Genomic DNA, 56,406 nt, shown 5'->3' on the forward strand with positions numbered 1-56,406 from the left:
CCGGGCCAGTCGGAAGACCGTGCACACGCCGGTCGGGCCGATCGAGATCGACTGCGACGTGCTGAGCGTCCCTGGCGGTGACCTCAGGATCGTCGTCTACACCGTGGTGCCGGGCACGGAGGACGCGGCGAAGCTCGACCTCCTGCGGGTGACCGGGCTGCAGCAGTTCACCTCGGCTCCGTCCTGATCTCCCGCGTCGCGTCTGCTCGGATCGCGGCGGCCCCGGTCAGCGACGGTTCAGACCGCGGTGAACACCAGCGACGCGTTCTGCCCGCCGAACCCGAACGAGTTGTTGAGCGCCGACCGCAGTCGAGCGGTGCGCGGGGCACCCGTGACGACGTCGAGGTCGATCGCCGGGTCCTGGTGCTGCAGGTTCAGGGTCGGCGGGACGACACCGGTCTCGATCGCCCGAAGCGACAGGATCGACTCGACCGCACCCGCGGCGCCGAACATGTGCCCGATCGCGCTCTTCGGTGCCGTGACGATCGCACTGCTGCCGACGGCCCGGTTGATGGCCGCGGCCTCGCCGACGTCCCCGACCGGCGTGCTGGTGGCGTGGGCGTTGACGTGGTCGATGTCCGCGCCGGTGAGCCCGGCCATCCGGATCGCCGCGGTCATCGCCCGTTCCTGCTCGCTGCCGTCGGCGAGCGGCGCCGTGATGTGGTGCGCGTCCGAGGTGATCCCCCACCCGGCGAGCGTGCCGTGGGACCGCTGGGTCCGGGCGACGGCGTGGGACGCCCGCTCGAGGACGACGAACCCGGCGCCCTCGCCGAGCACGAACCCGCGCCGCGAGACGTCGAACGGGCGCGAGAGCGTCGCGGGGTCGTCGCCCTCGGGCTTGGCGAGTGCCTGGGACTGGGCGAACGAGGCCATCGTGACCGGGGTGACCGCGGCCTCGGTGCCACCGGCGATGACCACGTCGGCCTCGCCGGTCACGATCAACCGGGCTGCGACGGCGATCGCCTCGGCACCGGACGCGCACGCCGACACCGTCGTGTAGGCACCCGCTCGGGCGCCGAACGCGATGCTGATCTGGGCGGCGGCTCCGTTGGCCATGAGCATCGGCACAGTACGGGGCGACACGCGCCGGGCCCCCGAGGTGCCGAGGACGTCGTGGGCGTCGAGGAGGGTCTCCACTCCCCCGATGCCCGTCCCGACCACGACGGCGAGCCGGTCGCCCTCGACGCTCGGTGCACCGGCGTCGGCCCAGGCCTCTTCGGCGGCGACGAGGGCGAGCTGCTGGCTGCGGTCGAGGCGGTTCGCCCGCACCCGGCCGAGCGCGCCGTCGGCGTCGAGTGCGGCATCGGCCCCGACGCGGATCGGGACCTGGTCCCAGTGGGTGCCGGAGCGGTCGAGGACGTGCACGCCGGAACGCCCTGCGACCAGGGCGTCCCAGAGGACGTCGACGCCGTGGCCGAACGGGGAGACCGCGCCGTAGCCGGTGATGGAGATGTCCACTCAAGACTCCTTCTTGTACGTTGAACAAGTTGAGTTGTACCACGTACAATTCCGACATGGCAACCACGACCGAGGGACCGGGCACCGCCCGCGGCGCAGCGACCCGCGCGAAGATCCTCGCCGCCACGGCCGGCTTGCTCAGCGGTGCAGCCGCGCACGACGGCAGCGAGTCGCACCGCACCGTGACGGTCAGCGAGATCGCGCGCGCGGCCGGGGTCTACCCGAACCAGATCACCCACCACTTCGGCTCGAAGGACCGCCTGGTCCTCGACGCCGCGTTCGCGCTGTTCCTCCGTGACACCACGCGGCTGCAGGCGTCCGGGCGCCGTGCACGGTCGGCGGAGGCGTTCCGCCAGGTCCTCGCGCGGACCGCTCTGGCGATGCCGTCGACCCTGCTCGTCGTGCGCGCGCTCGGGGCGGCCGGCGACGACGCAGCGCAGCGCGAGCGCGTGAGGCTCCTGCTGGCGGTGCTGTTCCGGCAGTCGGAGCGCTACCTCGAGCGGGTCGTCACGGAGCGCGGCTGGTCGAGCCCGAGCGGCGTCGGCCGCGACGCCCGGACGTTCTGGAGCGCCGTCTTCGGCGCGACGCTCCTCGCGGACGCCGGTGTCACCGGCGGTCCGTCCGACCTCGACCTGGCCGGCACCGTCTCCATCACCTGACCCGGCGACGGAACCAGGGGGCTACTCGCCGAAGCCCGACCGCACGAGCGCCACGAGCGCGTCGACCGCGTCCTGCGCGTCCGGTCCCGATCCCTCGATCGTGACGGTCGCACCCTTCGGCAGCGCCAGCGCCATGATCGCGAGCAGGCTCTTCGCGTCCACGCCGTTCACGTGCACGGATGCCTCGTACTTCGCCGCGGTCTTCACGAACTCCGCCGCGGGACGGGCGTGCAGGCCGGTCTCGTTGACGAGTTCGACGCTCTCGGACGCGGCCACGTCGTCGACGGGGCCGGTCCCGGCACCCGGCACCGCGCCTCCAGGCTGGTCGTCGGACGCACTGGAGGCACGGGGTGCGTCCGCCTCGGACGCTGCGGCAGACGCGGCAGCGGCCAGGACCGCGTCGACGTCGCCGCCGGTCTGGGCGGCGACCGCTGCGGCGACGGTCCCCTCGACGAGCGGGGCCCGGGACACGTGCACCCGAGCGCGGGCGTCGTCGTCGAGGAAGTCGAGGGCGGTGTCCGTCGTCAGGTAGGCGGAACCGAGGTCGCACAGGACGACCACCGCGTCCGCACCGGCGAGCTCCTCGATGCCGGCGGTGATCGCCTCGAACGAGGTGCCGATGCCCCCGTCGTCCGTCCCGCCGGCGGCGACGAGCGGCACGTCGGCGGCCATCTGACGGGCCAGCTCGACGGTGCCGCTCGCGATCGCCGCGCTGTGCGAGACGACGAGGATGCCGACGGTCACGCGGCGTCCCCGGCGGCGTCGACCGCGGCGCGGAGGACGTAGACCGACGACTGCGCGCCGGGGTCACGGTGCCCGATCGCGCGCTCCCCGAGGTAGCTCGCACGGCCCTTGTGGGCGACGAGCGGATCGGTCGACTCGGCACCGGTCACCGCGGCGTCGGCGGCAGCCGCGAGCACCTGCTCGGGGCTGTCACCGTCGGCTGCGGCGGCTGCAGCGGCGTCGACGGCGGGCGACCAGGCGTCCACCATCGTCTTGTCGCCGACGGCGGCCTTGCCGCGGGAGACGACGCCGTCGCAGGCGGCCGTGAGCACGGCGACCAGCGTGTCGGCATCGAGCTCGGTCGCGTCACCCGCCGCCTGCGCAGCCTTGAGGTACGCGGTGCCGTAGAGCGGGCCGGCCGCTCCGCCCACGGTCGAGATGAGCTTCGTCGCGACGACCTTGAGCACGGCCCCGGGGGTGTCGAACGAACCGGCCTCGACGGCCTCGAGCACGGCGCGGAAGCCGCGGTCGAGGTTCTCACCGTGGTCCCCGTCGCCGATCTCACGGTCGAGCGTGACCAGCTCGGCCCGGTGCTCGTCGATCGTCGCGGCAGTGCGTCGGACCCATTCGATGGCCCATGCGGTGTCGAGCGCCAATTCGTGTTCCTTCCTGGATGGTGGGCGGTGGTTCAGCGTCCCCAGCGCAGTGCCGGGGTCTCCACCGGTGCGTCCCAGAGGGCGGTGAGTTCGTCGTCGAGCACCGTCACGGTGAGCGAGAACCCCTGCATCTCGAGGGATGTCACGTAGTCGCCGACCAGGCTACGCGTGACCTCGTACCCGCGGTCGGCGAGCACCTCGGCGGCGCGTCGGTACACGATGTAGAGCTCGGACAGCGGGGACCCGCCCATGCCGTTCACGAGGAGCAGCAGCCTCGAGCCGGCCGGTGCGTCGAGGTCGGTGAGGATCGGTTCGAGCACGCGGTCCACGAGCTGGTCGGCGGGCGCCATCGGGATGCGCTCACGGCCGGGTTCGCCGTGGATGCCGATGCCGAGCTCGACCTCGTCGTCGGCGAGCGTGAAAGAGGGTTCACCGGCGTGCGGCACCGTGCCCGAGCTGAGCGCGAGGCCCATCGAGCGTGTGACGTCGTTGACGTGCCGTGCGACGGCGGCGACGGCGTCGAGGTCGTCACCGCGTTCCGCTGCGGCGCCGGCGCACTTCTCGACCACGACGGTGCCCGCGACCCCGCGGCGACCGGCCGTGTAGAGCGAGTCCTGCACGGCGACGTCGTCGTCGACCACGATCGACTCGACCCGGATGTCGTCCATCCCGGCGAGCTCGGCGGCGGTCTCGAAGTTGAGGACGTCGCCGGTGTAGTTCTTCACGATGTGGAGGACGCCCGCTCCCCCGTCGACGGCCTTCGTCGCGGCGACGATCGGGTCGGGCGTGGGGCTGGTGAACACCGGTCCGGGGACGGCGGCGTCGAGCATGCCGTACCCGACGAACCCGGCGTGCAGTGGCTCGTGGCCGCTGCCGCCACCGCTGACGATCCCGACCTTGCCGGACACCGGAGCGTCGGCGCGGTGGATGTGGATCGGGTCCTCGACCAGGACGACGTGCCCGGCGTGCGCACGGGCGAACCCGCGGACGGTCTCGTCGACCACGGCCTGCGGATCGTTGATGAGTTTCTTCATGCTGACCTCCACGGGTGAGGGGGTCGCGAGGGCAGCACACCGCCGTCGTCGACCGGAGTTGCCTCAATCTACATCCCGAGCCCGCGCAGTCGTTCGTGGGTTGTGCACGTTCGTGCAGCGCGGTTCCGCCGCGCAGGGGCCCTGGATGGGTCGGACGCACAGCCGTCCTGCACGTTCGTGCACTTTCCCGCAGTTCGCTCACGATCGCATCGCCCCGCGTCGATCCCCGTCAGTATGCTCGGCCTCAATCACTCAACGGGGAGTGCCGGCGCTGTACCACCGGACCCCCACCCTCACGCACTGGAGGTCACCGATGGACGGCATCGGCGTCAATTTCCTGTCTGAGCTCGTCGGTACGGCGATGCTCATCATCCTCGGTGGCGGCGTCGTCGCCTCCGTCTCGCTCACGAAGTCGAAGGGCTTCGGCGCGGGCTTCCTCATGGTCACGATCGGCTGGGGCTTCGCGGTCTTCGCCGGTGTCACCGTGTCGTACAAGTCCGGCGGCCAGCTCAACCCGGCGGTGAGCCTCGCGCAGGCCATCCTCGGCAACATCACGGTCGGCGAGATGTTCCTCTACTGGCTCGCCCAGTTGATCGGCGCGATCATCGGTGCCGTCATCGTCTGGCTCGCCTACAAGCAGCACTTCGACGAGGAGCCCGACCCCGCCGCGAAGCTCGGCGTCTTCTCCACCGGCCCGGCCATCCGCTCCTACGCCTGGAACGTCGTCACCGAGATCATCGGCACCTTCGTCCTCGTCTTCGTGGTCATCGCCTTCACCAACGGCAAGACCCCGTCCGAGCTCGGCGCCATCCCGGTCGCCTTCCTCGTCATCGCGATCGGTGTCAGCCTCGGTGGCCCGACCGGGTACGCGATCAACCCGGCACGTGACCTCGGTCCGCGCATCGCGCACGCCTTCCTCCCGATCAAGGGCAAGGGCTCGAGCGACTGGGCCTACGCCTGGGTGCCCGTGGTCGGCCCCCTCGTCGGCGGTGCCCTCGCAGCCGGCCTCTCGTACGCCCTGCTCCCCCTCGCCTAGACCCCGCGTCGGGACCCACGACTCCACCACCCCCACTGAACGAACCCGTAAGGAGCACCAATGGCCGACTACATCGTCGCCATCGACCAGGGAACGACCAGCACGCGAGCGATCGTCTTCGACCACTCCGGCTCGATCATCTCCGTCGGACAGAAGGAACACGAGCAGATCTTCCCGCGTGCCGGGTGGGTCGAGCACGACCCCGCCGAGATCTGGGACAACACCCGCGAGGTCATCGGCCAGGCCCTGTCCCGCGCCGACATCACCCGCCACGACGTCGCGGCGGTCGGCATCACGAACCAGCGCGAGACCGCGGTGGTCTGGGACAAGACCACCGGCAAGGCCGTCTACAACGCGATCGTCTGGCAGGACACCCGCACGCAGTCGATCGTCGACAAGCTCGCCGACGGTGACACCGACCGCTACAAGGCGATCGTCGGTCTGCCGCTCGCCACGTACTTCGCCGGCACGAAGATCATGTGGATCCTCGAGAACGTCGAGGGTGCTCGTGAGAAGGCCGAGGCGGGCGACCTGCTCTTCGGTACGACCGACACCTGGGTCCTCTGGAACCTGACGGGTGGTGTGGACGGCGGTGTCCACAAGACCGACGTCACGAACGCGTCCCGCACGCTGTTCATGGACCTCGAGACCCTGCAGTGGCGCGACGACATCCTGGCGGACTTCGGCGTGCCGAAGTCGATGCTCCCGGAGATCGTCAGCTCCTCGGAGGTCTACGGCCACGTCGAGTCGTCCAACCTGCTCCGCGAGGTCCCGATCGCGGGCATCCTCGGTGACCAGCAGGCGGCGACCTTCGGCCAGGCGGCGTTCGACCAGGGCGAGTCGAAGAACACCTACGGCACCGGCAACTTCCTCATCTTCAACACGGGCACGGAGATCGTCCGCTCGGAGAACGGGCTGCTCACCACCGTCGGCTACAAGCTCGGCGACCAGGAGACGCACTACGCCCTCGAGGGGTCCATCGCCGTCACGGGGTCGCTCATCCAGTGGCTCCGCGACAACCTCGGTCTCATCGGCAGTGCCCCGGAGGTCGAGGCCCTCGCCAAGACCGTCGAGGACAACGGCGGCGTGTACTTCGTGCCGGCGTTCTCGGGTCTCTTCGCGCCGTACTGGCGTCCGGATGCCCGCGGCGCGATCGTCGGCCTCACCCGATACGTCAACAAGGGTCACATCGCCCGTGCCGCCCTCGAGGCGACGGCGCTGCAGACCCGCGAGGTCCTCGACGCCGTCAACGCGGACTCCGGCGTGGACCTGACGGAGCTCAAGGTCGACGGTGGCATGACCGCCAACAACGAGCTCATGCAGTTCCAGGCGGACATCCTCAACGTCCCGGTGGTGCGTCCGGTGGTCGCCGAGACGACGGCGCTCGGCGCCGCCTACGCGGCCGGCCTCGCGGTCGGCTTCTGGGCGAACCTCGACGAGCTCCGTGCCAACTGGCAGGAGGACCAGCGCTGGGAGCCCAAGCTCGACGACGCCGAGCGCGACCGCCAGATCCGCCTCTGGAAGAAGGCCGTCACGAAGACCTTCGACTGGGTCGACGAGGACGTCCAGTAGTCACGTCCGTGACGCACTGAGGTCAGCAACGCACTGGAGGCCCGGTGCCGGTCCCACGGACCGGCACCGGGCCTCCAGGCCGTTGCGTGCAGGGCACGTGGCTAGGCGTTGACCCACTCGTCCAGTTTGCGCGCTGCTGCGCCGGAGTCGATCGCGTCGGCGGCAACGAGCAACTGCTCGCGGAACCGCTGCAGGATCGGCCGGTCCACCTGGGCCGGGTCCTGCGCGAGCCGGAAGGCGACCATGCCGGCCGCGGCGTTGAGCAGGACGATGTCGCGGACCGGACCGGACTCCCCCGCGAGGACCCGGTGCACGACACCGGCGTTGTGCACCGGGTCACCGCCCTGCAGGTCCACGAGGCGGGCGCGGGCGATCCCGAGGTCCCGCGGGTCGAGGTCGTGCTCGGTGACGCGGCCGCCGCTGACCTCCCAGATGTGACTGTGCCCGGTGGTGGTGAGTTCGTCGAGTCCGTCGTCACCGCGGAACACGAGCGCCGTGGCCCCGCGCGTCTGGAACACGCCCGTGATGATCGGCACGAGCTCGAGCTGGGCGACGCCCACCGCGTTCGCCTCGCACCGTGCGGGGTTGACCAGCGGGCCGAGGAAGTTGAACACCGTCGGCACACCGATCTCGCGCCGGACCGCGGCCGCATGGGCGAATCCGGGGTGGAACGAGCTCGCGAACGCGAAGGTCATCCCGACACGCCGGAAGGTGTCAGCGACACGCGCGGCGTCCATCGTGAGGTCGAGGCCGAGCGCTTCGAGCACGTCGCTGGAGCCCGACTTCGACGAGCTCGCCTTGTTGCCGTGCTTCACGACGGGCACCCCGGTCGCGGCGATGACGATGGCCGCCATCGTCGAGATGTTGACGGTGCCGACCACGTCGCCGCCGGTGCCCACGATGTCGAGGGCCATCGGGTCGACGTCCAGCGGCACGGCGGCGTCGAGGATCGCGTCACGGAAACCGACGACCTCGTTGACCGTCTCGCCCTTCGCGCGGAGGGCCACCACGAAGGCCGCGATCTGCGCCGGCGTCGCCTGGCCCTGCACGATCTCCTGCATGGCCCATGTGGACTGGCTGATGGTCAGGTCCTTGCGAGCCATGAGCGAACTGATCACGGACGGCCAGGTGAGGAGGTCGAACATGCACCTGATCGTAGTGAATTCGAGAGACCCGCCAGTCTCCTGCGAAAACACTGTCTGGGGTTTCGGCCATAATGGAGGACGTGACTAGCACCCCTCTCTCCAGATCCGCCAGCGGTCCGGTCCTCAACAGGCCGAACGCCGTTGCCGTGGGGACGATCGTGTGGCTGGGCAGCGAGGTCATGTTCTTCGCCGGCCTGTTCGCGATCTACTTCACGTTGCGCAGCACCTCGCCCGAACTGTGGGCGACCGAGACGTCGAAGCTCGAGGTGCCCTTCGCCTCGGTCAACACGATCATCCTGGTGCTGTCCAGCTTCGCCTGCCAGTTCGCGGTCTTCGCCGCCGAGCGCTTCCAGGTGCACCGCACCAGCTGGAACCCCAAGGACTGGGGCATGACGGAGTGGTTCTTCGTCACGTACTGCATGGGCGCGATCTTCGTCTGCGGGCAGATCTTCGAGTACGCGAACCTCTGGCACGAGGGCGTCACGCTCTCGTCCAGCGCCTACGGTTCGGCCTTCTACATGACCACCGGCTTCCACGGCCTCCACGTCACGGGTGGCCTCATCGCCTTCCTGCTGACGCTCGGCCGCGGGTTCGCCGCCAAGAACTTCGGTCACAAGGAAGCGACCACCGCGATCGTCGTGTCGTACTACTGGCACTTCGTCGACGTCGTCTGGATCGGCCTCTTCGCCGTCATCTACCTTCTCAAGTAGGAACTGGATAGCCCCCTCCGCATGTTCAACAGAAGCAAGTCCAAGAAGGGCCGCCGTTCACCGATGGCGACCGTGTCGCTCATCGTCGTCGGTCTCATGACCACCGGCGGTGCGTACGCGCTGTTCAGCTCCTCGGCCAACGCCGACGACAGCACGAGCACCGTGGCGGCCTCCAGCCAGTCGAAGGTCAACGAGGGCCAGAAGCTCTTCGCCTCGAACTGCGCCACCTGCCACGGCCTCTCGGCCCAGGGCACCAGCGAGGGTCCGTCCCTCATCGGTGTCGGTGCCGCGTCCGTCGACTTCCAGGTCGGCACCGGTCGCATGCCGATGGCCGCACAGGGCCCCCAGGCAGAAGAGAAGCCCGCGCAGTTCACGGACGAGCAGGTGGACGCCCTCGCCGAGTACGTCGCATCGCTCGGCCCAGGACCGTCGGTCCCCTCCTCGAGCCTGACCGACGGCAAGGACGGCGACGCGGCCGAGGGTGCGGAGCTCTTCCGCATCAACTGCGCCATGTGCCACAACGTGGCCGGCGCCGGTGGCGCGCTGACCGAGGGCAAGTACGCCCCGAACCTGCAGTCGGTGTCCGGCAAGCACATCTACGAGGCCATGGTCACGGGCCCGCAGAACATGCCGGTCTTCAACGACCTGAACCTCACGCCCCAGCAGAAGGCCGACATCATCACGTACCTCAAGTACGTGCAGGACAACAAGTCGCCCGGCGGCTTCGCCCTCGGCTCCCTCGGCCCGGTGGCAGAGGGTCTGTTCATCTGGATCTTCGGACTCGGCGCGGTCGTTGCGATGACCGTCTGGCTGACCGCGAAGTCCAACTGATCGTCCGTGTCGAACGACACTGAAGGGAACACCATGGCAGAGCACGACGACGAGGCACTGAACTCGTCCTCGGCTGTCGAGAAGCACGGCGCGACCCCGTCGGCGCCCGGCACCGCGGTCCTCCCCGCGGACCCGTTCGAGAACCCGGGCGAGCCGCCGCACCGCCCGCGCCGCACGGACGTCGACCCGAAGAAGCAGCGTCTGGCCGAGCGTCAGGTCGCCACGTACTTCTACCTGTCGATCGTCGGCAGCGTCCTCGCGATCGCCGCCTACGTCGCCTTCCCGATCTCGTCCGACGACTTCGGGACGGTCCGCACCGCGAACCTCTTCCTCGGCCTGTCGATCGCCCTCGCCCTGCTCGCGCTCGGCCTCGGCGCGGTCTACTGGTCGAAGTCGCTCGTCGTCGACCGCGAGATCTCGGAGCTCCGCCACACCACCCGTGGCACGGACGCGACCCGTGCCAAGGCGGTGGAGGCCTTCCAGCTCGCCGACAAGGAGTCCGGCTTCAGCCGTCGCAAGCTGATCCGCAACTCGATGATCGGTGCCCTCGCCGCGTTCCCGCTCCCCGGCATCGTCCTGGTGCGCGACCTCGCGCCGGCGGCCGACCCGAACGAGCTGCTCCGCCACACGTTCTGGAAGTCGGGCATGCGCCTGACCAAGGACCCGACCGGTCTCCCGATCAAGGCGTCCGACGTCACGATCGGCTCGGTCTTCCACGTCATCCCCGACGGGATGCTCGACTCGGAGCACATGCTGGAAGAGAAGGCCAAGGCCGCCGTCCTCCTCATGCGCCTCGACCCGAAGGACCTGAACCCCGCCAAGGGTCGCGAGAACTGGGGGTACGACGGCATCGTCGCGTACTCCAAGATCTGCACCCACGTCGGGTGCCCGGTCGCGCTCTACGAGCAGCAGACGCACCACCTGCTGTGCCCGTGCCACCAGTCGACGTTCGACGTGTCGAACAACTGCGACGTCATCTTCGGCCCGGCCGCACGCCCTCTCCCCCAACTTCCTATCGCGATCGACGACGACGGCTACCTGGTTGCCCAGAGCGACTTCCACGAGCCGGTCGGACCGTCCTTCTGGGAGCGTGAACGCTGATGAGCAGCACCACCACCACCGCACCTGCGACCGACACCAAGCCGGCACCGGAGCGCGGATCCCGCATCATCGGCGGGGTCGCCAACTACATCGACGAGCGCACCAGCATCTCGGGCCTCGTCAAAGAGGTCGGTCGCAAGATCTTCCCCGACCACTGGAGCTTCATGCTCGGCGAGGTGGCGCTGTACAGCTTCGTCGTCGTCCTGCTCTCCGGTACCTTCCTGACGTTCTTCTTCCAGGCGTCGATGGCCGAGGTCGTCTACAACGGCTCGTACGTCCCGCTCAAGGGCGTCGAGATGTCGACGGCGCTGCAGTCCACGCTGAACATCTCGTTCGACATCCGCGGCGGGCTCTTCGTCCGGCAGATCCACCACTGGGCGGCCCTGCTGTTCGTGGCCTCGATCATGCTGCACATGGCTCGCGTGTTCTTCACGGGTGCCTTCCGCAAGCCGCGTGAGCTCAACTGGGTGTTCGGCTTCCTGCTCTGGGTCCTGGCCATGGCCGAGGGCTTCACGGGCTACTCGCTCCCCGACGACCTGCTCTCCGGCAACGGTCTCCGCATCATCGTCGGCATGATCGAGGGTGTCCCGGTGATCGGCGTGTGGATCGCCTACCTGCTGTTCGGCGGCGAGTTCCCGGGCACCGACATCGTCGGCCGCCTGTACACGCTGCACATCCTGCTGCTCCCGGCGATCCTCGTCGCGGTGCTCGGTGTCCACCTCGTGCTCGTCGTCATCAACAAGCACACGCAGTTCGCGGGCCCCGGCAAGACGAACGAGAACGTGGTCGGCGTGCCGATCCTCCCCGCGTTCGCTGCCAAGGCCGGTGGGTTCTTCTTCATCGTCGCGGGCATCCTCGCCCTCATCGCGTCGCTGTTCACGATCAACCCGATCTGGAACTACGGCCCGTACGACCCGTCCCCCGTGTCCGCCGGTACCCAGCCTGACTGGTACATCGGCTTCGCGGACGGTGCGCTCCGTCTGGTGCCGCCGCACTGGGAGGTCGTGTGGTTCGGCTACACGGTGTCGTTCAACATCCTCGCGCCGATCGCGGTGCTGGTGCTGCTCATCCTGGCGATCCTGCTCTACCCCTTCATCGAGGGCTGGGTCACCGGTGACAAGCGTGAGCACCACATCCTCGACCGCCCGCGCAACGCTCCGACCCGCACGGCGTTCGGTGCCGCCGGCATCACGCTGTACGCCAGCCTCTGGGCCGCCGCGTCGTCGGACATCATCGCGACCCACTTCATGGTGTCGATCGAACACGTGATCCACGTGATCCAGGCCACGACGGTCCTCGGTCCGTTCGTCGCCTTCTGGATCACCAAGCGCGTGTGCCTCGCCCTGCAGAAGAAGGACCGCGAGATCGTGCTCCACGGGTACGAGTCCGGCCGCATCGTCCGACTCCCCCACGGCGAGTACATCGAGGTGCACGAGCAGCTCGACGAGTACGAGCGCTGGAAGCTCCTGCAGTTCAACGAGTACAAGCCGCTCATGATCCGCCCGAACGCGAAGGGCAAGATCAGCAGCGTGCAGAAGATCCGCGCCGGGATGTCGCGCTTCTTCTTCGAGGACCGGATCACGCCGGTCACGAAGGCAGAACTCGAGGCTGCGCACGCCGCTCACCACGGTCCCGAGATCGAGGGCGATCACCCCGCCCCCGCGATCGGCGCCGGCAACCACTAGGTCCCTCGGCAAGAACGATCGAACCCCTCGGCCACTTCGTGGTCGGGGGGTTCGTTCATTCGCCTCGTGGGAACACGCCGACCCACGTTCACGGTGGATTCACCGACACGTGCTGGACTCGTCCAGGACGGTGTGGCACTGTGTTGCACCACGCACCCCGCCAACGGAATGAGACCCCGATGGACAGCCGGACGGCCGAACACCCCAGGCCGAACCACTTCCTCCTCCACCTCAGCGACACCCACCTCCTGGCGGGTGACGGCGATCTCTACGGCGACGTCGACTCCGCCGCGCGGCTGACCGAGATCGTCGCCGAGATCGAAGCGTCAGGCACCCGCCCCGAGGCGATCGTCGTCACCGGTGACGTCGCCGACAAGGGCGAACCCGGTGCCTACGCCCGGATCCGCTCGATCATCGAGCCGGCAGCCGAGCGCATCGGCGCGCAGGTCATCTGGGCGATGGGCAACCACGACGAGCGCGGCGCGTTCCGCCAGGAGCTCTTCGGGCTGCAACCGACCAACCGTCCCGTCGACTTCGTCTACGACGTCAACGGCCTCCGCGTGATCACCCTCGACACGAGCGTCCCCGGCGCCCACCACGGCGAGGTCTCCCCCGAGCAGCTCGACTGGCTCGCCGAGGTCCTCTCCGAGGCGGCCCCTCACGGCACGATCCTGGCGATGCACCACCCGCCCGTGCCGAGCGTGCAGGACCTCGCCGTGCTCGTCGAACTCCGCGACCAGGACGCCCTGGCCGAGGTCGTCGAGGGCAGCGACGTCATCGCGATCATCGCCGGGCACCTGCACTACTCGACGAGCGCCGTGTTCGCCGGCATCCCCGTGTCCGTGGCGAGTGCCACCTGCTACACCCAGGACCTCAGCGAGTACCAGGGCGGGACTCGCGGGCAGGACGGCGCACAGTCGTTCAACCTCGTGCACGTGTACGGGCACAACGTCGTGCACTCGATCGTGCCGATCGGCCACTACGCCACCGTGGGCGAGCCGGTGTCCGCCGTCCAGACCGAGGCACGCCTCGCAGCCGCCGGGGTGACCATCCCCGCAGCAGCCGAGCCCGCTCCGGTCACGTCGAGCATCCCGGTGTTCACGCTGGACTCGGTCCCGGTCTCCCCCGTCCACCGCTGAGATCGCAGTCGGGCGGTCTCCCGCGCGCGCCTGGCGCGCCGAAGTGCGATCTCGGCGCCGTCGCGCATGCGCGACCCGCTGGCGGCCCGGAGGCGCGGTGGCGGGCCGCCACCGTGCCTCCAGGCCGGAGGTGGGGGCGTCACGAGCGCGCCGGAGCGGCCCGACGGGCCGCTTCGCGTCCTAGGCGCCGCGACGCTCCCACGGCGCGGGGAACGGGAAGTACCGCTCGAGGAAGTCGGTGACGCGCTGCGTCCGCTCCTCGTCGCTGACCTCCGGGAAGCTGCCGTCGTTGAGGCAGAAGAAGTCGGCGTTCCGCTTCTTGAGCAGGTCGTCGAGCGCCCGCAACCCGGACTGCATCGTCGTGTCGATGTACCGGACCTCGGCGTTCTCCTGCATGATCGCCCGGCCCGTGAGCAGCGAGTAGTAGTGGTACAGCGAGTTGGTCACGGAGATGTTGTCCGCCGCCCGGAAGCGCGACGCCGCCGTGGACCGGAACTCGTCCGCGAACTCGTGCTCCATCTCCGTCATGATCGAGGCCCGCAGCGGGGTCGGTGCGTGCTCGAGGTGCCGGGTGGTGACGGCACCGAACCGCTGCTGCAGCAGGCGACGGTTCACCCGGGCGGAGTTCTCGAAGCCACTGCGCGCCGGATTGTTCGAGCCGAGGCCGATGCGGGTCGTCGCGAGGATGAACTTCGTCACCGAGCCCGGGCTGAAGAACACCGACGGGTCGACGGTGCGGCCGAAGAACATGTCGTCGTTCGAGTAGATGAAGTGTTCGCTGATGCCCGGGATGTGGTGCAGCTGCGATTCGACGGCCTGCGAGTTGTGCGTGGGCAGGACGGACGGGTCGGCGAAGAACTCCTCCGACCGCACGATCCGCACCTTCGGGTGGTCGGCGAGCCACGCCGGCGCCGGGGAGTCGGTGGCGATGTAGATCTGCCGGATCCACGGCGCGAAGGTGTGCACCGATCGGAGGGCGTACTTGAGCTCGTCGATCTGCCGGAAGCGGGCGGGGGCGTCGTCGCCCTCCCCCAGCACGGCACCGGACTGCGCAGCCTGGCGGGCACGCTGGTACTCGATGGCGTTGCCGTCCACCCACGAGAAGACGATGTCGATCGGGAAGCGGATGTCCGAGACGTGGTCGTCGAACATGTGCTCGACGGTGCGCCAGGTCCGGCCGTAGCGCTCGATGTCGACGAGGACGAACTCGTCGATCGGCAGGCTGCGGCGCATCAGGGCGTTCTCGACCGGTGCGAGGACCTCGGTGTCGGTGACGCGCCAGAACTCGAGCTGCACGCTGGTCTCGGCGCCGTAGCGGAGCCGACCGAGCGGCTCGACGCGGGGGCGGAACACGCGGAGGACGGGTTCGTCGACGGAGCCCAGTCCGTCGTCGATGACGAGCACGGCGGGCTTCCGGGGCGGCTTCGCGTAGAACGGCTCGTTCGCGGCGGCGGCCATCACGGCGCTCTCCGCGCGCTGCCGGTCGCGCTCGTCGAGGGCGATCACCGGCCGCTGGTCGTTGCCGCGGATCAGCAGGTGGTCGACGTCACCGGCGGTGAGTGCGTCGTCGAGGAACAGGAGGTCCTCGATCATCGACTGCTGTGGCGTCAGGTGGCCGTTGACGAGGGTCAGACGGCCCTTCCGGACGACGACGTCGGGTCGGTCGAGACCGCCGGACGACGGTCGAGGGTTCAGCAGAGGACTCTCGGTCACCGGCTCGGTCTCGTTGCTCATCCATGCCCTTCGGGTCGTGCGGTCGGGTCCTGCACCCGGCCTTCCGCATCCTACCGTCCAGGCGGACGCTCGGCCCGACGGTGGGCCGGCCAGCGCGAGCGGCGTCCGGTCGGGCCGGTGGGCGCCGCTGCTACGGCCTGGAGGCGCGGGTCGTCTCCGTCTCGCGCGGCACCTTGACGACGATGCCGACGACGATGAACAGGGCGGCCGCGACGAGCTGCAGGGCCGCCCAGACCTCGCCGGTGATCGGCACCACGGCGAGCGGGTTCCAGCACACGGCGACGGCCGCCATCAGGACCGCTGCCCACCAGGCGCGACCGCGCACCGCGAACACCAGGATGATGAGGCTGAGGACCGTCACGCCCCACCGGGCGAACACGAAGCCGGACGAGTCGACGATCGCGACGCAGGCGAGGAGCACCACCGCCGCGAGGAGCGCGGGGGCCAGTGCCGGCCGGGTGTACGGCGGCAGGTCGCCCTTCCCGCGCCCCGCCGTGGGTGCCGGTCCGCTCGGCACGGTGGGTCCGGCGGGCACGCCGTGCTGGGACGACCCCACCGGGGGCCGCCCCTTCCGCGCTGCCATCAGGCGGTGGCCCCGTCGAGGTCGATGGCCTGGATCGAACGGGACATCGGCGGGAGTCCGCGGACGCGCTCGAGCGCCGGCACGAGTTCGCCGACGTACGCCTGGTAGCCCTCGTCGGTGAGGTGCAGGCCGTCGTCGGTGAAGCGGTCGGCGAGGTGGTCCCCGTCGGCCAGCGCCGGCCAGACGTCGAGGTACTGCGCGTGGCAGGTGGCGACGAACTGGCGGAGGTGCCGGTTCGCCTCCTCGATCTTGGTGGCGTACTCGGCCTGGCGCGGCAGGATGGACACGAGCAGCAGGCGGACGCCCGGCAGCTCGCGGCGGAGCGTGACGAGCACCGACTCCACCCCGCGGACGACGTGCTCGACGCTGGCGCGGTGGTTGCCGAAGTCGTTCGTGCCGATCAGGAGCACGATCACCTCGGGCTGCTCGGCGATCACGGCGTCGAGGCGCGCCAGGACACCGTCGGTGGTGTCGCCCCCGACGCCCTGGTTGACGGTTCGCTCGTCGGGCAACCAGGCGTCCCACGAGCCCTGCGCCGTGATGCTGTCACCCAGGAACAGGACCGTGCTGCGTTCCTCGGTCTGTGCTGCGTCCGTGGTCATGCGGCCTCCTCGTGTACCGGTTCCGGGTTCCCATTCTGCTGGGTCCAGTTCCGCCCCGTCGACTCCGTGTGCGAGGACTCGCGCTCGGCGGCGGCGGTGATGCGCTCCACCATGCCCGGGAAGATCACGCCGTGGAACGGCAGGATCGAGTACCAGTACAGGCGTCCGGACAGGCCCTGCGGGAAGTAGATCGCCCGCTGCCGGTAGTCGCTGCCGCCGTCCTCGGCGGGTGTCACGGTCATCTCGAGCCAGGCGCGGCCGGGCGACTTGAACTCGGCGCGGAGCCGCAGGTAGCGCCCGCGGTCGAGTCGTTCGACGCGCCACCAGTCGAGGGCGTCGCCCTGCTCGAGCCGCTTCGGGTCACGACGACCCCGGCTGAGGCCCACGCCCCCGGCGATCTTGTCCATCCAGCCGCGAGCGACCCACGCGAGGGGGAAGGAGTACCAGCCGTTCTCACCGCCGATCGACTCGACGACGCGCCAGACGTCCTCCGCGCTGGCCGACGAGTGCCGCTTCCGGTCGTCCACGTAGACGGTGTGGCCGGCCCAGTCGGGGTCGCTCGGCAGCGGGTCCGCCGGGGTCGCCGCGAGGGTGGCGTTCCGCCAGCTCGTCTCGACCTCGCCGGTGCGCATCCGGCTGAGTGCGAGGCGGACGGCGCGACGGTAGGAGGTGAGTCCGCCCTTCGGCCGCGGCACCACGTCGTCGATGTCGTGCTCGCGCTGGACGCACTCGAACTGGAGCGACTCGATGATCGGGGTCGCCAGCTTCCTGGGGATCGGCGTCACCACGTTGAACCAGTGCGCCGCGAGCCGTGGGGTGAGCACGGGCAGGACCGAGATCGGACGCTGCGGCAGCTTCGCCTCGACCGCGTAGCCGTTGAGCATCTGGCCGTAGCGGAGCACGTCCGGCCCGCCGATGTCGAACGTGCGGTTCACGTCGGCCGGGATCTCGAGCGCCTGCACCAGGTAGTAGAGGACGTCGCGGACCGCGATCGGCTGGATGTGGTTCCGGACCCAGCGCGGCGCGGGCATCCACGGCAGGACGTCGGTGACGTGCCGGATCATCTCGAACGACGTGCTCCCCGAGCCGATCACCACGCCGGCCTGGTACGCGATCGTCGGCACGCCGGAGCGGAGCAGGACGTCCCCGACCTCCTTCCGGCTGCGGAGGTGCTTCGACAGCTCGCCGTCCGGGTGCAGACCGCCCAGGTACACGAACCGGCGGACACCGGCGGCCTTCGCCTCGTGCGCCATCGTCTCGGCAGCCTGGCGCTCCGCCCGCTCGAAGTCGCCCTCGGCCCCCATGGCGTGCGCGAGGTAGTAGACCGCCTCGACGCCCTGCACCGCGGCGCGGACCGCTGCGGCGTCCTGCAGGTCACCCTCGGCGATCTCGACGTCGTCGTGCCAGGGGACGTCCTGGAGCTTCCGGGGGGTGCGGACGAAGACCCGGACGCTGTGCCCGGCTTCGAGGAGACGTGGGACGAGGCGACCGCCGATGTACCCGGTGGCCCCGGTGACGAGGACGTGCATGCGGGGCACGGTACGCGGTCCGGCTCCGGGTAGGCTTGCCGGGTGGACAATGCAGCGTTCCCCGTCGATCCCGAGAACATCAGTGCCGATGCCGTCCGTGGTCTCATCGACCACGCGATCCTCAAGCCCGAGCTGACCCGCTCGGACGTCGACGCCCAGCTCGACGAAGCCGCCGCCTACCGCGTGTTCAGCGTGTGCGTGCGCCCGAGCGATGTGGCCCACGCGGTCGAGCGCCTGCAGGGCACCGGCGTCGGCGTCGGCACCGTCATCGGCTTCCCGCACGGCACCACCTCGACCGGGGCCAAGGTCGCCGAGTCGCTGCAGGCTCTCGCCGACGGCGCCTTCGAGCTCGACATGGTGCAGAACATCGGCGCCGCGAAGTCCGGCGACTGGGAGCGCGTCGAGGCCGACGTCCGCGCCGTGGTCGACGCCGCGGGCAGCACCGTCGTCAAGGTCATCCTCGAGACGGCGTTCCTCACCGACGACGAGATCGTCGCCGCCAGCCGTGCCGCGCAGTCCGCCGGCGCCGCCTTCGTGAAGACCTCCACCGGGTTCGCCGGCGGGGGCGCCACGGTCGAGCACATCCGTCTGATGCGCCAGACCGTCGGTGCGGAGACCGGCGTGAAGGCCTCGGGCGGCGTCCGCGGTCTGGACACCCTGCTCGAGATGGTCGAGGCGGGTGCGAACCGCATCGGGACGAGCGCCTCCGCCCGCATCCTCGACGACGTCGCACACCGCGCCGAGACCGGCGCCGCGTCGGCACTCGGCGACGACACCAGCTCCTACTGAGCCGTCGGGCCGGCGTCCACGACCCGGCCCGACCACCCGACCCGACCACCACGACGGGGCCGGTGCCCACGGACGCGACGCAGCGTCCGGGAGCCGCCCCGCGCCTCCAGTCCGCCGCATCGGAGCGAGCATGACCACCACCGCAACGCAGTCCACCCCGCTGGCCCTGGCCCTCGACCTCGGCGGCACCAAGGTCGAGGCGGCCCTCGTCACCGACCAGGGCGTCGTCCTGCCGGCCACGCGCTTCCGCAGCCCCACCGGGCCCGGCCGCACCTCGGAGGAACTGCAGGCCGCCGTCGACGAGGTCGTCACCGCGGCACTCGCGGCGCTCCCGACGGACGCGACGCTCGTCGGTGTCGGCATCGGCTCCGCCGGTCCCGTCGACGAGGAGCACGGCCTCGTCTCCCCGCTCAACATGCCGGTGTGGCGCGGCTACCCGCTCCGCGACCGTGTGGCTGCACACGTCCCCGACGGCGTCCCGGTCACGCTCCGGATGGACGGGCTGGCGATCACGCTCGCCGAGCACTGGGTCGGCGCCGCGCAGGGCTTCGACCACGTGATGGGCATGATCGTCTCGACCGGTGTCGGCGGCGGGCTCATCCTGCACGGCCGCACCGTCAGCGGTCCGACCGGCAACGCGGGGCACATCGGCCACGTCGAGTGCGGCGGCTTCGACGACCACTGCGCCTGCGGTGGTACCGGCTGCCTCGAGGCCATCGCCAGCGGCCCGAAGACCGTCGCCTGGGCGCAGCGCCAGGGCTTCGGCGGCACCACCGGCGAGGAGCTCTCGGCCGCGTACGCCGCCGGTGACGGGATCGCCGTCGCGGCCGTCAAGCGGAGCGGCCGGGCCCTCGGTCAGGCGATCGCGGCCGCCACGTCGCTCGTCGACCTCGAGGTCGTCGCCATCGGCGGTGGCTTCTCGCACGTCACGCCGGACCTGTTCGAGTACGCGCGGCAGGCCGTTGCCGAGCGTGTGGAGTTCGGCTTCGTCACGAAGGTGCAGATCGTGCCGACCGGGTTGTCCCAGGACGGTCCGCTCATCGGCGCAGCGGCGCTCGTGCACCGCGCTGACGTGCTGCGCTGACGTGCGCAGGCTGCGGTCGGGTCCGCCGGGCCGAGTCTCGGGCCGGGTCTCGTGGCGGGCCGACGGTCGTGAACGCACGCAGCGTCGGCCTGGAGGCGCGTGGCGGGCCCGCGCCGCGCCTCCAGGCCGTCCCGTGCGCACGTCGTCGTGCCGCGCTCGCGTCCCCGGGCGGGTGTCCGCTCTCCACAGGGGTGACGGGCAGGCGAGCGGGTCCGGCAGGATGTGCAGGTGGCCCGCCCCCGACTCCTGACCAGCGATGACTGGCCCGAGTCGGAGCTCCGCGCCGCGGTGCTCGCCGGTGAACTCGTCGCCGTCGGGCCCTGCTGGGCCTCCCCCGCCGAACCGCAGACACCGTCGCTCCGAGCCGAGGCCGCCGCGTGGGTCCTGCGCGACCCGCGCCTGATCGCCGGTACCCGCACCGCCGCGTGGATCTGGGGCGCCACGTCGCGGCCACCGGCCCCGCTCGAGGCCTGCATCCCGCCGCAGATCCGCGTGCACGTCGAGGCGGACGTCCGCCTCCGCGAGGTGATCATCGGCGACGATGACGTCGTGCGACTCGGCCGGCTCCGCGTGACGACGCCGGCGCGCACCGCGGTCGACCTGCTGCGCTCCCCCGGTACCTCGGCCGGGACCATCGGCACAGCCGAGGCGTCCGCCGTGCACGGTCTGCTGGAGATCGGGGCGGTGACCACCGACGAGGTGGTGACGCGGCTCTCCGCCCTCGGGACGATCCCGATGGTCCGGCAGGCCGAACGGCGCCTCCGGGCGCTGCACGAGCCCGCTCAGCGGCTCTGAGGGGCCTTGCCGGCCCTGCCCGGCCTGTGCTGACGCGGGTTCGGCTCAGCCGGCGCTGACGCGGGCTCTGCTCAGCCGGCGCTGACGCGGGCTCTGCTCAGCCGGCGCTGACGCGGGCTCTGCTCAGCCGGCGCTGACGCGGTAGACGTCGTAGACGGCGTCGATCCGGCGGACGGCGTTGAGGACGCGATCGAGGTGGGTCGTGTCGCCCATCTCGAACACGAAGCGACTGAGCGCCAGGCGGTCGGACGACGTCGAGACGGTCGCCGACAGGATGTTCACGTGGTACTCGGTGAGGACCCGCGTGACGTCGCTCAGGAGACCCGACCGATCGAGCGCCTCGATCTGGATCTGCACGAGGAACACCGACTTCGACGACGGGGCCCACTCGACCTCGATCATCCGGTCGGGCTCGTTCATGAGGGACTTCACGTTCGTGCACGACGCCTGGTGGACGGACACACCCTGCCCGCGCGTGATGAAGCCGACGATCTGGTCGCCCGGCACCGGGGTGCAGCACTTCGCGAGCTTCACCAGGATGTCCGGCGCACCACGGACCAGCACGCCGCTGTCACTGTTGCGCAGCTGCCGGCTGGTGACCTGGCGCGGGAAGGTGAGGTCCGGCTCGTCGGACTCGGTCTCGGCCTGGACGTTGCCGAGGACCTTCTCGATCACCGACTGGGTCGACACGTGCCCCTCGCCGACGGCCGCGTACAGCGCGGACACGTCGTCGTAGCGCATCGAGGACGCGACCTCGGAGATGGAGTCCTGGCTCATGATGCGCTGCAGCGGCAGGTTCTGCTTCCGCATCGCCCGCGCGATCGCGTCGCGGCCCTGCTCGATGGCCTCTTCGCGGCGCTCCTTGGTGAACCACTGCTTGATCTTGTTCCGTGCGCGGGGGCTGCGGACGAAGGTCAGCCAGTCCTGGCTGGGGCCCGAGTCGGGGTTCTTCGAGGTGAAGATCTCGACGACGTCGCCGCTCGAGAGCTGGCTCTCCAGCGGGACGAGGCGCCCGTTGACCTTGGCGCCCATCGTGCGGTGCCCGATCTCGGTGTGCACGGCGTACGCGAAGTCGACCGGGGTCGCACCGGACGGCAGGCCGATGACCTTCCCCTGCGGGGTGAAGACGTACGTCTCCTTCGCGCCGATCTCGTAGCGCAGTGAGTCGAGGAACTCGCCCGGGTCGCTGGTCTCCGCCTGCCAGTCCGTGATGTGGGCGAGCCACGCCATGTCGTCGTTCGCCGAGGACGAGTCGACGTCGCGACCGGCGGCGCGCTGCTTGTACTTCCAGTGCGCCGCGACACCGAACTCGGCGCGCTGGTGCATCTCGTGCGTGCGGATCTGGATCTCGACCGCGCGGCCCTGCGGCCCGAGGACCGTGGTGTGCAGCGATTGGTAGAGGTTGAACTTCGGCGTCGCGATGTAGTCCTTGAAGCGGCCGGGCAGCGGCGTCCACCGGGCGTGCACCGAGCCGAGCATCGCGTAGCAGTCGCGGACGGTCGGGACGAGCACGCGGATGCCCACCAGGTCGTAGATCTCGTCGAACTCGCGCCCGCGGACGATCATCTTCTGGTAGATCGAGTAGTACTGCTTCGGGCGGCCCATCACGTCGCCGCGGACCTTGGCGGCCTTGAGGTCCTTCTTGAGCGTGCCGATGACGTTCTGCACGAACTGCTCGCGCTTCGGCTGGCGCTCCTTGACGAGGCTGTCGATCTCGACGTACAGCTTCGGGTGCAGCACCGCGAACGAGAGGTCCTCGAGCTCCAGCTTGATCATCTGGATACCGAGCCGGTGCGCGAGGGGCGCGTAGATCTCGAGCGTCTCCTTCGCCTTCCGGGTGGCGGAGTCGGACTCGACGAAGCCCCAGGTGCGGGCGTTGTGCAGTCGGTCGGCGAGCTTGATGACGAGGACCCGGATGTCCTTCGACATCGCGATGACCATCTTGCGGACGGTCTCGGCCTGCGCGCTGTCGCCGTACTTGACCTTGTCGAGCTTCGTGACGCCGTCGACCAGCATCGCGATCTCGTCACCGAAGTCCGCGCGCAGCTGGTCGAGCTGGTAGTCGGTGTCCTCGACGGTGTCGTGCAGGAGGGCGGCGGCGATGGTGATCGGGCCGATGCCGAGGTCGGCGAGGATCTGCGCCACCGCGACCGGGTGGGTGATGTACGGCTCGCCGGACTTCCGCTTCTGCCCGTCGTGCGCGCGCTCGGCGACGGAGTACGCCCGCTCGATGAGCGTCACGTCGGCCTTCGGGTGGTGCGACCGGACGGTGCGGATCAGGGTGTCGACCGCGCCGGCGGGCTGGGCACGCGAGAAGAGCCGCGGCAGCAGGGACCGGAGGGAACCGAGGTTGCCGGTGGTGTTCGGGCCGAGGGGGCTCGACGGACGGGGCGAGGAACCGGGGCGGCTCGCGGAACCCGGACGGTCGACTCCGTCGCGGCCGTCGCGGCCATCGCGGCCGTCGCCGGTCTGGACAGGCGCGTCGGCGTCCTGCGGCGTGGATGCGCGCGTGTCCGTCATGATGCGTCTCCCGGGGTCTCGGTCCGAGCTCGATCCGACAAGACTACGCGCGTCCGGTCAGTGCTCGTGACGCGGTTCGCCCTGGGCGTCGCGGACCACCGGGGCACCCGCTTGCTCCCAAGCGACCATGCCGCCGGAGAGGTTCACGGCCGGCACACCCGACTGCTCGAGCGCAGCCACGACCCGGGCCGAACGGGCGCCCGAGTGGCAGACGATGATCGCGGGGTCGTCGCCGCCGTCGATCTCCTTCCACCGGGCCACCAGCTCGGACATCGGCACGAGGGTCGCCTGCGGAGCGTGGACGTCGTTCCACTCCCCCGGCTCGCGCACGTCGAAGAGGCGAGCGCCGGACTCGAGACGCCGGAGGGCCTCGGTGACGTCGATCTCCTGGATCTCCGCGGGCATCAGGCGTCTGCCGTCGCCGGGTCGACCTCGCGCTGGCGCTTGGCCGCTGCGGCCTGCTTCTTCGCGTCGGCCTGCTTGATCTTCGGCTCGTTCTCACGCAGGTGCGCGTACATCGGCGACGCGATGAAGATCGTCGAGTAGGTGCCGACGATGATGCCGATGAAGAGCGCGAGCGAGATGTCGCGCAGGGTGCCGGCACCGAGGACGTACGACCCGATGAAGAGGATCGCGCCGACCGGCAGCAGCGCCACGACCGAGGTGTTGATCGACCGGACGAGCGTCTGGTTCACCGCGAGGTTGACGGACTGGACGAAGGTGCGGTGCGACTCTTGACTGGTGTTCTCGCGGACCTTGTCGAACACGACGACGGTGTCGTACAGCGAGTACCCGAGGATCGTCAGGAAGCCGATCACCGCCGCGGGCGTGACCTCGAGCCCGACGATGCCGTAGACGCCCGCCGTGATGAGGAGGTCGTGCAGGAGCGCCACCATCGCGGAGACCGACATCTTCCAGGTGCGGAAGTACACGGCCATGAACACGGCGGCGAGGGCGAGGAAGATCACGAGTCCGCGGATCGCCTGGTTGAGCACGTCGGCGCCCCAGGTCGCACCGATGAACGTCGCCGCGACCTTGTCCTCGGGCACGTTGTACGCCTTCGCGAGCGCGTCCTGCACGTCGGTGGTCTCACGGTCCGTGAGCTGCCCGGTCTGCACACGGATGCCGTGCTGGCCGAGCTGCGAGACGCGCGGGACGCCCTCGGGGACGATCGACTCGACGGTCTCCGTCGCGAGGTTCTGATCGAGGTTCTTGACGTCCGAGAGCGTGAACTCCGAGCCGCCGGTGAACTCGATGCCGAGCTGGTACCCGCCGCGGAGCCACGGCACCGCGAGGGAGATCACGATCGCGATGACCGCGATGAGGTACCAGGTCTTGCGCCGGCCGACGATGTCGTACGAGCGCTTGCCCGTGTAGAGGTCACTACCGAACTGGCTGAAGCTGGCCATCAGTCGTCCTTCCCGTCCGGCGTGCTGCCGTTCTCGCCGGAGGCCTGCTGGGCCTTCCGCTCCGCGATCGTCTGTCGACGCTGCGCCTCGCCCGCGCTGCGCTGGCGCTTCCCGTCCACCACGGGGGCACGGAACTGCGCCCGCCCGCGGTACACGGCACCGAGGGCCGCCGGATCGAGACCGCTGAACTTGTGGCCCTCGCCGAAGAACCGGCTGCGGGCGATGAGCTGCATCATCGGGTGCGTGAACATCACGACCACGACGACGTCGATGAGCGTCGTCAGGAGCAGCGTGAACGCGAAGCCCTTCACGTCGCTGACCGCGAGGATGTAGAGGACGATCGCGGCGAGGAAGTTGATCGAGTCGGAGGCCAGGATCGTGCGGAGTGCACGCTTCCAGCCGGACTCGACAGCGCCCTCGAGCCCGCGGCCGTCACGGAGCTCGTCCCTGATGCGCTCGAAGTAGACGATGAACGAGTCGGCCGTGATGCCGATCGCCACGATCAACCCCGCGACGCCGGCCAACGACAGGCGGTAGTCGACGCGCCAGGACATGATCGCGATCACCAGGTAGGTCAGCGCGGCGGCCACACCGAGCGAGAGCACGGTGACGAACGCCAGTGCCCGGTACTGGATGACCGAGTAGATGATCACCAGGATGAGGCCGATCAGACCGGCGACGAGGCCGCCGACGAGCTGCGCGGTCCCGAGGGTCGCCGAGATGTTCTCGTTCGACTGCACCTGGAAGTTGATCGGCAGGGCACCGTACTTGAGCTGGTCCGCGAGGGTCTTCGCGGACTCGGCGGTGAACGAGCCGGTGATCTGCGCCTTGCCGTTCGTGATCGCGGAGTTCGTCGACGGTGCCGTGATGACCGAGCCGTCGAGCACGATCGCGAACTGGTTCTGCGGCTGCTGGAGCGACACGAGACGGTTGGTGACCGTGCGGAAGTCCTTCGTGCCCTCGCCGTTGAACGTCAGGTTGACGGCCCACTGGCCGGTCGAGGTGCCCTGCGAGTCGGTCGCGAGACCCGAGGTCGCGTTGCTGATGTTCGAGCCGGAGACCTCGACGGGGCCGAGGATGTACTTCGCCGCGCCGTCCTGGTCGCACGTGACGAGGGGCTCGTCGTCGGGCGCCGTCGTGACGTCGTCCGGCGCCTTGCAGTTGTAGTTGGTGTACAGGTCCTGCAGCTTCGGCGTGACCCAGTTGAGGTCACTCGCGTTCGACGGCTTCGCGCTCGGCGTCGCCGCGAGGGACGCGGGTGGCGAGTACGGCGTCGGCGATGCCGTCGATCCGTTGTCGCCCACGGACGTGTTCGTCGCGGCCTCGGTGTAGAGGACCGGGCGGAACGTCAGCTTCGCGGCCGCCTCGATGCGGTCGATCGTCGCCTTGTCCGGCTTGCCCGGGATGGAGACGACGATGTTGTTCGTCCCCTGGGTGTTGATCTGCGACTCCGAGACACCGGTCGCGTTGATGCGCTGCCGGATGATGTTCACGGCCTGGTCGAGCTGCTGGCTCGTCACCGAACCGCCCTCGGTGTTCTGCGCCGCGAGGGTCAGCTGCGTGCCGCCCTGCAGGTCGAGCGCGAGTTCCGGGACCCAGCTGGCCCCTTCGAACCACTTGCCCGTGTCGTCCTTCGTGGATCCGGCGAGGATCGACGCGGCGGTGTTCAGACCCGCGAGGACCGCCATCAGGATCACCAACCAGGTGAGCGAACGGAGCGCCTTCTTGACGGGTGTCGATCGTGCCACCGGTCGTCTCGTCTTTCTGTCAGGACCGACGGCGATGACCGGCGGCAGGTGTCGCCGCCGGATCGGTGGACCCGGCGGCCGAGGAGTCAGTCTTCGGTCTTGCGCTTCGCAGCGTCGGTGTCGGCGTCCGTGGTGCGCTCACCGTAGATCGGCTCACCGTTCAGCTCGGCGACGGGCTTCGGCGCTGCCGGCTCGTCCTCGGGCGTGGCGGTCGTCTCGATGTCCGAGGCGCTCTCGTCAACGACGCGGGACAGCGTCTGACGGTGCACGGTGACGACGGTCCCCGGGGCGATCTCGACGTCGGCGGTGACCTTCTCGTCGTCGACCGACAGGAGCGTGCCGTACAGACCGAAGGAGAGCATGACCCGCGCGCCCGGCACCATCTTGGTGGCGAGCTCGCCCTGCTGCTTCTTGCGCTTCCGGCTGTTGTAGAACATGAAGGCCGCGAACGCCACGACGATGACGATGAGGATGACTTCTTGACCCATGATGCGATGCCTTCTCTGGTTGCTCGGTTTCGGGCCGTAGCAGTCTAGGGCACACGTCTGTGCGTGGCTTGTCACCCCGGACTGCTCGGACCGGTCAGTCGGTGTCGTCGTCGAACAGGCCCGGCAGCCCGCCGGTCGCCTGTCCGGGTGTCAGGCCGAAGTGCCGCCAGGCCTGGGGTGTCGCGATGCGGCCGCGGGGGCTCCGGGTGACGAGCCCGACGCGCACGAGGAACGGCTCGACGACGGACTCGATGGTCTCGGACTCCTCGCCGACGGAGACCGCCAGCGTGTTGAGCCCAACGGGTCCCCCGTCGAACCGGGTGAGCATCGTCTCCACCACGGCGCGGTCGAGGCGATCGAGGCCGAGTTCGTCGACGTCGTACAGGTCGAGGGCTCCCTGGACGGCCGCCATGCCGTCGGTGGTGCGGTGCACGAGCGCGTAGTCCCGCACCCGGCGGAGCAGGCGGTTCGCGATGCGAGGGGTGCCTCGTGACCGGCCGGCGATCTCGCGGAGCGCCGAGCGGTCGATGTCGAGCTCCAGCAGGTGGGCTGCGCGGATGAGGACCTGTTCGAGCTCGTCCTTCTCGTAGAACTCGAGGTGGGCGGTGAACCCGAAGCGGTCGCGGAGCGGGTTCGGCAGGAGCCCGGCGCGCGTGGTCGCGCCGACGAGGGTGAACGGCGCGAGGTCGAGCGGGATGCTCGTCGCGCCGGCGCCCTTGCCGACCATCACGTCGATCCGGAAGTCCTCCATCGCGAGGTAGAGCATCTCTTCTGCCGAGCGCGCCATCCGGTGGATCTCGTCGATGAACAGGACCTCGCCGGGGACCAGGGACGAGAGCACCGCGGCGAGGTCACCGGCGTGTTGGATCGCCGGTCCGCTCGACATGCGGAGCGGCCGGCCGGACTCGTGCGCGACGATCATCGCGAGCGTGGTCTTGCCGAGCCCGGGAGGACCCGCCATCAGGATGTGGTCGGGCGTGCGGTCCTGCATCGCCGCGGCCCGGAGCAGCAGGTCGAGCTGCCCCCGGACCTTGCGCTGCCCCACGAACTCGTCGAGGGACTTCGGACGGAGCGCCCCCTCGAACGCGAGCTCTTCCTGCGACTCGGCGCTGGCGGCGGTGATGCCGCTCACCGGCCGGCCGCCGCGGGACGGAGTGCACCGAGGGCGGCGCGGAGGAGCGCCTGGGTGCCCATGGTCGCCGCGCCGGGCTCGGTGGCGATGGTGTCGTCGACGGCGCGCTGGGCGGCGTCTTCACGCCAGCCGAGGCCGATGAGGGCGGCGACGACGTCGACGGCGGCCGGGTGCGCCGCAGCACCGCGGGCGGCTGCCACGACCGGCGCCTGCTCGAACGCGGCGAGCTTGCCGGCGAGCGCGACGATGATGAGCTTGGCGGTCTTCGGGCCGATGCCGGAGACCTTGCGGAAGGCACCGTCGTCGTCGTTCGCGACGGCGTTGGCGACCTGGGCGGGCTCCATGTGGGCGAGGACGCCCATCGCCGACTTCGGGCCGACGCCGGAGACGCTGCGGAGCAGGTCGAACACCTGGAGTGCGTCGGTGGACTCGAACCCGAACAGCAGGTGCTCGTCTTCGCGGACGATCATCGCGGTGCGGAGGAAGACCTCGGCACCGTGCCGCATCGTCAGCGCGTGCGCGGGCGTGACGGTCACCGCGTAGCCCACTCCCCCGACCTCGACCACGACGGCCGATCCGGCGACGTCGATGCAGGTGCCCCGGAGACTCGCGATCATGCCCCGAGCCTACGGCCGCCCACCGACGAAGCCGACGTGCCACGCTGCGGGCGGGCCGCTGCGGCTGCCGCTCGCGCGAGCGGCGAGTCGACGGTGCCGCCCTGCGCGTCGCGCCAGGCGCGCTGTGCGGGGGTGAGGTTCGTCGGACGCGAGCCGACGGTGTCGGGTGATCCGAGCCTCCAGGCATGGCACACCGCCAACGCGAGCGCGTCGGCGGCGTCAGCTGGTTTCGGTGCCTCGTCGAGTCCGAGGACCCGCGCGATCATGGTCTGCACCTGGCGCTTGTCGGCGTTGCCGTAGCCCGTCACCGCGGCCTTGACCTCGGACGGCGTGTGCAGCCCGACCGGCAGGCCGCGGGCGGCGGCCGCGTGCAGGGCGAGACCGGCGGCCTGCGCCGTCCCCATCACGGTGCGGACGTTCGCCTGGGCGAACACCCGCTCCACCGCGACCGCGTCGGGCCGGTGCTCGTCGATCTCGGCGGCGATGCCGTCCGCGATCAGCAGCAGCCGCTGCTCGAGCGCCATGTCCGCCGGGGTGCGGACGACCGTCACGTGGACGAGCCGTGCACGCCGGTTCGGTGCGACCTCGACCACGCCGACACCGCACCGCGTGAGCCCGGGGTCGACCCCGAGCACGCGCAGCATCGGGTTAGTCCTCGTCCTCGTCGAGCTCGGCCTGGACGTCGGCGGGGATGTCGAAGTTCGAGTAGACGTTCTGCACGTCGTCGCTGTCCTCGAGCGCGTCGATGAGGCGGAAGACCTTGCGGGCCGTCTCGGCGTCGACCGGGACCTTCAGACCGGGCACGAACTCGGCGTCGGCCGAGTCGTAGTCGATGCCGGCGTCCTGCAGTGCGGTGCGGGCCGCGACGAGGTCGCTCGCCTCGGTGATGACCTCGAAGCCGCCGCCCTGGTCGATGACGTCCTCGACACCGGCGTCGAGCACGGCCGTCATCACGGTGTCCTCGTCGAGGCCGTCGGTCTTCGTCACCGAGATGACGCCCTTCCGCGCGAAGTTGTAGGCGACGCTGCCCGGGTCGGCCATCGTGCCGCCGTTGCGGGTCATCGCCGTGCGGACCTCGGCCGCAGCGCGGTTCTTGTTGTCCGTCAGGCACTCGATGAGCATCGCGACGCCGTTCGGGCCGTAGCCCTCGTACATGATCGTCGTGTACTCGATCGACTCACCGGTCAGGCCGGCGCCGCGCTTGATGGCACGGTCGATGTTGTCGTTGGGGACCGAGGTCTTCTTGGCCTTCTGCACGGCGTCGACGAGCGTCGGGTTGCCGGACATGTCGGCACCGCCCATCTTCGCGGCGACCTCGATGTTCTTGATGAGCTTCGCGAACGACTTCGCACGGCGCTGGTCGATGACCGCCTTCTTGTGCTTGGTCGTTGCCCACTTGGAATGCCCGGACACGGTGCTCCTTGCGTCTCGCCGAAAATCTGATCCAGTTTAGCGGCCTGGAGGCGCGGATCGCCGCCGCCGCGCTGGTCGCGTCGCCCCGTGGTCGGCCGCAGGGTGCGTCACGCGCTGCGGACGAGGTCGGCCGCAGGGCGCGTCACGCGCTGCGGACGAGGTCGAGGAAGCGCCGGTGGAACCGGTCCTCACCCGCGACCTCGGGGTGGAACGCGCTCGCGAGCACGTTCCCCTGCTGCACCGCCACGGCCTGGCCGTCCGGCAGTGCACCGAGGACCTCGACACCGGCGCCGTGCTGCTCAACCACGGGCGCCCGGATGAACACCGCGTGCACCGGGGCGTCGCCGAGCTCGGGCATCGGGATGTCGATCTCGAACGAGTCGTTCTGGTTGCCGAACGCGTTCCGGCGCACCGTCGTGTCGAGCACGTCGAGCGTCTGCTGCCCACTGATGCCGTCGGTGATGCGAGAGGACAGCATGATCATCCCCGCGCAGGTGCCGTAGGTGGGCAGCCCGCCGCGGATCGCGTCGCCGAGGGGCTCGGCGACGCCGAACGCCCGGGACAGCTTGTCCATCACGCTCGACTCGCCGCCGGGGATGACGACGCCGTCGAGCGCCGCGATCTCCTCCGGGCGGCGGAGCGGCACCACGTCGGCGCCGAGTGCCGTCAGCGATGCGATGTGCTCGCGGAAGTCGCCCTGCAGCGCGAGGACCCCGATCCGGGGCCGCGCGCCGCTCGTCGTGCTACCAGCCACGCTCGGCGAGGCGGTGCGGGGCGGGGACGTCGGCGACGTTGATGCCGACCATCGCCTCGCCCAGGCCGCGCGAGACCTCGGCGATGACCTTGGGGTCGTCGTGGAAGGTCGTGGCCTTGACGATCGCCGCGGCACGCTTGGCGGGGTCGCCCGACTTGAAGATGCCCGACCCGACGAACACGCCGTCGGCGCCGAGCTGCATCATCATCGCGGCGTCGGCCGGGGTGGCGACACCACCGGCGGTGAAGAGGACGACGGGGAGGGTGCCGGTCTGGGCGACCTCCTTCACGATGTCGAACGGCGCCTGCAGTTCCTTCGCGGCGACGTAGAGCTCGTCCTCCTTGAGGTGGCGCAGGGCCGCGATCTCCTTGTTGATCGTGCGGATGTGCTTGGTCGCCTCGGAGACGTCACCGGTGCCGGCCTCGCCCTTGGAGCGGATCATCGCCGCACCCTCGGTGATGCGGCGGAGCGCCTCGCCGAGGTTGGTCGCACCGCAGACGAACGGGGTCGTGAAGTTCCACTTGTCGATGTGGTTCACGTAGTCGGCCGGCGAGAGGACCTCGGACTCGTCGATGTAGTCGACGCCGAGCTCCTGCAGGACCTGCGCCTCGACGAAGTGGCCGATGCGGGCCTTCGCCATGACCGGGATCGACACGGCGGCGATGATCTCCTCGATCATCGACGGGTCGGACATGCGGGCGACGCCGCCCTGGGCGCGGATGTCGGCGGGGACGCGCTCGAGGGCCATGACGGCGGTCGCGCCGGCCTCTTCCGCGATGCGGGCCTGCTCGGCGTCGACGACGTCCATGATGACGCCGCCCTTCAGCATCTCCGCGAGGCCGCGCTTGACGCGGTCGGAGCCGGTGATCGAGGTGCCAGGGGTGCCCGAGGTGCTGCTGCTGTCGCTCATGATGCCGACAGTCTAGTGCGCCGGAGGCCACCCTTCGGCGACGAGGCGGCGGGTCTCACCGAGCAGCTGGGACATCGACTTCGTCCGCGCGATGATCGGGAAGAAGTTCGCGTCGGACTGCCACCGCGGCACGATGTGCTGGTGCAGGTGACCGGCCACGCCGGCCCCGGCGACCTCGCCCTGGTTCATGCCGATGTTGAAGCCGTCGCAGTGCGAGACGGACCGGAGGACCCGCATCGCGGTCTGCGTGAGCTCGCCGATCTCGCGGAGTTCGTCCGGCGTCGCCTCGTCGTACAGCGGCACGTGCCGGTACGGGCACACGAGCAGGTGCCCGTTGTTGTACGGGAACAGGTTGAGCAGCACGTAGGCGTGCTCGCCCCGCGCGACGATGAGGGCGTCCTCGTCGGACTTCCGCGGCGCCTCGCAGAACGGGCAGTCGTCGTCGTGCCCGCGGCCCCTGCCCTCGCGCCCGGCGTCGATGTACGCCATCCGGTGCGGATTCCAGAGCCGCTGGAAGGCATCCGGGACGGCCGCACCGGTGGCGGCGTCCCGGATGACCAGGGGGTCCTGCTCGTCGGTCATCAGACCTGCGCGCGCTCGCGGATCGCGGTGAGGATGCGCTCGACCGCCTCGTCGACGGGCACGCCGTTGTCCTGGCGGCCGTCACGGAAGCGGAAGCTCACGGCACCGGCGTCGCGGTCGTCGCCACCGGCGATGAGCTGGAACGGCACCTTCTGCTTCGTGTGCGTGCGGATCTTCTTCTGCATGCGGTCGTCGGAGTGGTCGACCTCGGCGCGCACGCCGTGGCTGCGGAGCTTCGCGACGACCTCGTCGAGGTAGTCGCCGTACTCGGCCGCGACCGGGATCGCGACGACCTGCACCGGAGCCAGCCAGGCCGGGAAGGCGCCGGCGTAGTGCTCGGTGAGGACGCCGAAGAACCGCTCGATCGAGCCGAACAGCGCGCGGTGGATCATCACCGGCTGCTGTCGCGTGCCGTCCGCCGCCGCGTACTCCAGGCCGAAGCGCTCCGGCAGGTTGAAGTCGAGCTGCACGGTCGACATCTGCCACGTGCGGCCGATGGCGTCCCGCGCCTGCACCGAGATCTTCGGGCCGTAGAACGCCGCGCCCGCGGGATCCGGCACGAGCTCGAGCCCGGACTCCTCGGCGACCTCGCGCAGGGTGTTCGTCGCCTCTTCCCAGGTGTCGTCGTCGCCGACGTACTTCTCGGGGTCCTTCGTGGAGAGCTCGAGGTAGAAGTCGTCGAGGCCGTAGTCGCGCAGCAGCGAGAGCACGAACTGGAGCGTCGTGGTGAGCTCCTCCTTCATGCGCTCCTTCGTGGTGAAGATGTGCGCGTCGTCCTGGGTCATGCCGCGGACACGGGTGAGCCCGTGGATGACGCCCGACTTCTCGTTGCGGTACACCGTGCCGAACTCGAACATCCGGAGCGGCAGGTCGCGGTAGGACCGGGCCTGCGAGCGGTAGGCGAGGATGTGCATCGGGCAGTTCATCGGCTTGAGGTAGTAGTCCGCGCCCTGTCGGGTGACGTTGCCGTCCTCGTCGCGGGCCTCGTCCATGTGCATGGCCGGGAACATGCCGTCCTTGTACCAGCCGAGGTGCCCGGACTGTTCGAACAGGTCGCCCTTGGTGATGTGCGGCGTGTAGACGAAGGAGTAGCCCTCTTGCTCGTGCCGACGGCGCGAGTAGTCCTCCATCTCGCGGCGGATGATGCCGCCCTTCGGGTGGAAGATCGCGAGCCCCGAGCCGATCTCGTCCGGGAACGAGAACAGGTCGAGCTCGGCACCGAGCTTCCGGTGGTCGCGCTTCGCCGCTTCTTCGAGGCGGACGAGGTAGGCCTTCAGCTGGTCCTTGTCCGGCCACGCGGTGCCGTAGATGCGCTGCAGCTGCGGGTTCTTCTCGGAGCCGCGCCAGTAGGCCGCCGCGACGCGCATCAGCTTCGACGCGTTGCCGATCCAGCGGGTGTGCGGGACGTGCGGCCCACGGCAGAGGTCCTGCCAGACGACCTCACCGGTCTTCGGGTCGACGTTCTCGTAGACCGTCAGCTCGCCCGCGCCGACCTCGACGCTCTCGCCGGAGTCGCCCGCTTCGGCGGCACCCTTCAGGCCGATGAGCTCCTGCTTGTAGGGCTCCCCCGCCATCCGCTGACGGGCTTCCTCGTCGCTGACCACGACCCGACGGAAGCGCTGGGCCTGCTTGACGATCCGGTCCATGCCCTTCTCGATCGCCTTGAGGTCGTCCGGGGTGAACGGGTCGACGACGTCGAAGTCGTAGTAGTAGCCGTCCGTGACGGGCGGACCGATGCCGAGCTTGGCGTCCGGGTTGATCTGCTGCACGGCCTGCGCGAGCACGTGCGCTGCCGAGTGGCGGAGGATGTCCAGTCCGTCCTGCTCGTCGAGCGTCACCGGCTCGACGACGTCACCGGCCTGGACCTCGGCCGCGAGGTCCTTGAGGACGCCCGCCACCCGGATCGCGACGACGCCGCGCACGCCCTCGAAGAGCTCGGTGCCCGTCGTGGTCGTCGTCGCGGTGCGGGGCTCGGGTGCCTGGGGAAGCTCTGCGGGCGCGGGGGCGACTGACTCGGTCACGATGATGGGACTCCTCGATCGAAATGGTGCGTCAAGACTAGTGCGAGCGTGATGCTCAGGCGGGGACGGCGCCGAGGGTCTGCACGGGCAGGCGCGGCTCGAGGCGCTCGCGCCCGTTCAGGCCGTCGAGCTCGAGGAGCGCCGCGAAGCCGATCGCCTCGTACCCGGCACGCTCCAGCAGGGTGATCGTCGCGGCGCCGGTGCCCCCGGTCGCGAGCACGTCGTCGACCACGAGCACGCGGGTGCCGGCGGGTAGCTGGCCCGGGCGGAGTTCGAGTTCGGCCTCGCCGTACTCGAGCGCGTACTGCTCGCTGAGGACCTCGCCGGGGAGCTTCCCGGCCTTGCGGATGGTGAGCACGCCGACCTGGTGCTGCGCCGCGATCCCGCCGGCGAGGGCGAACCCGCGGGCCTCGATCCCGGCGACCGCGGCGAACCCCTCGCCGATCGCGAACGGGGCCGCGAGTGCTTCGCACACGCGCCCGAAGGCGACGGCGTCGGAGAACACCGGCGTCACGTCGCGGAACAGGACCCCCGGCTTCGGGAAGTCCGGGACGACGGCGGTGAGGCGTTCGACGAGTGCAGCTGCGGTTTCGGTCACCCGACAACGGTACGGGAGGCGCGGGGTGCGCCGTGCCCGTCACCGCACGGTGCGAGGTCGGTCGCCCCGTGCGGGTCCGGTGGTGCGGCGCACGGTGCGGGTCACGTCACGCCGTGCGCGGTTGGCGGCCCGGTGCGAGGTCAGAAGCTCGCACCGGGCCGCCAAGGTCGCCGCGACTGACAAACCCCGCACGGTGCGAAGTCCGCGAACCCGCACGGTGCGAGGACCGCGAACCCCGCACCGTGCGAGGTCCGCGAACCCGCACGGTGCGAGGTCCGCGAACGCCGCACCGTGCGGATCGGAACGGCACCACGGCCGCGCCGCTCAGTGCCACAGCGTGAGCGCGGCCGTGCGGATCAACCACTCGGCTTCGCGCTGCTCGCGCTCCCGCTCGAGGCGGTTGCGCGTGGCGATGTCGACCGACGGCCGAACGTGGTGCGTGCGCCGGCTCCAGATGATCAGGGACATCCCGATGCGGAGCGCGATGCGGTCGGAGAGTGAGACCCGACGGCGGACCGCACGGGTGTCGGGAGGGCGGGTGGAGGTCTTCGTTGACAAGGTGTTCCCCTTCGGAGCACGCCGGTTCAGGGCATGACGGAACTGCCCGGGACTCGGGCTCGAGAATGAATGCGCAAGAATGCACTCCGCACCCCGCGATGCATTGCGCGGAGGCGGTCAGGAATTGCTGCCGATGCGAAGAGCGTCCCACTCACCACCGACATGCACGACCACGGTCCGACGCATTCCGGATCGCGGTCGAGTGCGCACACGAGAGCGTGCGCAGCCGAGACGATCCGAGCGTCAGCGGTGGCCGAACCCGGGGCCGTCCGGCGAGCAGTGATCAGCTCGGACAGGCCTGGGCGCAGGTGTCGACAGGTGTCGGGCGCTCCGGTTCAGCGGACCCGGATCGGGGTGCCGCCGAACGTACGGATGCCGCGGAACGGAGTCGTTGCGGTGATCATCATGGTCAGGCCCCCTCTCGGTCTCGTGCTGACTCGGTGGTGATGCTCGTGAACACTATCCACACCGACATTCCCCGCGCAACCCTTTTCCGGAATTCCGTCGGAATTGCATTCCCGAACAGTCGGGACCGAACGCTCCGGCGCGCAGAACACCCCCGGCACCGAGTGGCACCGGGGGCGTTCTGGTGGGACGGACTAGACCGCGGCGGGAACCGCGACCGTGGCCGTCAGCGCACCGTCGACCACGTCGATCCGGACCGTGTCGCCAGCGGTCACGGCCTCGTCGACGACGAGGGTCGCGATCCGGTCGTCGACCTCGCGCTGGATGAGGCGGCGGAGCGGGCGTGCGCCGTACTCGGGCTCGTACCCGTGCTCGGCGAGCCAGTCCGTGGCGGCCTCGGACACCGAGAGCGTCATGTCCTGGGCGAGCAGCCGCAGCGCGGTGTCCTGCAGCAGCAGGGACACGATCGAGCGGAGCTGCTCCCGGTCGAGCTTGCGGAAGAGCACGATCTCGTCGATGCGGTTGATGAACTCCGGGCGCATGGACTCGCGGAGCTTGCCCATCACCCGGGCGCGCAGGTCCTCCTCGGAGTACCCGCCGTCCGCCGAGGCCGAGAACCCGAGCGCACCGGACCGCGACGCGAGGAACTCGGAGCCGATGTTCGACGTCATGATGACGACCGTGTTCCGGAAGTCCACCGTGCGGCCCTGACCGTCGGTCAGGCGTCCGTCATCGAGGACCTGCAGCAGCAGGTTGAAGACGTCCGGGTGGGCCTTCTCGACCTCGTCGAGGAGCACGACCGAGTACGGGTTGCGACGGACGCGCTCGGTGAGCTGCCCGGCCTCGTCGTAGCCGACGTACCCGGGAGGGGCACCGACCAGCCGCGACACGGTGTGGCGTTCGCCGAACTCGCTCATGTCGAAGCGCAGCATCGCCGACTCGTCGCCGAACAGCGACCCCGCCAGCGCCTTGGCCAGCTCGGTCTTGCCGACGCCCGTCGGGCCGAGGAACAGGAAGCTCCCGACCGGTCGACGCGGGTCGCCCATGCCGGTCCGGCTGCGCCGGACGGCGGTGGCGATGGCGCGCACCGCGTCGTCCTGGCCGACGACGCGCTCGTGGAGTTCGTCCTCGAGGGCGGCGAGGCGGGAGCGGTCGCCCTGCGAGAGGCGGGTCGCGGGGATGCCGGTCGCGCGGGACACCACCTGGGCGATGTCCGCTTCGGTGATGACGCGGTCAGCCGGTGCGTGACTGGAGGCGCGACTCGCGTCCGCCGTGTCGGCGGCGGTGATCCGTGCCTCCAGGCCCTCGATCTCGTCGCGGAGGCGCGACGCCTCCTCGTACCGCTCGTCGGCGACCGCGCGGTCCTTGTCGGCCACCAGCGTGGTGACCTGGGCGCGGAGCGCGTCGACGTCGACGCTGCCCGAGAGGGCGAGGCGACGGCGGGCTCCGGCCTGGTCGACGAGGTCGATCGCCTTGTCCGGCAGGTGCCGGTCGGTCACGTAGCGGTGCGAGAGCTCCACCGCGGCGCGCAGGGCGTCGTCGGTGTAGGTCACGTCGTGGTGCTCCGCGTAGCGCGGGGCCAGGCCGGTGAGGATCGCGACGGCGTCCTCCACGGAGGGCTCCCCCACCGTGACCGGCTGGAAGCGGCGCTCGAGTGCGGCGTCCTTCTCGATCCGGCGGTACTCGTTGAGCGTCGTCGCGCCGACCATGTGCAGGTCGCCGCGGGCGAGCCGGGGCTTGAGGATGTTGCCGGCGTCCATCGAGCCGCCCTCGCCGCCGCCACCGGCGCCGACGACGGTGTGGAGCTCGTCGACGAACACGATGAGCTCGTCGGCGTGCGCCGCGATCTCGTCCATCGCCTTCGTCAGGCGCTCCTCGAAGTCACCGCGGTACCGGGTGCCGGAGAGCATGCCGGCGAGGTCGAGCGACACGACCCGCTTGCCCTGCAGCAGGACGGGCACGTCGCCGTCCGCGATGCGCTGGGCGAGGCCCTCGACGATCGCGGTCTTGCCGACGCCGGGCTCACCGATGAGGACGGGGTTGTTCTTGGTCCGTCGGAGCAGGATCTCGACGGTCTGCTCGATCTCGTCGGCACGGCCGATCACCGGGTCGATGCGGCCGTCGCGGGCGCGCTCGGTGAGGTCGGTGCCGAACTGGTCGAGCGTCGGGGTCTCTGAGTCGCTCTGGGTGTCGGCCTCCGCCGTGGTCCCGGGCATGGGGCGCCCCTCTCGTGCTGCTGCGGCGGCCTGCTGGGCGTAGTCCTGCATGACCTGCGGGGTGACGCCGGCGCTCGCGAGCAGCTGCCCGGTGACGGTGTCCTGGTCCATCACGAGCGCGAAGAAGACGTGCTCGGGATCGGTGTAGGTGCTGCCGAAGCCGCGTGCGGCCTGGGTGGCCTCGAACAGGACCCGCTGGGCGGAGCCGGTCAGGGCGGGTCGACCCTCGGGCCGTCCGTCGCGGGCCATCGGCAGGCGCTGCTCGACCTCGTCGGCCAGCTGCTCCGGGTCGATGCCGGCGTGCCGGATGACCGCGGTGAAGGGGTCGGTGCGGACGAGCACGTGCAGGATGTGCAGGGCGTCGACCTCGTGCTGGCCCTGTTCGACGGCGTACTCAGCGGTGCGCTGGAGCATCTCGTGGGTGCGACGGCTGAGCAGTCGCGTGATGTCGACCGGGCGCCCCAGCGGTACGGATCGCTGGGCGCCGGTGTTCTGTGCGGCGATCAGGCGTGCGAGGAACTCGTCGAACGAGTCGCTGCCGCCGGTCGGACCGAACGTCTCTGGCAAAGGGACCTCCTGGGAACTTGAGTGCCTTCGACTCAATGCAACGCAGGAGGGGCCCGGTCATTCCCGGTGGGCGAAAGAAGTTGCGGCGACCCGACTCAGGTCCGTGCGATGGCCGCGGCGGTCGCCTCGGTCACCCGCACGAGGTCCGCGGGGGCCACCTCGATGTCGAACCCGCGGCGGCCGCCGGACACGAAGATGCTCGCGTACGACAGGGCCGACTCGTCGACGACGGTGCGCAGCCGGGTCTTCTGCCCGACCGGGCTGATGCCCCCGACCACGTACCCGGTTCGCTTCTCCGCCAGCGACGGGTCCGCGAGGGTCGCCTTCTTGCCGCCGACCGCCGCCGCGATGGCCTTGAGGTCGAGCCGGTTCGCCACCGGGACGATGGCGACCGCGAGGGTGCCGTCGACGGAGACCACGAGGGTCTTGAAGACCTGCTCCTCACGGAGTCCGAGGGCGGCCGCTGCCTCTTCCCCGAAGTTGGTGGCGGTCTCGTGGTGCTCGTACACGTGCGGCGTGTACGGGATCCCGGCACGGTCGAGGGCGACGGTCGCTGGGGTGCTCGGCGAACCTGCGGTCATGCCCCTGATCCTGCCGTGACCAGCCACTTCCCCACCGGCGGCGCGCGGGCGTTACTGTGAACGGACCATGACCGTCGTCGAGCTCCTCCTGCGCTGCACCGCCGCGCTGGTCCTCGGCGACCCCGCCGCGACCGCGCTCCCGCTGCTCGCGGTCGCCGCGCTCGGCCTCACCGCCGTGGCCGTCGCCGTGCTCGTCGCGCAGCTGCTCGTGCTGGTGCTCGGACTCGCCGGGGCCCATTCGGTCGCGCCGAGCCGTGCGCCGGCCGACCTCGTGACGCGGATCGCGTGGAGCCACCCCGACGCCGACGGGCACGCCCGACCGCGGGCCCCGGGAGTCGTCGCCCCGGCCTGACCACCGATCGGTGGCCGGGCCGCACACGCGACCCCTCCCACCGAACCGATCGGAAACGTCATGGACCTCACGACCCTGCCCGTCGTCGGACCGCTGCTGCACAGCGGCGCCGACCTCATCGCCGCCACCACCGCGGCCCTCTCCCCCGTCGCCGGCGGACTCGCAGCCGCCCTCGCCGTCGTCCTGCTGACGCTGGCCGTGCGTGCCGTGCTGGTGCCGTTGTCCGTGCTGCAGGTGCGCGCCGAGCGGGACCGTCGCCGTCTCGCGCCGCAGCTCGCCGCGCTGCGGAAGCGGTACGGCACGGACACCGAACGACTGCAGCGCGCGGTGCAGCAGCTGTACACGGACGAGAAGGTGTCCCCGCTCGCGGGCTGCCTGCCGGTGCTCGCACAGGCGCCGGTGCTCTCGCTCGTCTACACGCTGTTCACCCACGCCTCGATCGGCGGCGTCGCGAACACACTCCTCGAGGCCACCCTCGTCGGCGTGCCGCTCGGGCACTCGCTCCTCGTCACCCTCACGTCACCGCTGTGGGTGCACGCCTGGGTCGTGGTGCTGCTGCTCGTCGTGCTCGCCGTGGTGGTGGAGCTCACCCGCCGTGCGAACCTGCGCTGGAACCCGGTGGCGGTGCCGGAGCCCGGCGCACAGCCGGCCCCGGGTGCGGCGGCGTCGGTGGCGATCGGCCGGTACGCCCCGTTCGTCACGGTCGTCTTCGCCGCGATCGCTCCGCTGGCGGCGGCGCTCTACGTCGTCACGAGCGCCGCGTGGACGCTCGGGGAGCGTGCGGTGCTCCGCCGCCTGGTCGCCTGAGCGGCGGCTCGCGGCGGGAACGCCGGACGCGCGGCGGTCAGCCGCCCTGCCCCTCCTGCTGCGGCCCCTGGTCGACGGGGTCGTACTCGGTCCCGCGCCCCTGCTCCTCCTCCGGCAGCGGGACGTGCCGCTCGGTGCCGGCACCGTTCGGACTCGTCGCGACGTAGTCGGCCTCGCCGGACTGGGTGTCGTGGCTGAGCGGTTCGAGGGTCTCGGGATCGGGATCGCGCTTCTCGGTCATCGACCCCGTCTACGCCCCCGAACTGGGCGAGCGCGCACACCGGCCCGGTGGGACGATGAACGGGACAGCACGACGGGACCAGGAGTGCGCATGGCCGACGACGGCATCGCAGCGGAGCGGGCACGGCTCGAGGCGCTCGCCTGGGGTGGTACCGGGTCGGAGTCCGAGGCGGCCGAGGCACGCATCGCACTGCAGCGGCTCGCACAGGCCCGTCGCGGTGCGGGTGCGAGGACGAGCGCCGGGACGAGCCGGCCTGGAGGCACGCCCACATCGGTCACGCCCCGCGCCGCCGCCACGGGGTCGGCTCCACAGCGGTCCCGTGCGCCGTCCGCATCCGTCGCGCCGACGACGGGGCCGGAACCCGGAATGGCCCGGCCGGCCGGGACGGCCTGGCCGGGCGGGACGGCCGACGCGCACGCTGCCGTCCGGAACGACGGGACGGCCGACCGGCACGCTGCCCTGCCGGACGACGGGACGGCCGACGCGCGCGCTGTGGTGCCGGGGGAACGTCCAGGTCGGGGCGCGGACGGTGCACGCGACGACCTGCACGACGAGACCCTGTCCGACGGGGCCGAGCCGCGCCTCCAGGCCGATGCCGAACGATGGCAGACCCGTGTCCGACGCCTGCTCTGGACCACGCGGCCGCGCGTCTGGATCGCGCTCGGCGCGGCCGCCGCGGTGGGCGTCGCGTTCGCGGCCGGGACCGTGGTGGGGACGTCGCGGCAGGACCCGGCCGCAGCGCCGAGCGTCACGCCGACGGCCGGGACGATCACGCTCGAGGACCTGCTCGACGCGCCGCAGACGTACGCCGACCAGCTGCCGGGGCCGGTCGAGGCGCCGGTCAGCCTGCGGACCACGCGGCTCATCTTCACGAACCGGGCGCTGGACGGCAGCGCGTTCAACACCCCGTGGAGCGTGTGGGCCGGGGTCGGGACCGACCGCTCGACGATCTGCCTGGTGGCGACGGCGAACCGGATCCAGTCGACGTCCGCCTGCTACCCGAGGACCGACGCGCTGCACGGGTCGGTGTCGCTGTCGGCGCAGTCGACGAGCGGCACGCTGACCCTCACCCTGCGGGGCGGCGGTGTGCAGGGCACGGTGACGAACGAGAACTGATCGGGAATGCCCGCGTGGCACGTGCGTTGGAGCGCTCCGAGGAACTTCACGGCTGCGGCTCTCGCATCTGTTCGCCACTGCGTGCAACACTGGAAGAGCGCACTCGCCGTGGAGTCGTACCCACATCACCCATCCCACAGCGAGCGCGTATCGTCGATCGGCCCCGGCCGGTCATCGTCGTCGTGACGTCGACACCGACGCGTGCTCCACCGTGCCCCGGAGGAGGTCAGCAGCGTGTCCACCAACACCACCACCTCGGCCGTGTCGACCCACACGCGGCCGATCACCGTCACCAGCCAGTCCGTCGTCGGTATCGCCGTCCTCGGGCTCGCCACGTTCTTCGCCATCACGACCGAGCTCATGCCGGTCGGGCTGCTCGGCCCGATGAGCGCCGACCTCGGGGTCTCCGAGTCGACCATGGGCCTCGTCGTCACGGTGTACGCCGCCGCGGTCGCGATCCTCGCGCTCCCGCTGACGTCGTTCACCGCCCGGCTCCCCCGCAAGACCGTGCTCGTCGCCACCCTCGTCGGCTACACCGTGTCGAACGTGATGATCGCGCTCGCGCCGTCGTTCGCCGTCGTCTGCGCCGGCCGGATCGTCGGCGGTGTCGCGCACGCACTGTTCTTCTCGGTCGCGTCGGCGTACGCCACCCGGATCGTGCCGCCGCGCCTCGCGGGCCGGGCCATCGCGTTCGTGTACTCGGGCAGCTCGCTCGGCTTCGTCATCGGCGTCCCGGTGGCCACCTGGGTCGCGCAGTCCATCGGCTGGCGTCCCGCCGTCGGTGCCGTCGCCGTGGCCGCCGCCGGACTCGCCCTGGTCGCGCTCCTGTTCCTGCCGAGCGTGCGCGGTGCCTCGTCGCCGCACATCGGGTCGCCGCGGGCCTGGGCCCGGACCGGGCTGCTCTCCGTGGTGATCGCCGACCTGCTCCTGTTCGCCGGGCACTACGTCGTCTACACGTACATCGGCCCCTACGCTATCGACGCCGGGCTCGCCAGCGGCATGGTGAGTGGTGCGCTGCTCGTCCTGGGCGGCACGGGCGTCGTCGGGCTCTGGCTCGCCGGCATGTTCGTCGACCGGGCGCCCCGCCAGACGCTCGTCGCCTCCGTCGCCGTGATGGCCGCCGCCTTCGCCGCGCTGCCGTTCGTGCACGGGTCGCTGCTCGGCACGATGATCGTCGCCGGCGTCTGGATGGCCGCCAACGGCACCACGGGCACGCTCTTCATGGCCGCCGCGATCCGCACCGGCGGGGTCTCCCCCGAGATCGCCGGCGCGCTCATCAACGGGGCGTCCAACATCGGCATCGCCGGCGGAGCAGCGATCGGCGGACAGGCGCTCGGCGTCGTCGGGCTGCAGTTCATGCCGTTCGCGGGCGCCGCGATCCTGCTCGGGTCGCTCGGTGTCGTGCTCGTCGCGCGCCGGGGCTTCCCGGTGCACTCGCACACGCAGGAGCACCTGTCGACGTCGTCCCTCGAGGCCATCACCTCCTCGCTGGCGGTCGTCACGACGTCGGTGCCCGTCGTGAGCCGGGCGATCCAGACCCTGACCGGGTCCGTCTCGGTGGCGACCGGTTCGGTGCCCACGCGGCGCGGGCGCTGACGCGGCGCGGGCGCTGACGCGCGGGCGGGCGCTGACGCGCGGGCGGGCGGGCGACGCGGCGCACTCCGCCCCGCCGGCACCGCCGTGCGGTTCCGTGAGATCGCACTTCCGCGGTCTCAGAGCCCGCTCACGACCGCGCAACTGCGATCTCGGCGTGGGCGGGCGCCCGCGCACTGAGGCGGCCCAACGCGAGCGGCGGCCCGCCGTGCGCCGGCCCGTCCGATTCCGTGAGATCGCACTTAAGCGGTGACCGCACCCGCTCGAGACCGCGTAAGTGCGATCTCGGCGGACCCTGCCTGCGGGAGCCGCGGCGCGGCGGGTCAGTCCTGCAGGTGAGTGGTGCGGCGACGGTTGCGGACGGCCCGGAAGGTGAGCAGTCCGCCGCCGAGGAGCACGAGCACGCCCGCGGCGATGAGGCCCGGCGTCAGGTCGGCACCGGTGTACGCCAGGTCACCGCCGACGGTCGTCCCGCCGGTCGAGGACACCGGTGTCGTGCCGGAGCCACCACCGACCACCGGCGCGGAGGGCGACGGCGTCGGAGTCGGCGTGGGCGTCGGGGTCGGCGTGACCACGGCAGCAGGCACCGAGATCGCGATGGCCGGAGCCGCGCCCGAGTCCGGCGTCGTGATCGTCAGCGGGTCAGCACCGTCGACGGCGATCGTGTACTCGGTCGTCGGCTCGAGGCCGGTCAGGGTGAACGTGCCGTCCGGACCGGTCGTCGTGGTCACCGGGTCACCGGAGTCCGGGCCGGTCGGGGTCGCGACGACGCCGATGCCCGCGACGGGCTCGCCCTTCGTGTCCGTCACGGTGCCGGGCTGCTCGGTCGTGACGACGGCGGGTGCTGCCGGTGTCACGAACGGGAAGTCCGCCGTCGCCGAGCCACCCGCGACCGCGTCGACGCCCGGGGTCGAGGTCGCCCCGGTGGCGCCGTCGGCCGGTGCGGTCGTCCGGACGGTGTACGAGCCGGTGACCGTGGCGAAGGTGTAGCGCCCGGCGGCGTCGGTCGTGGTCGATGCGACGACGCCGGTGCCGTCGAGGAGTTCGACGACCTGCCCGGCCGGGACCGGTGAACCGTCGAGGGTGACCAGGCCGGTCACCGTCGCGATGACCGCGGGCGGTGCGACCACGGGGGCGAAGGGCGTGGGTTCGGCGTTCGCCGGACCGGTGGTGATCGGCGTCGGGTCTGCGCCCCCGATCGAGACCTGGAGATCAGTGTCAGCGGGAAGGTCGGACGCGGTGTACACGCCCTCGCTGTTCGTGGTGGTGTTGACGAGCGGCGTGCCGTCGTCGGGGTCGAGGATGATGATCGGGAGGTTCGCGACCGGATGCTGATCGGCATCGACCACCGTGCCGATCACCGACGTCGTGTCCTGCGGGGACGTGAACGTGAAGTCGGCGTCGGTGCGGTCGTTGCCGGTGATCGTCGTGTTGAGCGAGAGCCCGGTCAGCTGCGCGGACCCGGTCGCACCGTCCGGCGCGGAGATCGTCGCGACGTAGTCGTTGATCTGGGGCAGCGCGGGGAACGTGTACCGCCCGTCCGCGTCGGTGGTCGTCGTGTACTGCACGCCGCGCGGGGCGGTCACGGTGACGGTCGCCCCCGGGATCGGCGCACCGTCGAGCCTGGCGACACCGCTGATCGCAGCCGTCTTCACGGCGAACCACGTCTGGTAGACGGGGAACCCGCTGCGCTGCTGGTAGCTGATCGTCAGCGTCTTCAGCGACGCGGTCGGGCTGAACCAGGCGGTGGCGCCGGCGGTGTCCGTCGCCCCCGCGTTGCCGGTGAGGGTGCTGGTCCCCGCGTTCCAGGTCGGCGCGTCCTTGCCGGTAGTGCCGTCGGGGTCCGGGGGGCAGGACCAGCCGCCGGCCGTCGGTGCCTGGGAGCAGGAGTTGTACGAGCCCTGGTAGCCGAGCGCCGCCGCCGGGACGGGGTTCCCGTTCACGTCCGTCGCCGAGATCGTCGCCTGGTCCGCGTCGATGTCGCCGAGGACGAACGCCCACGAGCTCCCGCCCGGCGCCGGCTCGGCGAAGGTGTAGGTGGTGGTCGACGGCGAGGTCGCGTTGTCCGCGGCCGGTCGCTGGTTGATGTAGGTGGTGCCGCGGCTGGTGCCGTACCCGGCTGCGCCGACCGGGGTCCCGGCGGACTGCCACGTGGACGCCCCGCTGATCACGGTGGACTGCCGCGAGTTCGACGTGAACGTGGTCGCGGGGAACCCGGTCATCGTCACCGAACCCGTGTAGGCCTTGCTCGAACCACTGACCGTGAAGGTGCCCCAGTTCCCGGTCGGCGTCGCGGATGCGCCGGTGGCGCCCCCGACCGCCAAGCCGGCACCGAGGACGACCCCGGTGATCCCTGCGGTGATCGTGCGCCAACGCCGCATGTACTGCTCCCCGTGCTCCGTGCTCCGTGTGCCGCCCCGACGCGGCATCTCCCTGAGACTATCCGCAGAGCGCGCGGTAGGACCGGACCGAAACCGGTTCGTGACACGGGATGGGCAGCGCGACAGGTCAACGCTCGACGTGGTCGAGCAGCGCCTCCACCGCGGGTACCTGCCCGGCGACGAGCAACTCGCGAGCCTCGTCGACCGCGACCCAGCGGGCATCGTCGACCTCGGGGACGTCGATGAACCGGCCCGATCCACGCGGGAGCTCGAGTCGGACGGTGTTCGACCGGACGGCGTCGACGGTGAACTCCGGCGCCGACACCGCGAACACCCGAACGCGCTTTCCGGATGCCTGCCGGTGCTCGCCGAGGTCGATCGTCGGACCGGAGGGCGCCGGGACGCCGATCTCCTCCGCGAACTCGCGGCGTGCGGTCTCGAGCAGGTCCTCGTCCCCCTCGACGAGCCCCTTCGGGATCGACCACGCCCGCGGCCGTCCTCGCCAGAACGGCCCGCCCATGTGCGCGATCCACACCTGCACCCCGGCCTCGTCGACCCGGTACAGCAGGAGTCCCGCGCTGAGCACCACGGGTCGAACCTACCCGCGCCGGGGCTAGCCTCGCGGCATGCAGCAGCTCGTGCTCCGCGACGGACGGAGGATCCAGATCGACGACACCGGTGCCGACGACGCGGGTGCCGACGAGACCGATGCCGACGACACGGGTGCCGACGACACCGCCCGGACGGGGCGACACGGCCCCACGCTCGTCTGGCACCACGAGACCCCGCACACGGGCCGCATCCTCGCCCCGATCCGGGACGCGGCCGCCGCTCGCGGCCTCCGCGTCATCGCGCTCACGCGCCCCGGTTTCGGCGGTGCCGACCCGCAGCCCGGTCGCGACGTCGCCTCGGGTGCGGCCGACCTGACCGAGGTCCTCGACGCACTCGGCATCGACCACGTGGTCACCATGGGCGGCTCCGGCGGCGGCCCGCACGCCCTCGCCGCCGCAGCGTTGCTGCCGGATCGCGTCCACGCGGCCGCGGTCTTCGCGTCGCCCGCGCCGTTCCAGGACACGCCGACCTGGTGGGACGGCATGGCCGACGACGGCGGCCTCCGTTCGGCACGGGTCGGACGGGAGGCGCGGATCGCCTGGGCGGGCACCGCCCGTTTCGTTCCCGACCAGTTCGTCGACGTCGACTGGGCCGCCCTGGAGGGGGACTGGGCCGCGCTGGGTCGTGACGCGACCGCGGCGGGTGGGACGGGCCTCCAGGGCGCTGCGGACGACGACGTGGCGTTCGTGACGGACTGGGGGTTCTCCCTGACCGACGTGCGCTGTCCGGTGCTGGTCGCGCAGGGCGGACGCGACCGCGTCGTCCCGCCGTCGCACGGGCGGTTGCTCGCGGCCGGGCTGCCGGAGGCGACCCTCGACGATCGCCCCGGCGACGGGCACGTCTCGGTGCTCACGGGGGTTCCCCAGGCGATGGACTGGCTGGTGGCCGCCGCGCGGGAGTAGTTTGCACCGCAAGGAGCGCCATGGCGACGCCCCCGGAGGACCCCGGACGAGGAGGTCGATCGGGATGGACGAACGGTGGACGACGGTCACGCTGGCGGCTGACGCAGCACGACCGCACGAGGAAGCGATGCAGTGGGTCGCGGCCCGCACCGGAGCGGGCATCGAGCGGATCCGGGTCATCGGCGTCGACCCGGCCATCGAGGCCCGCGTCGGCAAGGACGGCAAGCGCGTCGTGGACGCCATCGCGGACTCGGCCCGGGCGGCCCTGCCGGACGCGACCGTCGAGGTCCGCCGGCACGCCGGTCCGTTCGCGACGGCGCTCGTGGAGGAGTCCGACGACGGCGACCTGCTCGTCATCGGGACCTTCCGGAGCCGCCGCGGCTCGACCGCGGGCGGCGATCCGGCGCGCATCGCCGCGCGTGCGGCGGTGCCGACGGTGATCGTGCCGGAGGGACCGCACCCGATCGAGGGCGACGTCGTCCTGGCGGTCGAGGAGCCGATCGACGAACGCGCGGTCTCGATCGCCTGCGAGGAAGCACACCGGCTGCACCGCCGGGTGACGCTGCTGCGGGCGTGGGAGATGCCGGTGTGGACCCGGACCGGGCTGACCGACTTCGCCGAGGACCCGCTGCGGTGGCGGACGAGCAACGCCGAACTGCTGCAGCGCGTCACGGCGGAGCTCAGCGCCCGGCACCCGGACGTCCGGTTCCACCCGCTGCTCGTCGAGGGGCACCCGGGGCACGCGATCGCCTCGCACACGCGGCGGGCCTCCCTCGTGGTGCTCGGCCGCGGGCACGTCCGGGCACTGTCCGGGTCGGTGCTCCACGACGTCCTGCGGGAGACGGTCTCACCGGTGTGCGTCGTGCCGCCGGCCGCGCACAGCGATCCCGTCGAGGTCAGCGCCTGAGCGATCGCGTGTCGACGGGGCGATCGATCGCCGGGCGGCGCACCGAGGGGACGATCGATCGACGGGACGGCGCACCGCCGGGTCGGCGGTCGTCCGCTCAGCCGGCGAGGTCGCGGGTCGCCGCCGCCACCCGCTTGGTGAGGTAGGCCACGCCCCGCGTGTTCGGGTGCAGTGCGCCCGGTTCGAGGTCGATGCGCCGCAGGTCTCCGGTGCCGTCGAGCGAGACACCGGACACGTACGGCTTCCCGGTCGCACACGCCGAGTGCGCCTGGGTGCTCGAGAACACGTCGACGAAGCGGACCCCGGCTGCCCGGGCGGCGGCCTTCGACACGTCGTCGAGGTCCTGCTGGACGCCGTGCAGGTAGCGGACGTCGGTGTTCGTGAACGGGTACGAGTTCGACGGGAACGACCCGGTCAGGGTGCCGAGGTCGAGCGCCGACCGGAAGCACCCGCCCTTCGGGGTGTGATCGGCGTCGGGGAAGATCGCCGGGTAGCCGAGGAAGACGATCACCGCGTTCGGTGCGGCGGCCTTCACCTGCGCCAGGGTGTCGGCGATCCCGAGCGCCACGCGGGACGCGATCTTCGCGCCGAGCTGGTCGACCCCGTCGGACACGAGGGTGCTGCGGCACGACGGGGCGTCACGGCCGGAGAACACCGGCCCCTTCGCGGACAGCGCGAGGCAGGACGCCGCGGTGCCGAACAGGTCGGCGTCGTTCCCGCCGATGGTCAGCGTCACGAGGCGGGTGCGGTCGGACAGGGAACGGATCTGCGGGGGGACACCCTTGAACTGGAAGCCCGAGGTGACGTCCTTGCTCGTCGCACCGCCGCACGTGACGTCGGTCAGGGCGAGCCCGAACCGCGCGGCGATCCGGTGCGGGTAGTCCTGGCCGGACTGCCCGCAGGCGCTGGTCGGCAGCCGTGTCGGATCGGAGAGGCCGTAGCCGGCGGAGTACGAGTCACCGAGGGCGACGTACTCGCTGCCCACCGGGATGTCCGCGAGGGTCTCCTCCGGGTCACTCGTCGAGGGGTACGGCGCGGGCACCGGCCACATCGGTGCGGCGTCGGCGGCGGACGGCCCGGTGACGAGCGTGCCCGCGAGCACGGCGGACACCGCCACCACGGCGAGCAGCGTCGAGCGGACGGAGCGGAGCAGGTTCGGCCTCCAGGGACGGGTCGGTCGGACGGACCAGGCTAACGCGTCCGGCCGGGCGCCAGGTGCGCACCGGCCGGAGGCCCGCCACGTCGGTCCGTCAGCGGCGACCCAGGCGGCGCTCTCCCCCGCTGCCCGTCGTGTACTGCAGGCCGTAGTGCTGGAACAGCTCGGGTTCGAGCGAGGCGTCGAGCTCTCCGTCGCTCGCGATCGTCGGGGCGGCCTTGACGAGCTTCTTCGGGTACGCCACACGCAGGTGCTTCGGGGCGACGAGCGCGCCCGCGAGGGGGACGAACAAGAGCTTCTGGAAGCCCATCACACCGGTCGTCACCGCACCGAACGCCGGCTCCGAGGTCGCCGTGTCGTAGTAGATGCTCTCGAGCGTGCCGACCTTGTCGTCGGACTCGTCGACGACCGGCAGGCCGATCCAGTCCCGGATGTTCGCGGCTTCGAACACGTGTGCCTCCTCGTGCGGGCCCGGTGCGTCCGGGTCGCGCACCGACGACGCTACCGGGAGCAGGGGTCGTCGGTCACAGCGCGGCGGCGCCCGGCACGCCCGCGACGGATGACGACGGGCTGCCGGTGCCGACCCCGAGTCCGTCGACGGCGGCGAGCACGTCCTCCGGGCCGATCGCCAGCAGCGCCGGGTCCGGGTCCTCGGCGAAGACGTCCCCCCGCCGCACCGACGCGTCGGTGAGGACGACGTGCGGACCGGACGCGGGCGGTCCCCACGCCTCCGGCGGCGCCGGACCGAACACGACGACCGACGGGATGCCGTAGGCCGAGGCGAGGTGCGCCGCACCGGTGTCCACCGTGACGACGAGTCGGGCGGCGGCGATGACGCCCGCGAAGGCCTGCAGGTCCAGCGCACCCGCGAGGACCGCCTCCGGCGGCAGCCCGGCGGCCTGCGCGACCGCACCGGCGCGCACGACGTCGTCCACGCCTCCCGTCAGGACCACGTCCAGACCGCGCTCCCGCAGCCCGCGCACCACCTCGGCGAAGCGATCCGTCGGCCAGTGCCGCGCACCGTGGAAGGCACCGACGTGCACGACCGCGGCGCCCTCGACGGCGGGTGCTCCCGCGGGCCGGGCGATGCCGACGTCGTCCGGGTCCGCGGGGATGCCGTGCCAGTCGAGCAGCCGCGCCCAGCGCTCGCGTTCGTGCACGTCGTCGGGCCACGGCGGGCCGGGGAAGTCGTGCGACGGATCCGAGTGGCCGATGACCCGTCGGGCGCCCAGTGCGGCCACGAGGTCCGACGACTCGGGCCCGGCGCCGTGCAGGTTCACCGCGACGTCGACCGCGCCCGCGGGAGCAGCGATCGCGTGGTCGAGGCCGTGCTGCGCGAGGTGCACGTCGACGTCCGTGACCAGCTCCACCACCGGCGCCAGCCACGCCGTCGTCGCCAGCGTGATCCGGTGGTCCGGGAACGCGCGGCGGAGGGCGTGCAGGGCGGGGACGGCGACGAGCAGGTCGCCGAGCTTGATGGCACGGAGCACGAGCAGGTCGGGGCGCCCGTCGGAGGGCGGCAGGGTGTCGACAGCGGTCACGGTCTGGACGGTAGACGTCGACGCCCGTCCGGCCGTCGAGGGACGCGCTCCCCGGCTGTTCCTGTGGCGGTCCTCGGCTCCTCCCCGGTAGTCGGGGAGCATGGCCCTCGCTCCCGACCGCACCGTGCGCGGTCTCCTCTTCGACCGCGACGACACCCTGGTGATCGACGTGCCGTACAACGCCGACCCGCACAAGGTCGTGCCCGTGCCCGGCGCCCACCGAGCGGTCGAGCGCGCCCGGGCTGCCGGGCTGCGCCTCGGGGTCGTCACGAACCAGTCGGTCATCGCGAGGGGCATGGCGACCCGCGAGGAGGTCGACGCGACGAACGCCCGCGTCGACGAACTCGTGGGACCGTTCGACGTCTGGTGCGTCTGCCCGCACGACGCCGACGACGGGTGCGCCTGCCGGAAGCCGCGGCCGGGCCTCGTGCTCGAAGCGGCCGAGCGGCTCGGGATCGCGCCGGAGGAGCTCGTCGTCGTCGGGGACATCGGTGCCGACGTCGGGGCGGCGGCTGCTGCCGGTGCCCAGGGGATCCTCGTGCCGACGCCGCGGACCCGGCGGGAGGAGATCGACGACGTGCCGACGGTGGCCGCGTCGCTCGACGAGGCCGTGTCGCTGGTGCTCGAACACGCCGACGCGGTCCGGTCGTGAGCGGAGCCGCGCAGCCGCGCGCTGCGGGCGCCGACAGCGCGCTGCCGCGCCGCCCACGCGTCCTCGTCGTCCGGCTCGACTCGTTCGGGGACGTCCTGGTCGCCGGGCCCGCCGTCCGGGCCGTGGCCGCCGGCGCCTCCCACGTCACGATGCTGTGCGGGCCGCAGGGCGCCCCCGCCGCCGACCTCCTGCCCGGGGTCGACCGCGTGCGGGTGTGGGCAGCACCGTGGGTGACCGAGACGGCCCGGCCGATCGACGACGCCCTGCTGGACGAGTTCCGTGCCCTGATCGCGGAGGAGCGTCCGGACGAAGCGGTCGTCCTCACCTCCTTCCACCAGTCCCCGCTGCCCGTCGCGCTGCTCCTCCGCCTCGCGGGTGTCCCCCGGGTCTCCGGCGCGAGCGTCGACCACCCCGGCTCGCTCCTGGACGTCCGGCTCCGCCCCGGCGAGGACCTCCCCGAGGAGATCCCCGAAGCGGAGCGTGCGCTGCGGATCGCCGAGGCTGCCGGGTTCCGGCTGCCGCCAGGGGATGCCGGGAGGCTCGTGGTGCGTCGCGACGCCGCCCCGCCCCCGGTGGTGGCCGGCCTGGGCAGGTACGTGGTCGTCCACCCCGGCGCGAGCGTTCCGGCACGGTCGTGGCCGGAGACACACCACCGAGCGCTGGTCGCGGAGTACGGCCGCCGCGGTGTCCCCGTGGTCGTCACGGGCTCCCCCGGTGAAGCGGCGCTGACCGCGGCGGTGGCGGGCGGCACCGGGATCGACCTGGGCGGACGGACCACGCCGGCGGAGCTCGCCGAGGTGCTCGCCGGTGCCGAGGTCGTCGTGGTCGGCAACACCGGGCCGGCGCACCTCGCCGCCGCCGTCGGGGCGTCGATCATCAGCCTGTTCTCCCCCGTGGTCCCCGCCGTGAAGTGGGCGCCGTACGCGCCGTCCGAGGACCTGCCCCCGCTCGTCGAACTGCTCGGTGACCAGGCGGCTCCGTGCCGTCTCAGCCGTGCCCGGGAGTGCCCGGTGCCGGGCCATCCGTGCCTGTCCGGAGTGCGCGTCGAGGACGTCCTGGAAGCGCACGAACGGCTGCTGGACCGCGCTTCGCGGATCACCCCGAGAAGTCTGCGGAGCACCCCAGAAGGTGCTGCGTAGCGTGCGCCACTGCTTCTCCTCCTGCTTCTCCTGCTCCTGACCCATCGACCGAAAGGCACTGCATGCGGATCCTCGTGTGGCACGTGCACGGCGGCTGGATGGACGCCTTCGTCCGCGGCCCGCACGAGTACCTCATCCCGACGACCCCGGCGCGCGACGCCTGGGGCCTCGGCCGTGGCGGGCGCGCCTGGCCGGACAGTGCGATCGAGATCGACCCGGCGGACGTCGCCGACGCCGAGGTCGACGTGGTGGTGCTCCAGCGCACCGAGGAGCTCGAGGAGGCCCGGCGGCTGCTGGGCGGCCGAGAGGTCCCGATGGTCTTCGTCGAGCACAACGCCCCGCGGGTCGACGTGCCGAACGGCCTGCACCCGTTCCGGGACCGCGACGACCTCGTGATCGCGCACGTGACGCACTGGAACGCGCTGATGTGGGACACCGGATCGACCCCGACCACCGTCGTCGAGCACGGCGTCGTCGACCCCGGCCCGCTGTACACCGGCTCGCTCGAACGGCTCGGCGTCGTCATCAACGAGCCCGTCCGCCGGAACCGCGTCGTCGGCACCGACCTGCTCCCCCGCTTCGCCGAGGTCGCCCCGGTCGACGTCTGGGGCATGGGCACCGACCGGCTGCCGGAGCTGGGCTTCGGCGACCGCGTGGTCCCGCTCGGCGACGTCCCCGCCGACCCGATGCACGCCGCCCTCGCCGAACGGCGGGCGTACGTGCACCCGAACCGCTGGACCTCCCTCGGCCTCTCGCTGATCGAGGCGATGCACATGGCGATGCCGGTGCTCGTCCTGGCGACGACCGACGCGGTCCGCACGGTGCCGGACGGTGCCGGCGCGATCGCGACGGACGTCGAGGAGCTGGTCCGCGCCTCCAGGACACTGCTGGAGGACCCCGAGGAGGCGCGACGACGGGGTGCCGTCGCCCGGGAGGCCGCGCTCGCGCGGCACGCGCTCGGCCGGTTCACCGCCGACTGGGACGACCTGCTCGACGACGCCGTCACGCGCGGTACGCGACGGAACCATGCGGCCGGAGCCGCGCTGGAAGGGAGTCTGCGATGAGGATCGCGATGGTGTCCGAGCACGCGAGCCCGCTCGCCGTGCTCGGCGGAGTGGACGCCGGTGGACAGAACGTCCACGTGGCCGAGCTGTCCGGCGCCCTGGCCGACCGCGGCCACCGGGTCACCGTCTACACGCGCCGCGACGACCAGAGCCAGCCCGTGCGGGTCCTGCTCCGGCCCGGCGTCGAGGTCGTGCACGTCGACGCCGGCCCGGCTCGCCCGGTGCCGAAGGACGACCTGTTCCCCTACATGGGGACCTTCGCCTCGGTGCTCGCCGCCGAGTGGTTCATCGACCGGCCCGACGTCGTGCACGCCCACTTCTGGATGTCCGGGCACGCCGCCCTCGACGCCGTCGCCCAGGTGCAGGCCCGCACCGGCGGCGTCCGGATCCCGGTCGTGCAGACCTTCCACGCGCTCGGCGTCGTGAAGCGCCGCCACCAGGGCGCCGCGGACACCAGCCCCGCCGAACGCGAGTGGGTCGAACCCGCGGTCGGGCGGAGCGTCGACCAGGTCGTCGCGACGTGCTCCGACGAGGCGTTCGAGCTGAAGGCCCTCGGTGTGCCGCTGCACCGCATCTCCGTGGTGCCGTGCGGTGTCGACACGTCGCTGTTCCAGCCCGCGGGCCAGGACTCGTCCGGTGCGGACCGTCCGGTCGAGGAGCGCGGGCGCACGTCCCGCATCCTGACCGCGTCGCGCCTCGTGCGCCGCAAGGGCGTCGGGACGACCATCGCCGCGCTGGCCGCCCTCGTCGAGGAGGGCCGTGACGTCGAGCTCGTCGTCGTGGGCGGTGCCGGAGTCGCCGGTGCCGACCTGGCGGACGACCCGGAGTACCAGCGGCTCGACGCCTTGGCCCGGTCGCTGGGCGTCCGTGACCACGTGACCTTCCGCGGGCAGCTCGGCCAGCACGACATGCCGGCCGTGTACCGCAGCGCCGACGTCGTCGTGTGCGCCCCCTGGTACGAGCCGTTCGGCATCGTCCCGCTCGAGGCGATGGCCTGTGGGCGACCCGTCGTGGCCTCGAGCGTCGGTGGACTCATCGACACCGTCGTGGAGGACGCCACCGGGCTGCACGTCACACCCCGCGACGAGCAGGCCGTGGCCGCCGCGGTCGCCGCGCTGCTCGACGACCCGGAGCGGCGGGAGGCCCTCGGGCGTGCCGGTCGGAAGCGTGCCGAGACCCGGTACACGTGGCAGAAGGTCGCCGCGGACAGCGAGCGCGTGTACGAGCGGCTGATCGCCGGAGCGACCGGTGCGACGGCCGTGGCCGGTGTGGGCGGCGTCGCCGCGGGTTCCGCCACGGGCACGACGGCGCGGGCCGGACGCAGAACCCGCACGACCCACACCACCGAGAGGACCGCACGATGACCATCGAGCAGCAGACCGGCACCATCGGCGAACAGACCACCTCGGACAGCGCACGGGTGGTGCTCGACCACGTCGCGGCCTCCGTCCCGGTGATCGCGTCCCTCGTGGACCACAAGGACCACATCGGCGACTGGGCGGACGACATCGCCGCTCGGCTCGTCGCCGGACGTCGCCTGCTGGCAGCGGGCAACGGCGGGTCGGCCGCGGAGGCGCAGCACCTCACCTCGGAGCTCACCGGCCGCTTCGACGGGGACCGCCCGGCGTACTCGGCGATCTCGCTGCACGCCGAGTCCTCCGCCGTCACCGCGATCGGGAACGACTACGGCTACGAGGAGGTGTTCGCCCGGCAGGTGTCGGCGCATGCCCGCGCCGGGGACGTCGTGGTCCTCCTCAGCACGAGCGGGAAGAGCCCGAACCTGCTCCGCGCCGCCCAGGCCGCGCAGGCCGTCGGTGCCCGGACGCTCGCGATGACCGGACCACGGCCGAACCCGCTCGCCGAGGCGGTCGACGACGCGATCTGCATCGAGGGGCCCTCCGCGAACGTGCAGGAAGCCCAGCTCGTGCTGGTGCACGCCCTCTGCCGTGCGATGGAGCCGGCACTCCGTCGCGGGGGTCGTCGGTGACGCGCGGGACGCCGGCGGTGGTCTCGAGCGCTCCGGCAGCCACCGGTCGGCGCGCTACGGCCGCACCCCGACGCCTCCGCATCGCCGTCGTCGGGGACACCCTGCTCGACGTCGACGTCTCGGGGACCAGCGAACGACTGAGCCCGGACGCCCCCGTCCCCGTCGTCGACGTCCGCACCGACGACCGTCGAGCCGGCGGTGCCGGTCTCGTCGCGACGATGCTCGGCCGCGACGGCCACGAGGTCACCCTCGTCACGGTGCTCTCCGACGACGCCCACGCCGCCGAGATCCGCGACCTGCTCCCCGACGTCACCGTCGTGGCCGGACCGTCCGGCGTGGCCACGCCGGTGAAGACCCGCGTCCGGGTCGCCGACCACGCGCTCGTCCGTATCGACGAGGGGTGCGCCACCCCGCCCGTCCCCGACGTCACCGACGCCATGACCGCCGCACTCGAGGACGTCGACGCGATCGTCGTCGCCGACTACGGCCGCGGTGTCGCTGCCGCACCCGTCCTGCGCGAGGCCCTCGCCCACGCCGCCACCCGCATCCCCGTGGTCTGGGACCCGCACCCG

General features: G+C 71.4%; 56 protein-coding genes (2 of these 56 only partly in view). 24 read left to right on the forward strand and 32 right to left on the reverse strand.

Going from position 1 to position 56,406, the window contains the following annotated elements:
* On the forward strand, positions 1–187 hold the end of the coding sequence (locus BLT36_RS15365; protein WP_092096579.1) for a helix-turn-helix domain-containing protein. The gene continues 653 nt to the left of window position 1, outside the view; only the last 187 of its 840 coding nucleotides appear in the window; the start codon falls outside the window, past its left edge; it ends in the stop codon at positions 185–187.
* A gap of 50 nt (positions 188–237) precedes the next feature.
* Here the strand turns inward: BLT36_RS15365 and BLT36_RS15370 are convergent, their stop codons facing one another.
* The gene (locus tag BLT36_RS15370; protein WP_092096410.1) at positions 238–1,458 is read right to left on the reverse strand and encodes a beta-ketoacyl-[acyl-carrier-protein] synthase family protein; all 1,221 of its coding nucleotides are present in this window, start codon (positions 1,456–1,458) and stop codon (positions 238–240) included.
* A gap of 56 nt (positions 1,459–1,514) precedes the next feature.
* On the opposite strand from BLT36_RS15370, the gene BLT36_RS15375 reads away from it, so the two are divergent.
* Positions 1,515–2,117: a TetR/AcrR family transcriptional regulator gene (locus tag BLT36_RS15375; RefSeq protein WP_092096412.1), complete on the forward strand. Its 603-nt coding sequence runs from the start codon at positions 1,515–1,517 to the stop codon at positions 2,115–2,117.
* Between the two features lie 21 nt (positions 2,118–2,138).
* Here BLT36_RS15375 and dhaM read toward each other — a convergent pair whose 3' ends face one another.
* The 3 genes from dhaM to dhaK are packed head-to-tail and all read right to left on the reverse strand — an operon-like array spanning position 2,139 to position 4,530.
* The gene (dhaM, locus tag BLT36_RS15380; protein ID WP_092096413.1) at positions 2,139–2,861 is read right to left on the reverse strand and encodes a dihydroxyacetone kinase phosphoryl donor subunit DhaM; all 723 of its coding nucleotides are present in this window, start codon (positions 2,859–2,861) and stop codon (positions 2,139–2,141) included.
* Entirely contained in the window at positions 2,858–3,496 is a 639-nt protein-coding gene (gene dhaL, locus BLT36_RS15385; protein ID WP_092096415.1) for a dihydroxyacetone kinase subunit DhaL, read from the reverse strand. The genes dhaM and dhaL overlap by 4 nt, the downstream gene beginning before the upstream one ends.
* Before the next feature lie 32 nt (positions 3,497–3,528).
* Positions 3,529–4,530, reverse strand: coding sequence for a dihydroxyacetone kinase subunit DhaK (gene dhaK / locus BLT36_RS15390; protein WP_092096581.1), 1,002 nt, complete (start codon positions 4,528–4,530; stop codon positions 3,529–3,531).
* Between the two features lie 313 nt (positions 4,531–4,843).
* Here dhaK and BLT36_RS15395 point away from each other — a divergent pair, with 313 nt between their 5' ends.
* Both BLT36_RS15395 and glpK read left to right on the forward strand, forming a co-directional pair.
* Complete coding sequence (locus BLT36_RS15395; protein WP_092096416.1) at positions 4,844–5,566, forward strand: MIP/aquaporin family protein; 723 nt, start codon at positions 4,844–4,846, stop codon at positions 5,564–5,566.
* A 60-nt stretch (positions 5,567–5,626) separates the two neighbouring features.
* The gene (gene glpK / locus BLT36_RS15400) at positions 5,627–7,138 is read left to right on the forward strand and encodes a glycerol kinase GlpK (RefSeq protein ID WP_092096418.1); all 1,512 of its coding nucleotides are present in this window, start codon (positions 5,627–5,629) and stop codon (positions 7,136–7,138) included.
* A 101-nt stretch (positions 7,139–7,239) separates the two neighbouring features.
* On the opposite strand, the gene trpD is transcribed toward glpK, so the two are convergent.
* Positions 7,240–8,283, reverse strand: a complete 1,044-nt coding sequence (trpD, locus tag BLT36_RS15405) for an anthranilate phosphoribosyltransferase (protein WP_092096419.1) — start codon at positions 8,281–8,283, stop codon at positions 7,240–7,242.
* A gap of 71 nt (positions 8,284–8,354) precedes the next feature.
* Here trpD and BLT36_RS15410 point away from each other — a divergent pair, with 71 nt between their 5' ends.
* The 5 genes from BLT36_RS15410 to BLT36_RS15430 all read left to right on the forward strand — a co-directional run bounded on the left by BLT36_RS15410 (position 8,355) and on the right by BLT36_RS15430 (position 13,749).
* A complete protein-coding gene (locus BLT36_RS15410; protein WP_058743205.1) occupies positions 8,355–8,993 on the forward strand; it encodes an aa3-type cytochrome oxidase subunit III in 639 nt (212 codons plus the stop codon).
* Positions 8,994–9,014: 21 nt separating this feature from the next.
* Positions 9,015–9,824 (forward strand): cytochrome bc1 complex diheme cytochrome c subunit, encoded by an 810-nt coding sequence (locus BLT36_RS15415; protein WP_092096421.1) that lies wholly within the window; start codon positions 9,015–9,017, stop codon positions 9,822–9,824.
* Positions 9,825–9,857: 33 nt separating this feature from the next.
* Positions 9,858–10,925 carry a cytochrome bc1 complex Rieske iron-sulfur subunit gene (locus BLT36_RS15420; RefSeq protein ID WP_175529673.1) on the forward strand — a complete coding sequence of 356 codons (1,068 nt, stop codon included), beginning with the start codon at positions 9,858–9,860 and terminating at the stop codon, positions 10,923–10,925.
* A complete protein-coding gene (locus BLT36_RS15425; RefSeq protein WP_092096422.1) occupies positions 10,925–12,610 on the forward strand; it encodes a cytochrome bc1 complex cytochrome b subunit in 1,686 nt (561 codons plus the stop codon). Before BLT36_RS15420 ends, BLT36_RS15425 begins: the two co-directional genes overlap by 1 nt.
* Positions 12,611–12,789: 179 nt before the next feature.
* The gene (locus tag BLT36_RS15430) at positions 12,790–13,749 is read left to right on the forward strand and encodes a phosphodiesterase (protein WP_092096424.1); all 960 of its coding nucleotides are present in this window, start codon (positions 12,790–12,792) and stop codon (positions 13,747–13,749) included.
* A gap of 180 nt (positions 13,750–13,929) precedes the next feature.
* On the opposite strand, the gene BLT36_RS15435 is transcribed toward BLT36_RS15430, so the two are convergent.
* From BLT36_RS15435 to BLT36_RS15450, 4 genes are all read right to left on the reverse strand, one after another.
* Entirely contained in the window at positions 13,930–15,483 is a 1,554-nt protein-coding gene (locus BLT36_RS15435; RefSeq protein ID WP_092096426.1) for a stealth conserved region 3 domain-containing protein, read from the reverse strand.
* A 130-nt stretch (positions 15,484–15,613) separates the two neighbouring features.
* Positions 15,614–16,066, reverse strand: a complete 453-nt coding sequence (locus BLT36_RS15440) for a DUF6804 family protein (protein ID WP_175529674.1) — start codon at positions 16,064–16,066, stop codon at positions 15,614–15,616.
* Positions 16,066–16,668: a GDSL-type esterase/lipase family protein gene (locus BLT36_RS15445; RefSeq protein ID WP_092096427.1), complete on the reverse strand. Its 603-nt coding sequence runs from the start codon at positions 16,666–16,668 to the stop codon at positions 16,066–16,068. Before BLT36_RS15445 ends, BLT36_RS15440 begins: the two co-directional genes overlap by 1 nt.
* On the reverse strand, positions 16,665–18,197 hold the full coding sequence (locus tag BLT36_RS15450) for an SDR family oxidoreductase (protein WP_092096429.1): 1,533 nt from the start codon (positions 18,195–18,197) through the stop codon (positions 16,665–16,667). The genes BLT36_RS15445 and BLT36_RS15450 overlap by 4 nt, the downstream gene beginning before the upstream one ends.
* A gap of 42 nt (positions 18,198–18,239) precedes the next feature.
* Between BLT36_RS15450 and deoC the strand changes: the two genes are divergently transcribed.
* From deoC to BLT36_RS15465, 3 genes are all read left to right on the forward strand, one after another.
* The gene (gene deoC, locus BLT36_RS15455) at positions 18,240–18,986 is read left to right on the forward strand and encodes a deoxyribose-phosphate aldolase (RefSeq protein ID WP_302847120.1); all 747 of its coding nucleotides are present in this window, start codon (positions 18,240–18,242) and stop codon (positions 18,984–18,986) included.
* Between the two features lie 130 nt (positions 18,987–19,116).
* Positions 19,117–20,070, forward strand: coding sequence for an ROK family protein (locus BLT36_RS15460; RefSeq protein WP_092096430.1), 954 nt, complete (start codon positions 19,117–19,119; stop codon positions 20,068–20,070).
* A gap of 228 nt (positions 20,071–20,298) precedes the next feature.
* The gene (locus BLT36_RS15465; RefSeq protein WP_175529675.1) at positions 20,299–20,865 is read left to right on the forward strand and encodes a type IV toxin-antitoxin system AbiEi family antitoxin; all 567 of its coding nucleotides are present in this window, start codon (positions 20,299–20,301) and stop codon (positions 20,863–20,865) included.
* A gap of 123 nt (positions 20,866–20,988) precedes the next feature.
* Here BLT36_RS15465 and BLT36_RS15470 read toward each other — a convergent pair whose 3' ends face one another.
* From BLT36_RS15470 to ybaK, 17 genes are all read right to left on the reverse strand, one after another.
* Positions 20,989–23,385 (reverse strand): RelA/SpoT family protein, encoded by a 2,397-nt coding sequence (locus tag BLT36_RS15470; RefSeq protein WP_254787686.1) that lies wholly within the window; start codon positions 23,383–23,385, stop codon positions 20,989–20,991.
* A gap of 57 nt (positions 23,386–23,442) precedes the next feature.
* Positions 23,443–23,790: a rhodanese-like domain-containing protein gene (locus tag BLT36_RS15475; RefSeq protein WP_092096433.1), complete on the reverse strand. Its 348-nt coding sequence runs from the start codon at positions 23,788–23,790 to the stop codon at positions 23,443–23,445.
* Positions 23,790–24,794, reverse strand: coding sequence for a protein translocase subunit SecF (gene secF, locus BLT36_RS15480; protein ID WP_092096435.1), 1,005 nt, complete (start codon positions 24,792–24,794; stop codon positions 23,790–23,792). Before secF ends, BLT36_RS15475 begins: the two co-directional genes overlap by 1 nt.
* Positions 24,794–26,542 (reverse strand): protein translocase subunit SecD, encoded by a 1,749-nt coding sequence (gene secD / locus BLT36_RS15485; protein WP_092096436.1) that lies wholly within the window; start codon positions 26,540–26,542, stop codon positions 24,794–24,796. The genes secF and secD overlap by 1 nt, the downstream gene beginning before the upstream one ends.
* An 86-nt stretch (positions 26,543–26,628) precedes the next feature.
* Positions 26,629–27,030 carry a preprotein translocase subunit YajC gene (gene yajC, locus BLT36_RS15490; RefSeq protein ID WP_092096438.1) on the reverse strand — a complete coding sequence of 134 codons (402 nt, stop codon included), beginning with the start codon at positions 27,028–27,030 and terminating at the stop codon, positions 26,629–26,631.
* A 94-nt stretch (positions 27,031–27,124) separates the two neighbouring features.
* Positions 27,125–28,162, reverse strand: a complete 1,038-nt coding sequence (gene ruvB / locus BLT36_RS15495; RefSeq protein ID WP_092096440.1) for a Holliday junction branch migration DNA helicase RuvB — start codon at positions 28,160–28,162, stop codon at positions 27,125–27,127.
* Complete coding sequence (gene ruvA, locus BLT36_RS15500; RefSeq protein ID WP_092096442.1) at positions 28,159–28,779, reverse strand: Holliday junction branch migration protein RuvA; 621 nt, start codon at positions 28,777–28,779, stop codon at positions 28,159–28,161. The genes ruvB and ruvA overlap by 4 nt, the downstream gene beginning before the upstream one ends.
* Entirely contained in the window at positions 28,776–29,420 is a 645-nt protein-coding gene (gene ruvC / locus BLT36_RS15505; RefSeq protein ID WP_254787696.1) for a crossover junction endodeoxyribonuclease RuvC, read from the reverse strand. Before ruvC ends, ruvA begins: the two co-directional genes overlap by 4 nt.
* A 7-nt stretch (positions 29,421–29,427) precedes the next feature.
* Positions 29,428–30,192 (reverse strand): YebC/PmpR family DNA-binding transcriptional regulator, encoded by a 765-nt coding sequence (locus BLT36_RS15510; RefSeq protein WP_092096445.1) that lies wholly within the window; start codon positions 30,190–30,192, stop codon positions 29,428–29,430.
* A gap of 142 nt (positions 30,193–30,334) precedes the next feature.
* Positions 30,335–30,946: a pyridoxal 5'-phosphate synthase glutaminase subunit PdxT gene (pdxT, locus tag BLT36_RS15515; RefSeq protein WP_092096447.1), complete on the reverse strand. Its 612-nt coding sequence runs from the start codon at positions 30,944–30,946 to the stop codon at positions 30,335–30,337.
* A complete protein-coding gene (pdxS, locus tag BLT36_RS15520; RefSeq protein ID WP_092096449.1) occupies positions 30,936–31,856 on the reverse strand; it encodes a pyridoxal 5'-phosphate synthase lyase subunit PdxS in 921 nt (306 codons plus the stop codon). Before pdxS ends, pdxT begins: the two co-directional genes overlap by 11 nt.
* Before the next feature lie 12 nt (positions 31,857–31,868).
* On the reverse strand, positions 31,869–32,438 hold the full coding sequence (locus BLT36_RS15525) for an HIT family protein (protein ID WP_092096450.1): 570 nt from the start codon (positions 32,436–32,438) through the stop codon (positions 31,869–31,871).
* On the reverse strand, positions 32,438–34,360 hold the full coding sequence (thrS, locus tag BLT36_RS15530; protein ID WP_092096588.1) for a threonine--tRNA ligase: 1,923 nt from the start codon (positions 34,358–34,360) through the stop codon (positions 32,438–32,440). The genes BLT36_RS15525 and thrS overlap by 1 nt, the downstream gene beginning before the upstream one ends.
* 154 nt (positions 34,361–34,514) lie before the next feature.
* Positions 34,515–35,057 (reverse strand): adenine phosphoribosyltransferase, encoded by a 543-nt coding sequence (locus tag BLT36_RS15535; RefSeq protein WP_092096451.1) that lies wholly within the window; start codon positions 35,055–35,057, stop codon positions 34,515–34,517.
* Between the two features lie 324 nt (positions 35,058–35,381).
* The gene (locus BLT36_RS15540; RefSeq protein WP_092096452.1) at positions 35,382–35,615 is read right to left on the reverse strand and encodes a hypothetical protein; all 234 of its coding nucleotides are present in this window, start codon (positions 35,613–35,615) and stop codon (positions 35,382–35,384) included.
* A 599-nt stretch (positions 35,616–36,214) separates the two neighbouring features.
* Positions 36,215–38,803 carry an ATP-dependent Clp protease ATP-binding subunit gene (locus BLT36_RS15545; RefSeq protein ID WP_092096453.1) on the reverse strand — a complete coding sequence of 863 codons (2,589 nt, stop codon included), beginning with the start codon at positions 38,801–38,803 and terminating at the stop codon, positions 36,215–36,217.
* 95 nt (positions 38,804–38,898) lie between these two features.
* On the reverse strand, positions 38,899–39,384 hold the full coding sequence (gene ybaK, locus BLT36_RS15550) for a Cys-tRNA(Pro) deacylase (RefSeq protein ID WP_092096455.1): 486 nt from the start codon (positions 39,382–39,384) through the stop codon (positions 38,899–38,901).
* Positions 39,385–39,451: 67 nt separating this feature from the next.
* On the opposite strand from ybaK, the gene BLT36_RS15555 reads away from it, so the two are divergent.
* Entirely contained in the window at positions 39,452–39,736 is a 285-nt protein-coding gene (locus tag BLT36_RS15555; RefSeq protein ID WP_092096456.1) for a DUF6412 domain-containing protein, read from the forward strand.
* A 60-nt stretch (positions 39,737–39,796) separates the two neighbouring features.
* Positions 39,797–40,543 (forward strand): YidC/Oxa1 family membrane protein insertase, encoded by a 747-nt coding sequence (locus tag BLT36_RS15560; protein WP_092096458.1) that lies wholly within the window; start codon positions 39,797–39,799, stop codon positions 40,541–40,543.
* Between the two features lie 37 nt (positions 40,544–40,580).
* On the opposite strand, the gene BLT36_RS15565 is transcribed toward BLT36_RS15560, so the two are convergent.
* Positions 40,581–40,784 carry a hypothetical protein gene (locus tag BLT36_RS15565; protein WP_092096460.1) on the reverse strand — a complete coding sequence of 68 codons (204 nt, stop codon included), beginning with the start codon at positions 40,782–40,784 and terminating at the stop codon, positions 40,581–40,583.
* A gap of 90 nt (positions 40,785–40,874) precedes the next feature.
* Between BLT36_RS15565 and BLT36_RS15570 the strand changes: the two genes are divergently transcribed.
* Together BLT36_RS15570 and BLT36_RS15575 are read left to right on the forward strand one after the other, a co-directional pair.
* Positions 40,875–41,900 carry a hypothetical protein gene (locus tag BLT36_RS15570; protein ID WP_092096461.1) on the forward strand — a complete coding sequence of 342 codons (1,026 nt, stop codon included), beginning with the start codon at positions 40,875–40,877 and terminating at the stop codon, positions 41,898–41,900.
* A gap of 234 nt (positions 41,901–42,134) precedes the next feature.
* Entirely contained in the window at positions 42,135–43,496 is a 1,362-nt protein-coding gene (locus tag BLT36_RS15575; protein WP_139166488.1) for an MFS transporter, read from the forward strand.
* A 320-nt stretch (positions 43,497–43,816) separates the two neighbouring features.
* Here BLT36_RS15575 and BLT36_RS15580 read toward each other — a convergent pair whose 3' ends face one another.
* Complete coding sequence (locus BLT36_RS15580; protein ID WP_139166489.1) at positions 43,817–45,874, reverse strand: carboxypeptidase regulatory-like domain-containing protein; 2,058 nt, start codon at positions 45,872–45,874, stop codon at positions 43,817–43,819.
* 127 nt (positions 45,875–46,001) lie between these two features.
* Complete coding sequence (locus BLT36_RS15585; RefSeq protein WP_092096467.1) at positions 46,002–46,463, reverse strand: NUDIX hydrolase; 462 nt, start codon at positions 46,461–46,463, stop codon at positions 46,002–46,004.
* Between the two features lie 37 nt (positions 46,464–46,500).
* Between BLT36_RS15585 and BLT36_RS15590 the strand changes: the two genes are divergently transcribed.
* Positions 46,501–47,388: an alpha/beta fold hydrolase gene (locus tag BLT36_RS15590; RefSeq protein ID WP_092096469.1), complete on the forward strand. Its 888-nt coding sequence runs from the start codon at positions 46,501–46,503 to the stop codon at positions 47,386–47,388.
* Between the two features lie 64 nt (positions 47,389–47,452).
* The gene (locus BLT36_RS15595; protein ID WP_092096471.1) at positions 47,453–48,295 is read left to right on the forward strand and encodes a universal stress protein; all 843 of its coding nucleotides are present in this window, start codon (positions 47,453–47,455) and stop codon (positions 48,293–48,295) included.
* Positions 48,296–48,392: 97 nt separating this feature from the next.
* On the opposite strand, the gene BLT36_RS15600 is transcribed toward BLT36_RS15595, so the two are convergent.
* From BLT36_RS15600 to BLT36_RS15610, 3 genes are all read right to left on the reverse strand, one after another.
* On the reverse strand, positions 48,393–49,415 hold the full coding sequence (locus BLT36_RS15600) for an SGNH/GDSL hydrolase family protein (protein WP_092096473.1): 1,023 nt from the start codon (positions 49,413–49,415) through the stop codon (positions 48,393–48,395).
* 130 nt (positions 49,416–49,545) lie between these two features.
* A complete protein-coding gene (locus BLT36_RS15605) occupies positions 49,546–49,902 on the reverse strand; it encodes a PRC-barrel domain-containing protein (RefSeq protein WP_092096590.1) in 357 nt (118 codons plus the stop codon).
* Positions 49,903–49,975: 73 nt separating this feature from the next.
* On the reverse strand, positions 49,976–50,992 hold the full coding sequence (locus BLT36_RS15610; RefSeq protein WP_092096475.1) for a glycosyltransferase family 9 protein: 1,017 nt from the start codon (positions 50,990–50,992) through the stop codon (positions 49,976–49,978).
* 100 nt (positions 50,993–51,092) lie between these two features.
* Here BLT36_RS15610 and BLT36_RS15615 point away from each other — a divergent pair, with 100 nt between their 5' ends.
* The 6 genes from BLT36_RS15615 to BLT36_RS15640 form a co-directional block, all read left to right on the forward strand.
* Entirely contained in the window at positions 51,093–51,644 is a 552-nt protein-coding gene (locus BLT36_RS15615; protein WP_092096477.1) for a D-glycero-alpha-D-manno-heptose-1,7-bisphosphate 7-phosphatase, read from the forward strand.
* Entirely contained in the window at positions 51,641–52,783 is a 1,143-nt protein-coding gene (locus tag BLT36_RS15620) for a glycosyltransferase family 9 protein (RefSeq protein WP_254787687.1), read from the forward strand. The genes BLT36_RS15615 and BLT36_RS15620 overlap by 4 nt, the downstream gene beginning before the upstream one ends.
* A gap of 62 nt (positions 52,784–52,845) precedes the next feature.
* Positions 52,846–53,847, forward strand: coding sequence for a glycosyltransferase (locus BLT36_RS15625; protein WP_092096478.1), 1,002 nt, complete (start codon positions 52,846–52,848; stop codon positions 53,845–53,847).
* Complete coding sequence (locus BLT36_RS15630; RefSeq protein ID WP_092096480.1) at positions 53,844–55,211, forward strand: glycosyltransferase; 1,368 nt, start codon at positions 53,844–53,846, stop codon at positions 55,209–55,211. The genes BLT36_RS15625 and BLT36_RS15630 overlap by 4 nt, the downstream gene beginning before the upstream one ends.
* Positions 55,208–55,834, forward strand: a complete 627-nt coding sequence (locus BLT36_RS15635) for a D-sedoheptulose-7-phosphate isomerase (protein ID WP_092096481.1) — start codon at positions 55,208–55,210, stop codon at positions 55,832–55,834. Before BLT36_RS15630 ends, BLT36_RS15635 begins: the two co-directional genes overlap by 4 nt.
* A 17-nt stretch (positions 55,835–55,851) precedes the next feature.
* On the forward strand, positions 55,852–56,406 hold the start of the coding sequence (locus BLT36_RS15640) for a PfkB family carbohydrate kinase (RefSeq protein ID WP_092096593.1). The gene runs 870 nt beyond the window's last position; the window shows 555 of its 1,425 coding nt (coding positions 1–555); it begins with the start codon at positions 55,852–55,854; its stop codon lies beyond the right edge, outside the window.

Source organism: Curtobacterium sp. UNCCL20 (genome assembly GCF_900101675.1).
Lineage (GTDB): Bacteria > Actinomycetota > Actinomycetes > Actinomycetales > Microbacteriaceae > Curtobacterium.

Excerpts from the sequence above, each read along its gene's own strand:
- BLT36_RS15580 (WP_139166489.1), bottom strand. The coding sequence starts at position 45,874 with ATGCGGCGTTGGCGCACGATCACCGCAGGGATCACCGGGGTCGTCCTC.
- BLT36_RS15435 (WP_092096426.1), bottom strand. The coding sequence starts at position 15,483 with ATGAGCAACGAGACCGAGCCGGTGACCGAGAGTCCTCTGCTGAACCCT.
- secF (WP_092096435.1), bottom strand. The coding sequence starts at position 24,794 with ATGGCCAGCTTCAGCCAGTTCGGTAGTGACCTCTACACGGGCAAGCGC.
- BLT36_RS15560 (WP_092096458.1), top strand. The coding sequence starts at position 39,797 with ATGGACCTCACGACCCTGCCCGTCGTCGGACCGCTGCTGCACAGCGGC.
- BLT36_RS15410 (WP_058743205.1), top strand. The coding sequence starts at position 8,355 with ATGGAGGACGTGACTAGCACCCCTCTCTCCAGATCCGCCAGCGGTCCG.
- pdxS (WP_092096449.1), bottom strand. The coding sequence starts at position 31,856 with ATGAGCGACAGCAGCAGCACCTCGGGCACCCCTGGCACCTCGATCACC.
- ruvA (WP_092096442.1), bottom strand. The coding sequence starts at position 28,779 with ATGATCGCGAGTCTCCGGGGCACCTGCATCGACGTCGCCGGATCGGCC.
- BLT36_RS15635 (WP_092096481.1), top strand. The coding sequence starts at position 55,208 with ATGACCATCGAGCAGCAGACCGGCACCATCGGCGAACAGACCACCTCG.
- BLT36_RS15445 (WP_092096427.1), bottom strand. The coding sequence starts at position 16,668 with ATGACCACGGACGCAGCACAGACCGAGGAACGCAGCACGGTCCTGTTC.
- BLT36_RS15450 (WP_092096429.1), bottom strand. The coding sequence starts at position 18,197 with ATGCACGTCCTCGTCACCGGGGCCACCGGGTACATCGGCGGTCGCCTC.
- yajC (WP_092096438.1), bottom strand. The coding sequence starts at position 27,030 with ATGGGTCAAGAAGTCATCCTCATCGTCATCGTCGTGGCGTTCGCGGCC.
- BLT36_RS15375 (WP_092096412.1), top strand. The coding sequence starts at position 1,515 with ATGGCAACCACGACCGAGGGACCGGGCACCGCCCGCGGCGCAGCGACC.
- BLT36_RS15470 (WP_254787686.1), bottom strand. The coding sequence starts at position 23,385 with ATGACGGACACGCGCGCATCCACGCCGCAGGACGCCGACGCGCCTGTC.
- BLT36_RS15565 (WP_092096460.1), bottom strand. The coding sequence starts at position 40,784 with ATGACCGAGAAGCGCGATCCCGATCCCGAGACCCTCGAACCGCTCAGC.
- BLT36_RS15420 (WP_175529673.1), top strand. The coding sequence starts at position 9,858 with ATGGCAGAGCACGACGACGAGGCACTGAACTCGTCCTCGGCTGTCGAG.
- ybaK (WP_092096455.1), bottom strand. The coding sequence starts at position 39,384 with ATGACCGCAGGTTCGCCGAGCACCCCAGCGACCGTCGCCCTCGACCGT.
- BLT36_RS15525 (WP_092096450.1), bottom strand. The coding sequence starts at position 32,438 with ATGACCGACGAGCAGGACCCCCTGGTCATCCGGGACGCCGCCACCGGT.
- BLT36_RS15570 (WP_092096461.1), top strand. The coding sequence starts at position 40,875 with ATGGCCGACGACGGCATCGCAGCGGAGCGGGCACGGCTCGAGGCGCTC.
- BLT36_RS15395 (WP_092096416.1), top strand. The coding sequence starts at position 4,844 with ATGGACGGCATCGGCGTCAATTTCCTGTCTGAGCTCGTCGGTACGGCG.
- BLT36_RS15625 (WP_092096478.1), top strand. The coding sequence starts at position 52,846 with ATGCGGATCCTCGTGTGGCACGTGCACGGCGGCTGGATGGACGCCTTC.
- trpD (WP_092096419.1), bottom strand. The coding sequence starts at position 8,283 with ATGTTCGACCTCCTCACCTGGCCGTCCGTGATCAGTTCGCTCATGGCT.
- glpK (WP_092096418.1), top strand. The coding sequence starts at position 5,627 with ATGGCCGACTACATCGTCGCCATCGACCAGGGAACGACCAGCACGCGA.
- BLT36_RS15595 (WP_092096471.1), top strand. The coding sequence starts at position 47,453 with ATGGACGAACGGTGGACGACGGTCACGCTGGCGGCTGACGCAGCACGA.
- BLT36_RS15630 (WP_092096480.1), top strand. The coding sequence starts at position 53,844 with ATGAGGATCGCGATGGTGTCCGAGCACGCGAGCCCGCTCGCCGTGCTC.
- BLT36_RS15475 (WP_092096433.1), bottom strand. The coding sequence starts at position 23,790 with ATGCCCGCGGAGATCCAGGAGATCGACGTCACCGAGGCCCTCCGGCGT.
- BLT36_RS15440 (WP_175529674.1), bottom strand. The coding sequence starts at position 16,066 with ATGGCAGCGCGGAAGGGGCGGCCCCCGGTGGGGTCGTCCCAGCACGGC.
- dhaK (WP_092096581.1), bottom strand. The coding sequence starts at position 4,530 with ATGAAGAAACTCATCAACGATCCGCAGGCCGTGGTCGACGAGACCGTC.
- BLT36_RS15555 (WP_092096456.1), top strand. The coding sequence starts at position 39,452 with ATGACCGTCGTCGAGCTCCTCCTGCGCTGCACCGCCGCGCTGGTCCTC.
- BLT36_RS15425 (WP_092096422.1), top strand. The coding sequence starts at position 10,925 with ATGAGCAGCACCACCACCACCGCACCTGCGACCGACACCAAGCCGGCA.
- BLT36_RS15615 (WP_092096477.1), top strand. The coding sequence starts at position 51,093 with ATGGCCCTCGCTCCCGACCGCACCGTGCGCGGTCTCCTCTTCGACCGC.
- BLT36_RS15415 (WP_092096421.1), top strand. The coding sequence starts at position 9,015 with ATGTTCAACAGAAGCAAGTCCAAGAAGGGCCGCCGTTCACCGATGGCG.
- BLT36_RS15590 (WP_092096469.1), top strand. The coding sequence starts at position 46,501 with ATGCAGCAGCTCGTGCTCCGCGACGGACGGAGGATCCAGATCGACGAC.
- BLT36_RS15430 (WP_092096424.1), top strand. The coding sequence starts at position 12,790 with ATGGACAGCCGGACGGCCGAACACCCCAGGCCGAACCACTTCCTCCTC.
- BLT36_RS15460 (WP_092096430.1), top strand. The coding sequence starts at position 19,117 with ATGACCACCACCGCAACGCAGTCCACCCCGCTGGCCCTGGCCCTCGAC.